This window comes from Haliea salexigens DSM 19537 (assembly GCF_000423125.1).
GTDB classification, from domain to species: Bacteria; Pseudomonadota; Gammaproteobacteria; order Pseudomonadales; family Halieaceae; genus Haliea; species Haliea salexigens.
Map to the genome: position 1 here is coordinate 173,014 of NZ_AUHJ01000005.1, position 57,019 is coordinate 230,032.

Annotated in this window: 58 protein-coding genes, 1 tRNA gene and 1 other RNA gene (2 of these 60 running past the window's edge); 19 read left to right on the forward strand and 41 right to left on the reverse strand. The window is 62.4% G+C overall.

What is annotated here, in order from left to right; all coding sequences use genetic code 11:
- The 10 genes from G533_RS0107720 to G533_RS0107770 form a co-directional block, all read right to left on the reverse strand.
- Positions 1–404, reverse strand: partial view of a lipoprotein-releasing ABC transporter permease subunit gene (locus G533_RS0107720; protein WP_338035396.1) — the beginning only. It extends 811 nt beyond the left edge of the window; the window shows 404 of its 1,215 coding nt (coding positions 1–404); its start codon is at positions 402–404; the stop codon falls past the left edge of the window.
- Between the two features lie 56 nt (positions 405–460).
- Positions 461–697, reverse strand: coding sequence for a (Na+)-NQR maturation NqrM (gene nqrM / locus G533_RS0107725; protein ID WP_027949458.1), 237 nt, complete (start codon positions 695–697; stop codon positions 461–463).
- Positions 698–724: 27 nt separating this feature from the next.
- Entirely contained in the window at positions 725–1,657 is a 933-nt protein-coding gene (locus G533_RS0107730) for an FAD:protein FMN transferase (protein ID WP_205622581.1), read from the reverse strand.
- Positions 1,658–1,794: 137 nt separating this feature from the next.
- Complete coding sequence (nqrF, locus tag G533_RS0107735; protein ID WP_027949460.1) at positions 1,795–3,018, reverse strand: NADH:ubiquinone reductase (Na(+)-transporting) subunit F; 1,224 nt, start codon at positions 3,016–3,018, stop codon at positions 1,795–1,797.
- Positions 3,019–3,032: 14 nt separating this feature from the next.
- Positions 3,033–3,641, reverse strand: a complete 609-nt coding sequence (nqrE, locus tag G533_RS0107740) for an NADH:ubiquinone reductase (Na(+)-transporting) subunit E (RefSeq protein ID WP_027949461.1) — start codon at positions 3,639–3,641, stop codon at positions 3,033–3,035.
- The gene (locus G533_RS0107745; protein WP_027949462.1) at positions 3,641–4,303 is read right to left on the reverse strand and encodes an NADH:ubiquinone reductase (Na(+)-transporting) subunit D; all 663 of its coding nucleotides are present in this window, start codon (positions 4,301–4,303) and stop codon (positions 3,641–3,643) included. Before G533_RS0107745 ends, nqrE begins: the two co-directional genes overlap by 1 nt.
- Position 4,304: 1 nt before the next feature.
- Positions 4,305–5,078, reverse strand: coding sequence for a Na(+)-translocating NADH-quinone reductase subunit C (locus tag G533_RS0107750; RefSeq protein WP_027949463.1), 774 nt, complete (start codon positions 5,076–5,078; stop codon positions 4,305–4,307).
- On the reverse strand, positions 5,071–6,270 hold the full coding sequence (locus G533_RS0107755) for an NADH:ubiquinone reductase (Na(+)-transporting) subunit B (protein ID WP_027949464.1): 1,200 nt from the start codon (positions 6,268–6,270) through the stop codon (positions 5,071–5,073). Before G533_RS0107755 ends, G533_RS0107750 begins: the two co-directional genes overlap by 8 nt.
- Positions 6,271–6,273: 3 nt before the next feature.
- Positions 6,274–7,620 carry a Na(+)-translocating NADH-quinone reductase subunit A gene (locus G533_RS0107760; RefSeq protein WP_027949465.1) on the reverse strand — a complete coding sequence of 449 codons (1,347 nt, stop codon included), beginning with the start codon at positions 7,618–7,620 and terminating at the stop codon, positions 6,274–6,276.
- A gap of 242 nt (positions 7,621–7,862) precedes the next feature.
- Positions 7,863–9,332, reverse strand: coding sequence for a glyceraldehyde-3-phosphate dehydrogenase (locus G533_RS0107770; RefSeq protein WP_027949466.1), 1,470 nt, complete (start codon positions 9,330–9,332; stop codon positions 7,863–7,865).
- Between the two features lie 145 nt (positions 9,333–9,477).
- On the opposite strand from G533_RS0107770, the gene mfd reads away from it, so the two are divergent.
- On the forward strand, positions 9,478–12,942 hold the full coding sequence (gene mfd, locus G533_RS0107775) for a transcription-repair coupling factor (RefSeq protein ID WP_027949467.1): 3,465 nt from the start codon (positions 9,478–9,480) through the stop codon (positions 12,940–12,942).
- Positions 12,942–14,045 carry a CsiV family protein gene (locus G533_RS23425; RefSeq protein WP_027949468.1) on the forward strand — a complete coding sequence of 368 codons (1,104 nt, stop codon included), beginning with the start codon at positions 12,942–12,944 and terminating at the stop codon, positions 14,043–14,045. Before mfd ends, G533_RS23425 begins: the two co-directional genes overlap by 1 nt.
- Here G533_RS23425 and G533_RS0107785 read toward each other — a convergent pair.
- A complete protein-coding gene (locus G533_RS0107785) occupies positions 13,990–14,766 on the reverse strand; it encodes an S-methyl-5'-thioinosine phosphorylase (protein WP_027949469.1) in 777 nt (258 codons plus the stop codon). The genes G533_RS23425 and G533_RS0107785 overlap by 56 nt on opposite strands.
- Positions 14,763–15,878 (reverse strand): mechanosensitive ion channel family protein, encoded by a 1,116-nt coding sequence (locus G533_RS0107790; RefSeq protein WP_051230095.1) that lies wholly within the window; start codon positions 15,876–15,878, stop codon positions 14,763–14,765. Before G533_RS0107790 ends, G533_RS0107785 begins: the two co-directional genes overlap by 4 nt.
- Before the next feature lie 267 nt (positions 15,879–16,145).
- Between G533_RS0107790 and G533_RS0107795 the strand changes: the two genes are divergently transcribed.
- Positions 16,146–16,457, forward strand: coding sequence for a DUF6763 family protein (locus tag G533_RS0107795; RefSeq protein ID WP_035527055.1), 312 nt, complete (start codon positions 16,146–16,148; stop codon positions 16,455–16,457).
- An 88-nt stretch (positions 16,458–16,545) separates the two neighbouring features.
- Positions 16,546–17,142 carry a transcriptional repressor LexA gene (gene lexA / locus G533_RS0107800; RefSeq protein ID WP_027949472.1) on the forward strand — a complete coding sequence of 199 codons (597 nt, stop codon included), beginning with the start codon at positions 16,546–16,548 and terminating at the stop codon, positions 17,140–17,142.
- A gap of 55 nt (positions 17,143–17,197) precedes the next feature.
- On the opposite strand, the gene G533_RS0107805 is transcribed toward lexA, so the two are convergent.
- The 4 genes from G533_RS0107805 to G533_RS0107820 all read right to left on the reverse strand — a co-directional run bounded on the left by G533_RS0107805 (position 17,198) and on the right by G533_RS0107820 (position 21,225).
- A complete protein-coding gene (locus G533_RS0107805) occupies positions 17,198–17,440 on the reverse strand; it encodes a hypothetical protein (RefSeq protein WP_027949473.1) in 243 nt (80 codons plus the stop codon).
- Positions 17,441–17,508: 68 nt separating this feature from the next.
- On the reverse strand, positions 17,509–17,973 hold the full coding sequence (locus G533_RS0107810; RefSeq protein WP_027949474.1) for a DUF6586 family protein: 465 nt from the start codon (positions 17,971–17,973) through the stop codon (positions 17,509–17,511).
- On the reverse strand, positions 17,970–20,675 hold the full coding sequence (topA, locus tag G533_RS21090) for a type I DNA topoisomerase (protein WP_035527058.1): 2,706 nt from the start codon (positions 20,673–20,675) through the stop codon (positions 17,970–17,972). The genes G533_RS0107810 and topA overlap by 4 nt, the downstream gene beginning before the upstream one ends.
- A 103-nt stretch (positions 20,676–20,778) precedes the next feature.
- Complete coding sequence (locus tag G533_RS0107820) at positions 20,779–21,225, reverse strand: hypothetical protein (protein WP_027949475.1); 447 nt, start codon at positions 21,223–21,225, stop codon at positions 20,779–20,781.
- A 117-nt stretch (positions 21,226–21,342) separates the two neighbouring features.
- On the opposite strand from G533_RS0107820, the gene G533_RS0107825 reads away from it, so the two are divergent.
- Positions 21,343–21,783, forward strand: coding sequence for a universal stress protein (locus tag G533_RS0107825; protein WP_027949476.1), 441 nt, complete (start codon positions 21,343–21,345; stop codon positions 21,781–21,783).
- Positions 21,784–21,816: 33 nt separating this feature from the next.
- Here the strand turns inward: G533_RS0107825 and G533_RS0107830 are convergent, their stop codons facing one another.
- On the reverse strand, positions 21,817–22,089 hold the full coding sequence (locus G533_RS0107830; RefSeq protein ID WP_027949477.1) for a glutaredoxin family protein: 273 nt from the start codon (positions 22,087–22,089) through the stop codon (positions 21,817–21,819).
- Between the two features lie 143 nt (positions 22,090–22,232).
- On the opposite strand from G533_RS0107830, the gene G533_RS0107835 reads away from it, so the two are divergent.
- Together G533_RS0107835 and G533_RS0107840 are read left to right on the forward strand one after the other, a co-directional pair.
- Positions 22,233–23,144 carry an IclR family transcriptional regulator gene (locus tag G533_RS0107835; RefSeq protein ID WP_027949478.1) on the forward strand — a complete coding sequence of 304 codons (912 nt, stop codon included), beginning with the start codon at positions 22,233–22,235 and terminating at the stop codon, positions 23,142–23,144.
- A 4-nt stretch (positions 23,145–23,148) separates the two neighbouring features.
- The gene (locus G533_RS0107840; protein ID WP_027949479.1) at positions 23,149–23,934 is read left to right on the forward strand and encodes a TrmH family RNA methyltransferase; all 786 of its coding nucleotides are present in this window, start codon (positions 23,149–23,151) and stop codon (positions 23,932–23,934) included.
- A gap of 10 nt (positions 23,935–23,944) precedes the next feature.
- Here the strand turns inward: G533_RS0107840 and G533_RS0107845 are convergent, their stop codons facing one another.
- The 11 genes from G533_RS0107845 to ffs all read right to left on the reverse strand — a co-directional run bounded on the left by G533_RS0107845 (position 23,945) and on the right by ffs (position 32,620).
- On the reverse strand, positions 23,945–25,120 hold the full coding sequence (locus tag G533_RS0107845; protein WP_027949480.1) for a vWA domain-containing protein: 1,176 nt from the start codon (positions 25,118–25,120) through the stop codon (positions 23,945–23,947).
- A gap of 4 nt (positions 25,121–25,124) precedes the next feature.
- Positions 25,125–25,970: an AAA family ATPase gene (locus G533_RS0107850; RefSeq protein ID WP_027949481.1), complete on the reverse strand. Its 846-nt coding sequence runs from the start codon at positions 25,968–25,970 to the stop codon at positions 25,125–25,127.
- A gap of 60 nt (positions 25,971–26,030) precedes the next feature.
- Entirely contained in the window at positions 26,031–27,554 is a 1,524-nt protein-coding gene (locus G533_RS0107855) for a VWA domain-containing protein (protein WP_027949482.1), read from the reverse strand.
- Positions 27,555–27,569: 15 nt separating this feature from the next.
- Positions 27,570–27,923: a hypothetical protein gene (locus G533_RS0107860; RefSeq protein WP_027949483.1), complete on the reverse strand. Its 354-nt coding sequence runs from the start codon at positions 27,921–27,923 to the stop codon at positions 27,570–27,572.
- Positions 27,920–28,369 (reverse strand): YcgN family cysteine cluster protein, encoded by a 450-nt coding sequence (locus tag G533_RS0107865; protein WP_027949484.1) that lies wholly within the window; start codon positions 28,367–28,369, stop codon positions 27,920–27,922. Before G533_RS0107865 ends, G533_RS0107860 begins: the two co-directional genes overlap by 4 nt.
- Positions 28,362–28,634: a YcgL domain-containing protein gene (locus tag G533_RS0107870; protein WP_027949485.1), complete on the reverse strand. Its 273-nt coding sequence runs from the start codon at positions 28,632–28,634 to the stop codon at positions 28,362–28,364. The genes G533_RS0107865 and G533_RS0107870 overlap by 8 nt, the downstream gene beginning before the upstream one ends.
- Positions 28,631–29,746 (reverse strand): ribonuclease D, encoded by a 1,116-nt coding sequence (gene rnd, locus G533_RS0107875; RefSeq protein ID WP_027949486.1) that lies wholly within the window; start codon positions 29,744–29,746, stop codon positions 28,631–28,633. Before rnd ends, G533_RS0107870 begins: the two co-directional genes overlap by 4 nt.
- Positions 29,747–30,355 (reverse strand): recombination mediator RecR, encoded by a 609-nt coding sequence (recR, locus tag G533_RS0107880; RefSeq protein ID WP_027949487.1) that lies wholly within the window; start codon positions 30,353–30,355, stop codon positions 29,747–29,749.
- Between the two features lie 7 nt (positions 30,356–30,362).
- Positions 30,363–30,683 (reverse strand): YbaB/EbfC family nucleoid-associated protein, encoded by a 321-nt coding sequence (locus G533_RS0107885; RefSeq protein WP_027949488.1) that lies wholly within the window; start codon positions 30,681–30,683, stop codon positions 30,363–30,365.
- 9 nt (positions 30,684–30,692) lie between these two features.
- Positions 30,693–32,444 carry a DNA polymerase III subunit gamma/tau gene (gene dnaX, locus G533_RS0107890; protein ID WP_027949489.1) on the reverse strand — a complete coding sequence of 584 codons (1,752 nt, stop codon included), beginning with the start codon at positions 32,442–32,444 and terminating at the stop codon, positions 30,693–30,695.
- 79 nt (positions 32,445–32,523) lie between these two features.
- Positions 32,524–32,620: signal recognition particle sRNA small type (ffs, locus tag G533_RS23915), an RNA gene on the reverse strand.
- 177 nt (positions 32,621–32,797) lie between these two features.
- On the opposite strand from ffs, the gene G533_RS21095 reads away from it, so the two are divergent.
- The 7 genes from G533_RS21095 to G533_RS0107925 all read left to right on the forward strand — a co-directional run bounded on the left by G533_RS21095 (position 32,798) and on the right by G533_RS0107925 (position 40,109).
- Positions 32,798–33,916, forward strand: coding sequence for an efflux RND transporter periplasmic adaptor subunit (locus G533_RS21095; protein ID WP_051230096.1), 1,119 nt, complete (start codon positions 32,798–32,800; stop codon positions 33,914–33,916).
- 2 nt (positions 33,917–33,918) lie between these two features.
- Positions 33,919–37,050, forward strand: coding sequence for an efflux RND transporter permease subunit (locus tag G533_RS21100; protein WP_084638874.1), 3,132 nt, complete (start codon positions 33,919–33,921; stop codon positions 37,048–37,050).
- On the forward strand, positions 37,047–37,664 hold the full coding sequence (locus G533_RS0107905) for a TetR/AcrR family transcriptional regulator (RefSeq protein ID WP_027949490.1): 618 nt from the start codon (positions 37,047–37,049) through the stop codon (positions 37,662–37,664). Before G533_RS21100 ends, G533_RS0107905 begins: the two co-directional genes overlap by 4 nt.
- A gap of 62 nt (positions 37,665–37,726) precedes the next feature.
- On the forward strand, positions 37,727–38,044 hold the full coding sequence (locus tag G533_RS0107910; protein ID WP_027949491.1) for a thioredoxin family protein: 318 nt from the start codon (positions 37,727–37,729) through the stop codon (positions 38,042–38,044).
- A 7-nt stretch (positions 38,045–38,051) separates the two neighbouring features.
- On the forward strand, positions 38,052–39,275 hold the full coding sequence (locus G533_RS0107915; protein ID WP_027949492.1) for a methyltransferase: 1,224 nt from the start codon (positions 38,052–38,054) through the stop codon (positions 39,273–39,275).
- A complete protein-coding gene (locus G533_RS21105; RefSeq protein ID WP_051230097.1) occupies positions 39,268–39,690 on the forward strand; it encodes a VanZ family protein in 423 nt (140 codons plus the stop codon). The genes G533_RS0107915 and G533_RS21105 overlap by 8 nt, the downstream gene beginning before the upstream one ends.
- 80 nt (positions 39,691–39,770) lie before the next feature.
- Positions 39,771–40,109 (forward strand): hypothetical protein, encoded by a 339-nt coding sequence (locus G533_RS0107925; RefSeq protein WP_035527166.1) that lies wholly within the window; start codon positions 39,771–39,773, stop codon positions 40,107–40,109.
- A gap of 2 nt (positions 40,110–40,111) precedes the next feature.
- Here G533_RS0107925 and G533_RS21110 read toward each other — a convergent pair whose 3' ends face one another.
- The gene (locus G533_RS21110) at positions 40,112–40,582 is read right to left on the reverse strand and encodes a hypothetical protein (RefSeq protein WP_051230099.1); all 471 of its coding nucleotides are present in this window, start codon (positions 40,580–40,582) and stop codon (positions 40,112–40,114) included.
- Between the two features lie 155 nt (positions 40,583–40,737).
- Here G533_RS21110 and G533_RS0107935 point away from each other — a divergent pair, with 155 nt between their 5' ends.
- The 3 genes from G533_RS0107935 to G533_RS0107945 all read left to right on the forward strand — a co-directional run bounded on the left by G533_RS0107935 (position 40,738) and on the right by G533_RS0107945 (position 44,147).
- Positions 40,738–42,198 (forward strand): SDR family NAD(P)-dependent oxidoreductase, encoded by a 1,461-nt coding sequence (locus tag G533_RS0107935; RefSeq protein ID WP_027949494.1) that lies wholly within the window; start codon positions 40,738–40,740, stop codon positions 42,196–42,198.
- 92 nt (positions 42,199–42,290) lie between these two features.
- On the forward strand, positions 42,291–43,445 hold the full coding sequence (locus tag G533_RS0107940) for an epoxide hydrolase family protein (protein ID WP_027949495.1): 1,155 nt from the start codon (positions 42,291–42,293) through the stop codon (positions 43,443–43,445).
- 27 nt (positions 43,446–43,472) lie between these two features.
- Positions 43,473–44,147: a PaaI family thioesterase gene (locus G533_RS0107945; RefSeq protein ID WP_027949496.1), complete on the forward strand. Its 675-nt coding sequence runs from the start codon at positions 43,473–43,475 to the stop codon at positions 44,145–44,147.
- 14 nt (positions 44,148–44,161) lie between these two features.
- Here the strand turns inward: G533_RS0107945 and G533_RS0107950 are convergent, their stop codons facing one another.
- From G533_RS0107950 to G533_RS0107970, 5 genes are all read right to left on the reverse strand, one after another.
- Positions 44,162–45,310 (reverse strand): hypothetical protein, encoded by a 1,149-nt coding sequence (locus G533_RS0107950; protein WP_027949497.1) that lies wholly within the window; start codon positions 45,308–45,310, stop codon positions 44,162–44,164.
- Positions 45,311–45,409: 99 nt separating this feature from the next.
- Positions 45,410–47,116 (reverse strand): amidohydrolase, encoded by a 1,707-nt coding sequence (locus G533_RS0107955; protein WP_027949498.1) that lies wholly within the window; start codon positions 47,114–47,116, stop codon positions 45,410–45,412.
- 31 nt (positions 47,117–47,147) lie between these two features.
- Complete coding sequence (locus tag G533_RS0107960) at positions 47,148–48,275, reverse strand: acyl-CoA dehydrogenase family protein (protein ID WP_027949499.1); 1,128 nt, start codon at positions 48,273–48,275, stop codon at positions 47,148–47,150.
- Between the two features lie 28 nt (positions 48,276–48,303).
- Positions 48,304–49,542, reverse strand: a complete 1,239-nt coding sequence (locus tag G533_RS0107965) for an acyl-CoA dehydrogenase family protein (protein WP_027949500.1) — start codon at positions 49,540–49,542, stop codon at positions 48,304–48,306.
- A gap of 126 nt (positions 49,543–49,668) precedes the next feature.
- Positions 49,669–49,893 (reverse strand): SlyX family protein, encoded by a 225-nt coding sequence (locus tag G533_RS0107970; RefSeq protein WP_051230100.1) that lies wholly within the window; start codon positions 49,891–49,893, stop codon positions 49,669–49,671.
- A 78-nt stretch (positions 49,894–49,971) separates the two neighbouring features.
- Between G533_RS0107970 and G533_RS0107975 the strand changes: the two genes are divergently transcribed.
- Both G533_RS0107975 and G533_RS21115 read left to right on the forward strand, forming a co-directional pair.
- Positions 49,972–50,337, forward strand: a complete 366-nt coding sequence (locus tag G533_RS0107975) for a translation initiation factor Sui1 (RefSeq protein ID WP_027949502.1) — start codon at positions 49,972–49,974, stop codon at positions 50,335–50,337.
- Positions 50,338–50,653: 316 nt separating this feature from the next.
- Entirely contained in the window at positions 50,654–51,046 is a 393-nt protein-coding gene (locus G533_RS21115; RefSeq protein ID WP_051230101.1) for a hypothetical protein, read from the forward strand.
- On the opposite strand, the gene G533_RS21120 is transcribed toward G533_RS21115, so the two are convergent.
- The 7 genes from G533_RS21120 to G533_RS0108015 all read right to left on the reverse strand — a co-directional run.
- On the reverse strand, positions 50,993–51,664 hold the full coding sequence (locus G533_RS21120; protein ID WP_051230102.1) for a TIGR04282 family arsenosugar biosynthesis glycosyltransferase: 672 nt from the start codon (positions 51,662–51,664) through the stop codon (positions 50,993–50,995). The two genes, G533_RS21115 and G533_RS21120, sit on opposite strands and share 54 nt — an antisense overlap.
- Complete coding sequence (locus G533_RS0107990; protein WP_027949503.1) at positions 51,661–52,356, reverse strand: TIGR04283 family arsenosugar biosynthesis glycosyltransferase; 696 nt, start codon at positions 52,354–52,356, stop codon at positions 51,661–51,663. Before G533_RS0107990 ends, G533_RS21120 begins: the two co-directional genes overlap by 4 nt.
- A gap of 6 nt (positions 52,357–52,362) precedes the next feature.
- Complete coding sequence (locus G533_RS0107995; protein ID WP_027949504.1) at positions 52,363–54,222, reverse strand: transglycosylase SLT domain-containing protein; 1,860 nt, start codon at positions 54,220–54,222, stop codon at positions 52,363–52,365.
- Positions 54,223–54,403: 181 nt separating this feature from the next.
- Positions 54,404–54,480 (reverse strand) — tRNA-Arg (locus G533_RS0108000).
- A gap of 153 nt (positions 54,481–54,633) precedes the next feature.
- Entirely contained in the window at positions 54,634–55,152 is a 519-nt protein-coding gene (locus G533_RS0108005) for a fasciclin domain-containing protein (RefSeq protein WP_027949505.1), read from the reverse strand.
- A 122-nt stretch (positions 55,153–55,274) separates the two neighbouring features.
- A complete protein-coding gene (locus tag G533_RS0108010) occupies positions 55,275–56,066 on the reverse strand; it encodes an IPTL-CTERM sorting domain-containing protein (protein WP_027949506.1) in 792 nt (263 codons plus the stop codon).
- A gap of 238 nt (positions 56,067–56,304) precedes the next feature.
- A protein-coding gene (locus tag G533_RS0108015; RefSeq protein ID WP_027949507.1) for a zinc-dependent alcohol dehydrogenase family protein crosses the window boundary here: on the reverse strand, positions 56,305–57,019 show its 3' portion. The gene runs 296 nt beyond the window's last position; only the last 715 of its 1,011 coding nucleotides appear in the window; its start codon lies beyond the right edge, outside the window — the gene reads right to left on this strand; the stop codon is at positions 56,305–56,307.

A 57,019-nucleotide genomic window follows, 5' to 3' on the forward strand; every position in this document is an offset into this window, starting at 1 on the left:
GGCTGCTGCTCGAGTTCAGCCAGCGTCCCTGCCACCATGGCTTCACCTACGCCAGACACCCCGGCCTGACGTTCAACATCGATTGCGGTGAGATTGGCGCCGCGTGCTGTGCCGCGGTTCGCGAGAATAACCTTGTCCGCCAGATAGGGCGCAACCGCAAGCACATCCGGTTGCGCGGCAAGTTGGCCTGCAAGCTGTGTCCAGCCGTCAACACGCCCTTCCTCTGCTACCACAAACCCGTGAGGCACCAGGGCGAGAATGCGCTCGCGCAGCTCGCCGGCAAAGCCGTTCATTATGGAGAGCACCGTAATCAGGCTAGCCACACCCAACACCATGCCCAGCATGGATGCCGTGGCGATAACACTGGCAAAGCGATTACGTCGGCGACTGAAGCTGTAGCGCAAGCCGACGAAAATAGCGTAGTGAAGGCCCAGGGGAGTTACCTGCAGGTGTGTCGGTGTCAGCGATCAGCCGAATAGAAACGCGGATCGGTGTCCTCGTCGCCTGCTTTGCCGTTACGGGTTTCCTTTTCACAGCGGCCGGGGTCGCCGCCACAGATGTCGCAGGCGGTGTCGAAACCCAGTGCGCCCATGCCGCCGCAGGACCCCTTGATGGGCCCGCGGCCCATGATCACACCCACGGCCATGATACCCATGACGATCGCCATGAAGACAGCTGCCAGCAGAAATTCGGTCATCACTTTATTCCTCGCGGCCCGTAGCCGCTATTGGGTCGGGGTGCTCTGTTCCAGCCACGGCGCAAACGCGCTGGAGTACAGCGGCACAATACGCTCACCGTCGCGTCGCATCAAATAGACGGCCAGCCCCTCGGCTTCTGCCAGCGCCAACGCTTCATCGGCGCCGAGTACTGTGAGGGCAGTGGCCCAGCCGTCTGCGGTCATGCAGTCGTCCGCCAACACGGTGACAGAAACCAGATCGTGTGCCACCGGGTAGCCGGTTCGCGGGTCGATACTGTGAGAGTAGCGCCGCCCCTCCAGCTCGAAGTAGTTGCGGTAGTCGCCCGAGGTGGCCACGGCGATATCTTCCAGTGCAATACCCAGGGCAACGGCTCGCGCGCCGGGCTCGGGCCGCTCCACGGCGATGCGCCAGGCGTCGCCCCGCGGGCTGCTGCCGGCAACGCGCATCTCACCGCCCACTTCAACCAGAAAGCTGTCGATACCCTGTTCGCTCAGCGCATTCGCCAGCACATCGACAGCGTAGCCCTTGGCGATGGAGGACAGATCCAGTTCTACCTTGCGCAGGCGGCGCAGGCGTTGCAACTCGCCATCGAATTCGATGAACTGTTGACCGACACGGTTGCGGGCGGCGTCAATAGCGCTGGTCTGCGGCAACTCCATACGGGGTTGGACAGGGCCAAAGCCCCAGAGTTCGACCAGCGGCCCCACGGTGACATCATAGGCACCACCGGAGCGCTCGCCGATGCGCAGAGCCTCGGCCATAACGCGTGCGAAGTGGCCGGACACGGGCACCCAGCTACCGACGACACCGCGGTTGAAGCGGCTGATTTCCGAGTCAACCTGCCAGGTGGACATACTGTCATTCACGCTCACCAACAGGCCTTCCAGGCTTGCCTGCACCTGTTCCGGTGGTGCTGTCTGTGGGCCCGGCAGGTAGGTCACGTGCCAGGTCGTGCCCATGGTAGCGCCGGACAGGGCTACGCCGGAGTCGGGCTGCGAACACGCGGCGAGCAGCAGTATGCCGGCCAACAGAAAGCAGACTGGCCTACAAAAAAGCCACCCCGAAGAGTGGCTTTCACTGAGCGCGTGGCGGTGCATCACCCGCCGAAGTCGTCCAGCAGGATATTTTCCGGCTCAACGCCCATATCCGTCAGCATGCGCACGACAGCGGCGTTCATCATTGGCGGACCGCACATGTAAAACTCGCAATCTTCAGGCGCGGGGTGGTCCTTGAGGTACTCTTCGTACAGCACATTGTGGATGAACCCGGTCAGGCCATCCCAGTTGTCTTCTGGCTGCGGGTCCGAGAGAGCAACGTGCCATTCGAAGTTATCGTTTTCCGCGGCGAGCTGGTCGTAGTCTTCCACGTAGAACATTTCGCGCAGCGAGCGGGCGCCGTACCAGAAGGAAATCTTGCGCTTGCTGTGCAGGCGCTTGAGCTGGTCGAACAGGTGCGAGCGCATGGGCGCCATACCTGCGCCACCGCCGATAAAGATCATCTCGGCGTCTGTGTCCTTGGCGAAGAACTCGCCGAAGGGACCGTACACCTTCACCTTGTCACCGGGCTTCAGGTTAAAGACCCAGGACGACATGATACCGGGCGGGATACCTTCACTGCCGGGGGGGGGCGTGGCGATACGAATATTGAATTTAACCAGGCCGCGCTCTTCAGGGTAGTTGGCCATCGAATAGGCGCGGATGGTGGTTTCCTCTACCTTGGATTCCAGCTTGAAGAAACCGAACCGCTCCCAGTCGCCACGGTACTCCTCGTCGATATCGAAATCCTTGTATTTCACAAGGTGCGGTGGACATTCCAGCTGCACGTAACCGCCGGCACGGAAATCGACGTTCTCCCCTTCAGGCAGTTTGAGTGTCAGCTCCTTGATGAAAGTAGCAACGTTGGGGTTGCTCTCTACCGTGCACTCCCACTGCTTCACGCCGAAGACTTCCTCCGGCACTTCGATTTTCATGTCCTGCTTGACGGCGGTCTGACAGCTCAGGCGCCAGCCTTCCTGCGCATCGCGCTTGGTGAAATGCCCCTCTTCCGTGGGCAACATGGCACCGCCGCCCTCGGTGATGATGCATTTGCACTGCGCACAGGTGCCGCCGCCGCCGCAGGCAGAGGGCAGGAACAGTCCGCTCTCGGAGAGCGTCTGCAGCAACTTGCCACCCGCGGGGACGTGAATGGTTTTCTCGCCGTTGATTTCAATGGCGACTTCGCCACTGCTAACCAGGCGTGAGCGTGCACTCAGGATGATGGCGACCAGGGCGAGCACGATCGCCGTGAACATGGTAACACCGAGGATGATCGTCAGGTTCATAACAGCACTTCCGCCTAGAGATTCATACCACCGAAAGACATAAAGCCGAGAGACATCAGCCCTACCGTGATGAAGGTGATGCCAAGGCCCTGCAGGCCATCGGGCACATCACTGTACTTGAGCTTTTCGCGGATACCCGCAAGCGCCACAATCGCCAGCGCCCAGCCGACACCGGCACCGGCACCAAAGACCACGCTTTCACCAAAGGTATAGTCGCGTTCCACCATGAACAGCGCCGCACCCAGAATCGCACAGTTTACTGTAATCAAGGGCAGGAACACGCCGAGCGCGTTGTACAGAACCGGGACATACTTGTCGAGGAACATCTCCATGATCTGGACAATGGCCGCAATCACGCCAATGTACGAGAGCAGCCCCAGGAAGCTCAGGTCAACGTCAGGCAGACCCGCCCACGCCAGCGCGCCGTCGGCGAGCAGGTAGTTGTAGATCAGGTTGTTGACCGGCACGGTGATGGTGAGCACCACGATGACGGCGATGCCGAGGCCAATCGCCGCCTGCACCTTCTTGGAGATAGCGAGGAAAGTACACATGCCGAGAAAGAAGGCCAGCGCCATGTTTTCAATAAACACGGCCCGAATAAACAGGCTCAGGTACTGTTCCATTACGCGCCCTCCTCGGCTGCCGTATGCTTCGCCATGCGGAAGTCGGGCTCTTCAACCTGCTTCTTGTCCACGCTACGCAGAATCCAGATAAAACCACCAATCAGGAAGAACGCACTGGGCGGCAGCAGCAAAAGCCCGTTCGGGTTGTACCAGCCACCTTCGGTAACCAGGGGCAGTACTTCCATGCCAAACAACTTGCCAGAGCCAAACAGCTCGCGCACGAATGCCACCGCAAGCAGAACCGTACTGTACCCAAGCCCATTGCCGATGCCATCGAAGAAGCTGGGCAGCGGCGGGTTCTTCATCGCGAACGCTTCCGCGCGCCCCATCACGATACAGTTGGTGATAATCAGGCCAACAAACACCGAGAGTTGCTTGCTGATGTCGTAGGCGACTGCTTTCAGCACCTGGTCAACCACAATTACCAAGGACGCAATCACCGTCATCTGCACGATGATGCGAATACTACCCGGAATCTGGGTGCGTATCGCTGAGATGAACAGGTTGGAAAAGGCGGTAACCAGCGTCAGCGCAATACACATCACAACCGTGACCTGCAGAGACGAGGTGACGGCCAGCGCCGAGCAGATGCCGAGGATCTGCAGGGCAATGGGGTTGTTCTTGAAAATGGGCGTAATGAGGGTGTCCTTAACCGCTGACATCTCAGGCCTCCCCTGCTTTCAGGTTATTGAGGAACGGTTCATAACCCTGCTCGCCGAGCCAGAAGTGAACCAGTTGCGTGACGCCACGCGATGTCAGCGTGGCGCCGGACAGGCCATCGACGCGCCAGGGCGCATCGGAGCTGCCGGGATCGACGCTGCCTTTCGCCAGCGAAAGGGCGACTTCCCCATCGCGGTAGACTTTCTTGCCCGGCCACTGTGCCTTCCAGCGCGGGTTGTCCACTTCACCGCCCAAACCGGGTGTTTCACCGTGCTCGTAGAAGCCAAGCCCCGCGACGGTGTTGGCATCCGACTCCAGTGCGATGAAGCCGTAGAGGGTCGACCAGAGGCCGTAGCCGCGCACCGGCAGGATCAGCTTGTCGATATCACCACCACTGCCCTCAACCAGATAGACCAGTGCGTAGTGTTCGCGGCTGCCGATGCCGGCAATATCTTCCGACTTGCTCAAATCTGTGGAGCGGTCGGGCTCTTTCGCCGCTTTAATCTGCTCATAGCTGGCGGGGTCAACTGCATCGGTGAACTCGCCGCTGCGCAGGTCCACCACGCGGGTTTTCACCTGCGCGAACTGCTCCTCAATGGAGCGCTCTTCATCAAGCATACCGGCGGCGGCAAGGATATTGCGTTTGCGGTCCAGTGTTTTGTTCGCTTCCTGCGCGGGCTTGAGCATCACCGCGGCGGTTGAGACCACCACGGAACACACAATACACAGCGCGAAGGCGACCAGCAGGGTCTTACTGATGCCGTCATTCTTAGACACGGGCAAGCCTCCGTTTGATGTTTGACTGGATCACGAAATGGTCCATCAGCGGCGCAAACAGATTGGCAAACAGGATGGCCAGCATGATGCCTTCAGGAAAGGCCGGGTTGACCACGCGGATCAGCACACACATCACACCGATCAGTATGCCGTAGGCAAACTTGCCGGTGTTGGTGTAGGCGGCAGACACCGGGTCAGTGGCCATGAACATCATGCCGAAGGCGAAACCACCCACCACCAGATGCCAGTAGAACGGCATGTTGAACATCGGGTTGGTCTCGGAACCAATCAGGTTGAACAGCGAGGACAGTGCGACCATGCCGAGGAACACACCGGCCACAATGCGCCAGGAAGCGATACGCATCAGCATCAATACGGCGCCACCGATGAGAATCGCCAAGGTTGATGTTTCACCAATGGAACCGTGGATATTGCCTACAAACGCCTGCATCCAGGTGATCTGTTCCTGGGCGAGCCCGGAAATTCCGTCAGACGCCACAATCGACAGTGGCGTGGCACCGGTATAGCCATCGACCGCCGTCCACACGCCGTCGCCGGACATCTGCGCCGGATAGGCGAAGTAGAGGAAAGCCCGCCCTGTGAGGGCAGGATTAAGGAAGTTCTTGCCGGTACCGCCGAACACTTCCTTGCCGATAACCACACCGAAGCTGATACCCAGGGCCACCTGCCACAGGGGCACATCCGGCGGGCAGATCAGGGCAAAGAGTATCGAAGTGACGAAGAAGCCCTCGTTCACCTCATGGCCGCGCTTCATGGCGAACAACACTTCCCAGAAGCCGCCGACCAGGAAGGTGGTGGCATAAATGGGCAGAAAGTACAGCGCGCCGAAGAAAAAGCAGTCCCAGAGACTGGACGCGTCGTAGCCACCGAAGGCGGCAATGAGGCTGCCGCGCCAGCCGTCCACCGATCCGCCCGTGGCGGCGAGGATGTCGTTTGCCTGGAACCCCAGGTTGTACATGCCGTAGAACATGGCCGGGAACGTGGCGAACCAGACCGTGATCATGATCCGCTTCAGGTCCACACCGTCGCGAACATGTGCCGTGCTCCGCGTTACCGAGGAGGGCGAATAGAAAATGGTATCCACCGCTTCGTAGAGCGGATACCACTGCTTGAAGCGTCCCCCCTCTTCAAAGTGGTGCTCAACACCGTCAAGGATCTTGCGCAGTCCCACGGTCTAACCCTCCTTCTCGATGCGTGTCAGGTTGTCCCGCAAAATGGGACCGTACTCATACTTGCCGGGGCACACGTAGGTGCACAGCGCCAGATCTTCTTCGTCGAGGTCGAGGCAACCCAGCGACTGGGCTGTCTCGGTGTCACCTACAATCAGCGCCCGCAACAGGTGCGTGGGGAGATAATCCTGCGGCACCACCGTTTCATAGGTGCCCACCGGCACCATGGCACGCTGGCTGCCATTGGTGGTGGTCGTCATGGCCAGGGGCTTGAGGCCAAACAGGCTGCTGAGGTAGATGCCCAGATTGGAATGTTTTTCCACGCCGGGTGACAGCCAGCCCATGAAGGCCCGCTGACGGCCCTCAAGCAGCACGGAGACCTGGTTGTGGTAGCGCCCCAGATAGGCTGTCGGCGCCTGTACGCGACGGCCGCCAAGCACCGAACCGGAAATGACCCGGTTGTCGCCATCTTTTGTTTCGCCGGCACACAGGGCCTGGAGGTCGGCACCCATGCGCGTGCGCAGCAACCGCGGCTTGACCACCTGCGGCCCGCTCAGCGCGATCACGCGCGAGGTGTAAATGGCACCGTCGAGGAACAGGCGACCGACGGCAATCACGTCCTGGTAGCCAATGGTCCAGACAACCTTGGTCGCCGTGACGCCGCCCTCGAGGAAATGGATATGTGTACCCGCAAGGCCCGCAGGGTGCGGTCCGCCGAACTCCGCCAGCTGTATGTTTTGTGCTTGACCTGTGGGCAGGTTGGCACCGGGGGCTGCGCACAGGTAAACCGTACCGGTCGTGAGCTGGGCGAGGATGTCCTGCCCCAGGGCGAAAGCGTCGGGCTCCGCTGCAATGACCACTGACGGATCGGCCGCGAGCGGATGGGTATCGATCGCGGTAATGAAAATCGCCGCCGCCTCGGCGTCCAGGGCCGGCACGCGGCTGAACGGACGGGTGCGCAGTGCGGTCCACTGTCCCGCGTTGTTGAGGTGTTCGCGAATGGTCTCGCTGCCCAGCTTGCGCGCTTCGTCGGCACTGTAGGCAGTGAAACTCTCGGAGGCATCGCCCTCCACCTCGATCACCACCGACTGCAGGGCGCGGCGCGCGCCGCGGTTGATGGCGGCCACTACGCCACCGGCAGGTGCCGTGTAACGAACGCCTGCGGTCTTCTTGTCGGTGAAGAGCAGTTGGCCGGCCTTTACCCGGTCGCCCTCTGCCACTTCCATGGTCGGTTTCATACCGACGTAATCCGGGCCCACCAGCGCCACAGCACGCGCCGGAGAAGCTTCTTCAATCGTTTGCTGGGGGGCGCCCTGGATGGGAATATCCATGCCCCGCTTGATCTTGATCATACGATCTGCCTACAGGTTCGTCAGTATTTGTGGCGGCCAGAGCCGTGTGTGAAGCCTGTGCTCCACAGCTGGCAGCGGCGAGGCGCAAGGCTTTCCATGCACCTTGCCGGGCCGGAGGAATCAAGCGCAGCCACCCTGTCCCGGGCCGCGCGCATTATAACGGAAGCCTGCGCCAAAACACCACTGCGCAAGCCGCACTTCACGCTGTTTCCACACATGCGTGCGGCACCCCGCCGCGGGCCTCAGGAATTCCTGGGGTAGCGGGCGTAGCGTATGCCGGATACCTGCTCAAGGATGCGATACACCTGGCAGCTATAGCCGAACTCGTTGTCGTACCACAGGTACAGCACGGCCTGCGTGCCGTTGACGATGGTCGCCTGGGCGTCAAAGATGCAGGCGTGGCGCGAGCCGACGAAATCGCTGGATACCACCTCGGGCGAGTTGGAGTAGTCGATTTGCTTGCGCATGGTGGAGTGCAGGGCCATGTGGCGCATGTACTCGTTGACTTCTTCCTTGGTGGTGGCGCGCCCCAGTGTCAGGTTGAGAATAGCCATGGACACGTTGGGAATGGGTACGCGAATCGCGTTGCCGGTAAGCTTGCCCGCGAGTTGCGGCAGCACCTTGGCCACCGCCTTGGCGGCACCGGTTTCGGTGATCACCATGTTCAGCGGCGCGCTGCGCCCGCGGCGATCGGCCTTGTGGTAGTTATCGATAAGGTTCTGGTCGTTGGTATAGGCGTGCACGGTTTCCACGTGACCGCTGATGATGCCATAGCGATCATCCATCGCCTTGAGCGGGGGCACAATGGCGTTGGTGGTGCAGGACGCGGCGGAAATGATCGTGTCCGCAGCGTCAATCATGTCATTGTTGATGCCGGCGACCACGTTCTTCATGTCGCCCTTGCCAGGTGCGGTGAGGATGACTTTGGCGACCCCCTTGGACTGCAGGTGCCGCGACAGGCCTTCCTGGTCACGCCAGACGCCGGTGTTGTCGACCACAATGGCATTGTTGATGCCGTATTCCGTGTAGTCGATGCTATCGGGCGAATCGGCGTAAATCACCTTCACCTCGTTGCCGTTGGCAACAAAGGACTGGCGCTCCTCATCCACACGGATAGTGCCATCGAAGGCGCCGTGTACCGAGTCGCGGCGCAGCAGGCTGGCACGCTTGACCAGGTCATCGGGGGCAGAGCCCTTGCGTACGACCACCGCACGCAGGCGCAGCGACTCGCCGCCGTCTGTCTTGTCAATCAGGATACGCGCCATAAGCCGCCCGATGCGGCCGAACCCGTACAGCACGACATCAACCGGGGCGTGCCCGGGCTCCGGACGCGCGCCGATCAGGTCCGCGACTTCCTGGCGAACGTAATCGTCGACGCTGAGGCCGGCACCCTCGCCCTTGTCGTAGTACTGCACCGCGAGCCGGCCGATATCGATATGCGCCGGGCCGAGGTCCAGTGCAGACAGCGACTTGATGATCGGGAAGGTTTCGAACTCGGAGAGCTCGTTTTCCTCTACCTGCCGCACATAGCGGTGGTCCTTCATAATCTGGGTGACTGACTGGTTGACCAGCGACTTGCCGTAGATGTAGCACTTCACATTCTTGCGGCGGGACAGCTCACCCACGAGGGGGATCATGCCTTCGGCCAGCGCCTCGCGCTCTTTCCAGTCTTTGAAATAGTCGTCAGGACGCTCTCGCTTGCGTTCGTTCACTCGTCTGTCACCTGTGTGAGGGGGAATACGGGTTGCAACGGGCGCGTATTATCCCGCCGCATCCCTGCAAGGGCAAGGCACAGTGGTACTTTTCACCCAGCGCTTTACAATAAGCGCCCCTTCCGCACTGAAACACCGGGTTTTCATGTACACATCCCTGCTCGCCAGCACACCCTGGCCCGCCAAATCCGGCACCCGCACGTCGATTGGCCCCTTCCACGGCTGTGCCGAAGCGCGGCTGGTCGCGGAGCTCGCGCGCCCCGACAGCCTGTTGCTGGTGATTACGGCGGACACCAGCTCGGCCCTCGCGCTGGAACGGGAGCTGCCCTTCTTCCTGGCGGAAGAGATCGACATTCTCGCCTTTCCCGACTGGGAAACCCTGCCCTACGACAACTTCTCACCGCATCAGGACATCGTGTCCGAACGACTGGAAACACTGTACCGGCTGCCCAGCCTGGCAGCGGGCATCCTGGTCGTGCCGATGTCCACCCTGATGCACCGCCTGCCCCCCGTGCACTACGTGGCGGGGTCCAGCCTGGTCTTGGAGCCCGGACAGGTGCTGGATCGAGATTCCTTCCGCCGCAACCTGGAGCGCAACGGATACCGCAACGTCGAAACCGTCTACGAGCATGGCGAGTTTGCCCTGCGCGGCTCGCTGCTGGACATTTTCCCGATGGGCAGCGACCTGCCCTACCGGGTGGACCTGCTGGATGACGAGGTCGACAGCCTGCGCACCTTCAGCCCCGACACCCAGCGTACGCTGGAGAAGGTCAGCGCCATCAACCTGCTGCCGGCCCGGGAATACCCGCTGAACCCGGCGGCCATCGAGCGTTTCCGCTTGAACTGGTACGACGCCTTTGATGTCGATCACGATGCCTGCCCCACCTACCGCGAAGTCAGCGCCGGGCGTGCGCCCGGTGGCTGCGAATATTACCTGCCGCTGTTCTTCGAGGCCTGCGCTACCCTGTTTGACTACCTGCCCGCGGGCACACCCGTCATCGCCGTCGGCGACCACTACCGGGCGGCACAGCGCTTCTGGGCAGATGCCGAACACCGCCACACGGAATACGGCATTGATCCGCGCCGACCCCTGCTGCCGCCGGCGCGCTGTTTTACACCAGTCGAGGAGCTCTATCACCTGCTGGGCCGCTGCCCGGTACTGGAACTGCGGCGCAATCCGGAAGCCCCGGTGCACGTTGCCAGCCCGTCGCAGGCGCTGCCCGACCTGAGCACCCAGGGCGCACGGCAAACACCGGCCGAGCGGCTACAACATTTCATGCAACAGCACACCGGGCCGCTATTGCTCTGTGCCGAATCCGCCGGCCGCCGGGAGGTACTGCTGGAAAACCTGGCAGCCCACGGACTGACACCGCCCGAAGTGGCGGACTGGGCCGATTTTCTCGCCTCCGGCCTGCGCTTTGCCATCAGCACCGCGCCCATCGACCGCGGCATGTACTTCGGCGAGGACGCCCCGGCACTGGTGTGCGAGGCGCAGCTGTTTGGCAACCGGGTTGCCCAGCGCCGCCGCCGCAGCAAGGTTGACGAAACCCAGGCCGAGAACGTTTTTCGCGACATCAACGAGCTGCGCGAAGGCGTCCCAGTCGTGCACCTGGAGCACGGCGTGGGGCGCTACCTGGGACTGCAGACCCTGGAGGTTGATGGAGCCGATAGCGAGTTCCTGATGCTGGAATACGCCCAGGGCAGCAAACTCTACGTGCCCGTTGCGTCCCTGCACCTGGTGAGCCGCTATGCCGGCAGTGACCCGGACCTGGCACCGCTGCACAAACTGGGCTCCGAACAGTGGGAAAAGGCGCGCCGCAAAGCCACGGAAAAAGCCAGCGACGTGGCCGCGCAGCTACTGGACGTTTACGCCCGCCGCGAGGCACGCAAGGGCTTTTGTTTCGAGTTGCCAGCGCTGGAGTACGAACAGTTCGCAGCGAGCTTCCCGTTTGAGGAGACCGCGGATCAGGCGGCGGCAATTGAGGCGGTTATCGGCGACATGACCGCGACGCGGGTCATGGACCGCCTGGTGTGCGGCGATGTGGGCTTTGGGAAAACCGAGGTGGCCATGCGTGCGGCGTTCATTGCCGCGCGCAACGGCAAGCAGGTGGCGGTGCTGGTCCCCACCACCCTGCTCGCCCAACAGCACTACAACTCGTTTGCCGATCGCTTCGCCGACTGGCCTGTGACCGTGGAGGTGGTGTCACGCTTCAAAAGCGGCAAGGACCTCGGCGGCGTGCTACAACGGGTTGCCGACGGCGCCATAGACATCCTCGTGGGTACCCACAAGCTACTCTCCAGCGACTTCCGCTTCCATGATCTGGGCCTGCTGATCATCGACGAGGAGCATCGTTTTGGCGTCAAACAGAAAGAGGCAATCAAGGCCCTGCGCGCCGAAGTGGACATTCTTACCCTGACCGCCACACCGATACCGCGCACGCTGAACATGGCCCTGGGCGGCATGCGGGACCTGTCTATCATTGCCACACCACCCGCCCGCCGTCTGTCTATCAAGACCTTCGTGCGCGAGCACAACGTCGCCCTGATTCGGGAGGCAGTACTGCGCGAAACGCTGCGCGGCGGGCAGGTTTACTACCTGCACAATGAGGTCAAGAGTATCGAGGAAGCGGGGCGCAAGTTACGCGAGCTGCTGCCGGATCTCTCGATAGGCATCGCCCACGGGCAGATGCGCGAGACAGAGCTGGAACAGGTGATGTCGGCCTTCTATCACCAGCGCCACCATATTCTGCTGTGCACCACGATTATCGAAACGGGAATTGACGTCCCCACCGCCAACACCATCATCATTGAACGCGCAGACAAGTTCGGACTCGCCCAGCTGCACCAGCTGCGTGGCCGTGTCGGGCGCTCACATCATCAGGCCTACGCCTATCTGCTGTGCCCGCCACGTTCGGCGATTACGCCGGACGCGGAAAAGCGCCTGGAGGCCATTGAAGCCGCCGGTGACCTCGGCGCCGGGTACCTGCTGGCGACCCACGACCTGGAGATTCGCGGCGCCGGTGAGCTGCTAGGTGATGAGCAGAGTGGGCAGATTCACAGTGTTGGCTTTGCCCTCTACATGCGCATGCTGGAGCGGGCGGTGGCCGCCCTGCGACGCGGCGAGATCCCCAATGCCGATGCGCCGCTGGATGCCGGCACCGAGATCAACCTGCATGTACCGGCGCTGATTCCCGAAGACTACCTGCCAGACATCAACACGCGTCTGGTGCTGTACAAGCGCATCGCGGCAGCCCAGAACGAGCAGGCGCTGCGCGACATTCAGGTAGAGATGATCGACCGTTTCGGCCTGTTGCCGCAACAGATCAAGAATCTGGTGCAGGTCGCGCGACTGCGTATCCGCGCCGAACAGCTGGGCATTGCGGGCATTGAGGTTGGCCCCGGCGGTGGTAACATCGATTTCCGGGAGTCCACACGGGTGAACCCGTTGAGCCTGGTGAAGCTGGTGCAGTCAGATCCGAAGGGCTATCAGCTCGCCGGTGCCACCCGCCTGCGTTTCAAGCGCAGCCTGGACAACCCCGAACAGCGCCAGCAGTTTGCCGACGAGCTGCTGGACACCTTTGCCGCTGACGCCACGGACGATGCCGCCTGATGATTCCGCACCCGACACGCACTCTGCTTGCTTTCCTGGCGGCAGCCCTGGCTTTCTCGCTCGCGCCGGCCCAGGCACAGGAGCGCGAGCAGAACTGGTATCAGGTGGAATTGCTGGTTGTTGCGCATACCAACCCGGCGGCGCAGCGGGCGGAACAGTGGGAGCCCCTGCCTCGGCTCGCCTATCCGGAGGCGTACCGATTCCTGCTCGATCCGCAGCGACTGCGCGCCAATCTTGAGCACACGCCAGACGCCAGCCATAGCGAGGTTGATGCCAACGGAAAACAACTGCTCCACTTGCGCCGCATCCCCTCCCCCGCAGCGTTGGATGATGCCGCGCCACCGCCAACAACCGCAGAAGCCTCAGGCGGTGCGCTTGACGGTGTAAGCGACGACCTGGGTGCTGTCACCGAGGTGCCCGAAGCGCCGGATAAAGCCCGGCTCCCCACGCCCTTCCTGACGCTGCCGGCCCAGGCGCGCGAGTTTCGCGGTAAAGCTGCCTACATGGAGCGCAACGGCCCTTATCGTGTGCTGTTCCACGAGGTGTGGTGGCAGCCGGTGGGCGGCGCCCGTAGCGCCCTGCCCATCGTACTCGACCAGTCAGGCGACCAGCAAAGCTACCCCGCGCTGCAGGGCACTGTGCGACTGCATCGCTCCCGCTTCCTGCATGTGGCTACCCAATTATGGCTGAATACCAGCGGTGACTACCTGCCGGGCACCTGGCGGATGCCCCCGCCCCCGCTCGGGCCCGTATCGCAGGAGCGGGTGCCCGCCGCACTCCTGCCGGAAGCAGACGCCGGTGTGCTGAGTGCGGTGACAGGCTACGACCCCGCATGGGACGCCGCGCCGGGGCTGCTGGAGGAGGCAACAGCCACTGCCGCGCCCGTCTACCCCTACCGGCACGCGGTACTACTGCAACAGCAGCGTCGCATGCGCTCAAACGAGGTGCACTATATCGATCACCCGCTCATGGGAGTTGTGATCAAGCTCACCCCTCTGGACACGGAGGCGCTGCACGCAGCGGCCTACGACCGTGAGGTGCTGGAGCTTATTCAAGGCCCGCAGACGCCAGCTGCGGCAGTAGCCGACCCAGCAGGCGCCTGACCACCGCCGCCTCGCGCTGCAGGATGTCACGCATGGTGTCCTGCGTGAGGGGCAGGTCGCCCAATCCGGCAGCGGCATTCACCACCATGCAAATAGTTGCATAAGCGATACCGCATTCGCGTGCCAGGGCCGCTTCCGGCATGCCGGTCATGCCCACCACGTCGCAACCATCCCCGGCAAAACGGCGCACTTCGGCGGCCGTCTCCAGCCTGGGCCCCTGGGTAACCGCATGTACCCCACAGGGTTCATGAGGAATGCCCGCTGCTTCCGCACTGTCGATAATCGCCAGCCGCAGGGCCTGATCGTAGGGCTGGGTGAAATCGATATGCTGCAGTGTCCCATTGCTCCCATCGTCAAACGTGTGCTCGCGCCCCCAGGTGTAATCCACCAGCTGGTCCGGCACCACCAGGCGGCCGGGCTGCATATCCGCACTGATGCCGCCGACGGCGTTGATACCGATCAGGTGGGTAACGCCCAGAGCGCGCATCGCCTCGATGTTCGCCCGGTAGTTGATCAAGTGCGGCGGAATGGCCCGCGGACTGCCGTGGCGCTGCAGGAAAAACACGCGCTGGCCATTCAGCACGCCTTCCTGCAGGGGGCGCGACGGAGCGCCGTAACTGTTCTCCCCGGCGTGCTCGCGCAGGAGTTCCAGGCCCTCGATCTGGTGGATACCCGTTCCGCCGATAATACCGATGCAGGGCGCCGTAGCATCAGCGCTCATGACTGCTCACCGTCAGTGGCGCGTGCAAGCTCTGGCGGCGCGCTGTCCAGATGCAGGGTGCGGGTCGGGAATGCCACATCGGCGCCATGATCGTGGATGATGCGCAACGCCTGCAGCAGCACATCCTGCTTGATCGCGTGGTACTCCACCCAGACCGTGGTGCGGGTGAAGGTGTAAATGAAAAAGTCCAGCGAGGACGGCCCGAAGGACACGAAGTTAACAATTAGCGTGCGGTTCAGGTCGATATCCGGATGATTCTCCAGCATCTGGCGCACGTCGCTGACGATATCTGCCAGCTTGCCTGAATCCTGGTAGCGCAAGCCAATGGTCTCGTAAATACGCCGATTGAACATGCGCGAAGGGTTCTCCACAGAAATCTGCGTGAACACCGCATTGGGGACATACAAAGGCCGCTGGTCAAAGGTACGTATGCGTGTGAGGCGCCAGCCGATGTCCTCCACCGTCCCTTCAATTTCCCGGTCCGGGGAGCGGATCCAGTCCCCGGGGGTAAAGGGACGGTCCAGGTAGATGCTCATGCCGCCAAAGAAATTGGCCATGAGGTCCTTGGCGGCAAAACCCACGGCTATCCCGCCGATACCGCCAAAGGCCAGCAGGCCGGAAATGGACACCCCGACACTCTGCAGCGCCATGAGCCCGGCGAGTATCCACAAAATGACCCGCATCAACTTGGCGGTGGAGCGCACTGCCGCCTTGTCCGTGGATGCGGTGTGGCCGCGCGCGGGGCACAGGAGCTCTTCCTCGGCACCAAAAATCAAGCGTTGCAGAAACCAGGTGAGCAAGAGGATCAACACAGTATCGTAGGCCCGCAACACCAGGGATTGCAGGTTCTCGGCGATCGGCAGCATGTTCATTATCAGCATGAACACCATCACCCAGAGCGCCACACGCAGCGGCGACTCCAGCGCGCTGATGAAAATGTCATCCCAGCGATTGCTGCTCACGCCCGCAACCCGATGCAGGCGGCGCAACAGGATGCCGAGCAACAAATGCGCAAGCAGCGCTGCCAGCAGCACCCCCGCGATTGCCACGAGCGGTGTATCGAGGTCGTAGGTCGCCAGTAGCCGGGACAGTGATTCCTCTGTCGCTTCCACGTTACATCAAGCTCCTGTATTCCCGAGGGTTAGACAATTTTCTTCTTTCGGCGCGCGCTTGTCAGAGGCGGCAAGTATAACAGCGCCCCTGCCCTCCCGACACGCCCTCGGCGCGACGCGCAAGCGACTGATCTGCCGCGTAAAATTTGAGTGGGGGTAAAACGCTATGAAGACAGCAGGTTTTTAGATCACCAACTCATAATGGACAGCCAACACCGAGATGGTATGTTCAAGGTGAGTCGAATCTGAGGAAAGGGAGACCAGAGCATGTTGAGCCCTGCTGTTGGCAACTGGTACAGAGACATCGAAACCGGCGCGCTGTTCGAGGTCGTGGCCCTGGATGATGCCGCACGCACCATTGAAACCCAGTTCCTCGATGGCGAGGTCACCGAATATGATCTGGACGTCTGGCGCATGCTGCAGTTGCAGAAGGCCGCGGCCCCGGAGGACTGGCGCACGCCCTTCGAACTTGATGACGAGGACGGCCAGGATCCCGACCAGCCCTACCACCCTGAAGAATGGAACAGCCCGGTGTCGACCATCGAACCCGATACCATGCTCGGCGTCGAGGACAGCTAGGTAAAACACACGCCTGCCGTTGCTTGTCGTCAACGCGCATTACTGTATATAATCCCAGCCACTGTACAAAAACACAGATGGACGGGTTATGGACAAACTCACGCAGCGACAGCAGCAGGTGCTCGACATAATCCGTCAGCACATCGACCAGACCGGCTATCCCCCCACCAGGGCCGATATCGCCAGAGAGCTCGGCTTCAAATCGGCCAATGCGGCAGAAGAACACCTGAAAGCGCTGGCCCGCAAGGGTGCCATTGAGATCATCGCCGGTGCGTCGCGCGGTATCAGGCTGCCGGAAAACCCGGGGCTGCCCATTATCGGGCGGGTTGCGGCAGGTAATCCGGTATTGGCTCAGGAACACATCGAGGACCATTGCGCCATACCGGCGGATTTTTTCCGCCCCGCGGCGGATTACCTGCTCAGGGTTACCGGCGACAGCATGCAGGACGCAGGTATTCTCGATGGAGATTTGCTCGCCGTGCACCGCACAGCAGAAGCCCGCAATGGCGATATTGTCGTGGCGCGTATCGACGACGAGGTGACGGTAAAACGCTTCCGGCGCGGCAGCAGCCGCCACCTGATCGAACTACAGGCCGAAAACCCCGACTACGCGCCGATTCTGGTGGATTTGCGCACCCAGGCATTTGCGATAGAGGGGTTGAGTGTGGGGATCTTGCGGCGCTAGCAGAGCCATCTCGCAGGCCACCATCGCCCGTCGCTATACCGTGCTGCGACAGTACTCAGTGCACGGTGCGTGCTCTGTCCTCGCTGTCGTCAGGGTGATCCTTTGCACTGATACTGGCGGCTGCCTGCATGCCCGCCTGAATCATGACTTTCGCCACTTCCAGGCCGTTGTCCAGGAGGTAATCGCGAGCTTCATCGGAGAACTGGATGCGCAGCAGGGGCTCGGAATCGTCCTCGGACCGCTGCAGGACGATTTCACCGTCACCGAGATCAACAATTTCCAGCAGGGCTGTAGCCACAAGAGGCTCCTTTGTGCATGTGAGCTTGCAGTGTAACAGGGGGTGGATGATGCCGCCAACGCGCGCAGTCAGCACTCGTCGAGCAGGTCGCCCATGCGCGAAAACGCCGCGTCAAGCCGGTCGGCAATGCTCTGCAGCTCAGTGCGATCCGGCAGGCCAGAGGCGGTTGCCGCCAGGCTGCCCTCACTGCGCCGGGGCGTCTCGGCACCGGGCTCCTGCAGCAGCGGTGCCAACCAGCCATCTGCCTCCAGCTGGGCGAATTCCGTCAGTTCCGCCGGCTGCGCCTTGCCGGGGGCCGTGGGTGGCAGGGCCGCCACGCAAGCCGGGGGCTCGGCGGGCAACTGGGCCGGCTTCTGCAAGTCGAGCAGAAACCAGCCATAGGCCCTGAGGAGGTGCTGGCGCACCGCCGGTCCGAACGCCTGCGCAAGGAGGTGGGCCGGCAGGCTCTCGGCACCCTGCGCCTGCTCCCAGCTCTGCAGCAGGATGCGACCGAGGTACAGGGCGTGATTGGCTTGTCCGCGCAGACTGCTCATGAGCGCTTGCGGGCCGCCTTGCGTTTCGGCGCCGCCTTTTTCTTGCGGGCTGCCGGTTTGGCGCTCGACGTACTCTTGCCCTCCTCGACCTGCCAGGCGCCATTGCGGTAGACCGCTCGCCACCCTGTGGGTTTGCCGTCCTGCTCGGTCATCACGTACTGCTCGGCTGCCTTGCGACTGTAACGCACCTGCGTACGGTTGCCATCGCCATCGGCGACAGGCGCCGAAAACAGGAAGCTGTATTTGGGGTCAATCTCCGAGGTGTGCGGCAGGAGCTCGTCCACAAATGGCGCTCGCGTTTCCCGGTTGCGCGGGAACTGACTGGCGGCCAGGAACAGGCCAGCCGCACCGTCGCGCAGAATATAGTGGTCCTCGACTTTCTCGCAGGCGAGCTCCGGCATGGGCACCGGGTCCATTTTCGGCGGGGCCGCTTCCCCATTGCGCAACAGCTTGCGTGTGTTCTTGCAGTCCTCGGCCATGCAGCCGAAGTACTTGCCGAAACGCCCGGTTTTCAGCTGCATCTCGGCGCCGCACTTGTCACACACCAGTGTCGGACCGTCATAGCCCTTTATCTTGAATTTGCCCTTCTCCACTTCATAACCCGGGCAGTCAGGGTTATTACCGCACACATGCAGCTTGCGCTGTTCGTCGATCAGGTAACTGTCCATGGCGGTATTGCAGAGCTTGCAGCGGTGCTTGGTTCGCAGCAGGCGGGATTCCGCCTCATCGTCGGCGTCCTCACGAATTGCTTCATCACCCGGAGTCAGGTTAATGGTGTTCTTGCAGCGTTCCTTCGGTGGCAACGCGTAGCCCGAGCAGCCCAGGAAGACCCCGGTACTCGCGGTACGAATCTGCATCGGCCTGCCGCATTTGCTGCAGGGAATATCCGTCGGTGTCGGCTCGTTGGGTTGCATGCCGACGGGTTCGGCTTCTTCCGCCGTTTCCAGCAGTTGCCTGAAATCGGCGTAGAAGCTGTCGAGCAGGTCGCGCCAGTCGAGTTGCCCCTGGGCAACGGTGTCCAGGCGTTCCTCCATGCTGGCAGTGAAGCCGTAGTCGAGCAGCTCGGAAAAACTGTTCTGCAGGCGCTGGGTAACGATGTCACCCATCTTTTCCGCGTAGAAGCGCTTGTTTTCCAGGCGCACGTAACCGCGGTCCTGAATAGTCGAAATAATGGAGGCGTAGGTTGATGGACGCCCGATTCCCCGCTTCTCCAGTTCGCGCACGAGGCTGGCCTCACCGTAGCGCGGTGAGGGTTTGGTGAAGTGCTGGGCGGGGTCCAACGCCAGCAGCTTGAGCGTATCGGCCTTCTGGATGTCCGGAAGAACTTCGTCTTCGCCTTTTCGCCCGCCCGCGCCCTGAACACGGGTGTAGCCGTCAAAACGAATGATGCGGCCCTTGGCCGACAACTCGTACTCACCCGCGGTGACGGTGATGGTAGTGGCGGTATATTCGGCGGGCGTCATCTGTCCTGCTACAAACTGTCGCCAGATCATCTCATAGAGACGTTCCGCATCGCGCTCCATGCCCTGTAGCCCGGATTGCAGCAGATTCACGTCCGACGGGCGAATCGCCTCGTGCGCTTCCTGTGCACCCTCCTTGCTGCTGTAGCGATTGGGCGCCTGCGGCAAATACGCCGGCGGGAATTCCGCCGCGATATAGTCGCGGCAGGCCCTCACAGCCTCATCGCTGAGGTTGGTCGAATCGGTACGCATGTAGGTGATGTAGCCCGCTTCGTAGAGGCGCTGCGCCATCATCATCGTTTTCTTGACCGAGAAACCCAGGCGCGTACTGGCCGCCTGCTGCAACGTGGAGGTGATAAACGGCGCCGGGGCTTTCGAGCGTGTGGGCTTGTCCTCACGATCGCTGACAACATACGGCAGCTGCTCCAGTGCCGTGGTTGCGGCACGTGCCGCCTCCTCACTGGCGGGACGAAACGCGGCCCCTGCATGCTTGCGGACCTGGAAGCGCACCGCATCTGCGCCATCCGGCTCCAGGTCGGCGTGGATTTCCCAGTACTCTTCCGGCACGAAGGCGCGGATTTCGCGCTCGCGCTCGACGATCAGGCGCACAGCGACCGACTGCACGCGCCCTGCGGACAGGCCGCGTGCAACCTTGGCCCACAGCAGCGGCGACACCATGTAGCCCACCACCCGGTCGAGGAACCGCCGCGCCTGCTGCGCGTTGACCCGGTTCTGGTCCAGGTGTGCGGGATGCTCGAAGGCCTCGCCAATCGCTTTCTTGGTAATCTCGTTGAATACAACACGCTGGTAGCGCGAATCGTCGCCGCCGATCGCTTCACGCAGGTGCCAGGCAATGGCCTCCCCTTCGCGGTCAAGGTCAGTCGCGAGGTAGATGGCATCACTGCTCGCGGCGAGCTTGCGCAGCTCCGCAACCACCTTCTCCTTGCCCGGGAGTATCTGGTAGTCCGCACGCCAGCCGTGTTCGGGGTCTATGCCCATACGGCGCACCAGTTGCTGCCGCGACTTGGCCTTGCGGTGCTGCACCTTTTCTTCCGGTGACAGCTTGCGCGTGATGGCAGCCTGGGCGGCACGCTCTTTCGCATCCACCTGCACAGCGCTGCCCGCCGTGGGCAGGTCGCGGATGTGGCCGATACTGGATTTCACGATGAAATCCGGACCGAGATATTTGTTGATCGTTTTCGCCTTTGCGGGCGATTCGACAATAACCAGTGATTTCCCCATAGACTCCCGCGTTATCTCGCTTGGTTTGGGTCAGCGGGTATCGGCACCGCAGTGCCAAAGCCCGTCAAAAAAGTGGCATATATAAAGACCCTGCCCCTCCGGGTCAAGGAATCTGTTGCGCCCAGTCTTTCAGAATGGCCGCCATGTGCTCTACGGTAGCCCCATCACCCGATTCTTGCCAGTACAGGCCGCAGCTGTCTTCGTGCACGCTCGCGGCGAGGATGGGGAGCCTGCAATCCTGCAGCGCAGCCGGCAGCGGTTCACGCGTTGCACCCACCGATTGCCAGCCCGAGTCTCGCAGCAACCAGGCGCAGCGACGACGGCCTTTGCCGCGCGAGGGCCGCAACCGCAGGCCGTAGTAAATCACATCGGATGACCCGGCATGCGCCTTCACCACGGCGCCCGGCAGTTCGCGAAACTCGACAAAAAGCCCGTTCAGCGCGGCGGTCTCGCGCAATTTCACCTGCAGCCGCTGACGCTTGCTGGGCAGGAAATGGGTGAGCGGCGCGAGCGCAACCAGCAGTGCAAAAGCAATGAGCAAGTAATTCAAGGCAGGTCCTGACTCAGGTCAACGTTTGCGGCAAAGTCACGCCGGGGCGCTTGTCCGGCGCGCATTGTATGCTATAACACAACCTGATTTCTGTTGACGTTCACAGGGGGGGGCCCAATGTCCAATTACAAAAAACTGATTATCGCCGTGGACCTGAGCGAGGATTCCGCCGATGTGGCCCAGCGCGCCCGCGGTGTGGCGCAGGGCAGCGGCGCCGAATTGCATCTTATCCACGTCATCGAACCCCTGAGTTTTGCCTACGGTGGCGATATCCCCATGGATTTCTCCGGCATACAGGACGAAATTCATCAGCAGGCCGCACAACAACTGGCGCGCTTCGGGGAACAGTGCGGCATTGCCGCTGATCGCCAGCACATCGTGCTGGGGCGCCCGGAAGTCGAAATTCACAGCAAGGCCGAGGAAATCGGCGCTGATCTCATTGTGGTCGGCAGCCACGGTCGCTACGGCCTCGCGCTGCTCATGGGGTCCACCGCTAATGGCGTTCTGCACGGTGCTTCCTGCGACGTACTCGCCGTCAGGGTCGGCATCGATTCCTGAAATGGCATGGCCGGGCCGCCGCGCCCGGCCATACTACCCCTGCGGCGGTGCCTCTGCTTCCAGGAAATCCAGAAGTTGCTCGGGTGAAAACGGGCCATCGAGTTCGCGCCCACCATGACTGCGTAGCACTGGAATACGCAGGCCGTAACGCAAAAACAACTCATCGTCCGCGCTGATATCAACCTCGGCATAGCCGCTGATGATCGATTCGCGCACCGCCAGCGCCAACAGGGCCGAAGCCTGCTCACACAAGTGGCACGCCGAAGTGCCGTAAAGCGTAAAGGGACTATGACAAAGCTCTGGCACCTGCGGGCTCCCTGTTGTTTAATGCGTCGCGCCTGGCTGCAACCTCACCCAAACGCAGGATTGCGGCCGCTGGCAGTCGGAGGTTATGATTCTGCAGTACAGCATAATGAACCGCACATTTGCGAAGCCAGGGAGTACCTGACGTGGCACTGTTTTCCCAACCCACAGCTCGCGCGCTTGCCATACTCGATTTACTGATGGCGAACCCGCAGCAGGCCTTTGGTTTGACGGAAATGACACGTCGCCTGAACCTGAACAAGGCCACCTGCCACGCCATTCTCACCACCATGGCCAACTATGGATTCCTGGTGCAGCACCCCAAGACCAAAGCCTACCGGCTGGGCCCTTCCATTATAGCCGCAGGCAACGCCGCCTTTGCACAATTTCCCGTGCTGGAATATGCCCGCCCCGAGCTGGAGGGGCTCAACAGCGACCTGAATCTGGGTTTCGCGGTGACGGCACGCTCCAAGCTGCACCAGGTACTGCTGGCCCTGTACGGGAACGCCACTCCCCTCATGGACTCCTTCCAGCTGGGCCTGCGCCTGCCAAACGCCGCCCCCATCGCCGCCTGTTTCACCGCGTTTTCGCCGGCCAAACAGCTGGAAGCCTGGCTGACCCGGGCCCATGAATCCCGCGGCGGTTACAACGAGCGCCTGGACCAGAAGTTGCGGGTTTCGGTGATCGCGATCCGTGCGCGGGGCTATGAAGTCACGCTGAAAACACACGCGGAAGAAGAGCTGACTCGTGAGCTCACACGCATCCACCAGTCCTGGAGCCTGCAGGAGCTTGAGGAGGCAACAAACAAGTACCAACAGGGTATCTGCCTCGAGCATTACCATCTCGATCGGGTCGACCCCAAGGCGCGCTACGAGGTGAGCACGATTGCGGTGCCCGTGTTTGTGTATCGGCAGGTGCCCGTCATGTGCTTTGTCGCGGGCTCCATGGACGCGCCGATGACCGGTGCCCAGATCGAGGACATCGCCACGCGCATGAAGCAGTCCGCCGACCGGGTTACCCGCCTGGCCAGCGGCCACGAGCCCAGCGCGAACGCCTGAACCATTGAAAGACCGCCCAGAATACACCGCGCGCAAGGCCTTCTTCGATCGCGTTCTTACCGTGTTCGGCCGCAAGCCCGTGCTTGAGGCACTGCATACCCCGCAGCTGTCACTGCACGCCCTGCACGTGGCAGACAGCAACCGCGAAGACGGCGTTATGGCGGAAATACTGCGCGAGGCGACGCGGCGCAAGCTGACGGTATTGCGCCACAGTCGCACCGAACTCGCGCGCATCTCGCGCAATGGCCGCCAGGACCAGGGTATTGCGCTGGATATCCTCTGCCCCGCCTTTGCACGCATCGAGGACTACCTGCAGGCGCCGCGCACTGCGCCGCAGCGGTTGCTGGCGCTGGATGGCATCACCAACCCGCAGAATCTGGGCATGATCATTCGCTCGGCGGCCGCCGGCAACATCGATGGCATTCTGCTGGCCAAACGCGGCAACGCAGCGCTCGGACCACTGGTGATCAAGGCCAGCGCTGGCACTCTCTACCGCGCGCCCGTGCTGTTCTGCGAATCGCTACCGGCGGCACTGAAGGAGTGCAAAGCGGGAGGTTTTTCCGTTTGCGCGTTGCGCGCCGATGCCACCCAGAGTCTCTTCGACTACCGCCCGACGGGCGACTGCATATACATTCTCGGTAACGAAACAGACGGTGTGTCAGCGGCCAGTGACAACCTTGCGGACACTGCTTTGGGCATTCCCATGCGTAACGGCGTGGAATCCCTGAATGTGGCGGTGACCGCCAGCCTGATCGCGTTTTGCGACAGCATGGGGGCGCAGCCGGCCTGAAGACCCAAACCTACTTCGACAGGTAGGACATCGCCTCTTCCAGCCCGTGCAGGGTCAGCGGGTACATGTGCCCCTCCAACAGCTTGTGGGTCATGGCGGTGGATTGCGTGTACTCCCATTCCTCACGGGGTACGGGATTGATCCAGGCCACTTTTTCGTAGGTCTGTTTCAGGCGACGCATCCAGACCTCACCCGATTCCTCGTTCCAGTGTTCCACCGAGCCGCCGGGCTGGGCAATCTCATAGGGTGACATCGCGGCGTCGCCGACGAAAATCACCTTGTAGTCGTGGCTGTACTTGTGCATGACGTCGAGCAGGGGGACACGCTCGTTGTGCCGACGCACGTTGTTGCGCCACACGCTCTCGTAAATGAAGTTGTGGAAGTAGTAGTACTCCATGTGCTTGAACTCGGTACGCGCCGCCGAGAACAGCTCCTCACAAACCCGTACGTGAGGGTCCATCGATCCACCCACATCAAAGAACAGAAGCACCTTTACCGCGTTGTGGCGCTCGGGCACCATCTTGATGTCCAGCAGGCCCGCGTTGCGCGCGGTTGAACGAATGGTATCGTCCAGGTCCAGCTCATCCGCTGCCCCGGTGCGCGCGAACTTGCGCAGACGGCGCATCGCCACCTTGATGTTGCGTGTGCCGAGCTCGACACTGTCGTCGAGGTTGCGGAATTCGCGTTTGTCCCACACCTTCACGGCCTTGCGGTTGCCGCCATTGGGACCCACCCGAATACCCTCCGGGTGATAGCCCTGCTGACCGAACGGTGACGTCCCGCCCGTGCCAATCCACTTGTTGCCGCCCTGATGGCGTTCCTTCTGCTCTTCCAGGCGCTTCTTGAACTCCTCGATGAGCTTTTCCAGCCCGCCCAGGGACTCAATCTTTGCCCGGTCCTCCTCCGAGAGCTGCTTCATGAACTCGGCGCGTAACCAGTCGTCCGGAATGATGGCTTCGATCACATCATCGAGACCCTCCAGATCCTTGAAGTGTGCTCCAAACGCCCGGTCGAAGCGGTCGAAGTACTTTTCATCCTTGACCATGCAGGTACGGCTGAAATAGTAGAAATCGTCGATGGAGGCAAAGACCACGTGCTGCCGGATCCCGCTAAGCAGATCCAGCAGCTCACGTGTGGTGACCGGCACCCCCGCATCGCGCAGCCCATGGAAAAAATTGACCAACATGGGCTCAGCGTGTCTCGCGGCGGTGCATGAAGGCCAGGCGCTCCAGCAAGTGAACGTCCTGCTCGTTCTTCAGCAGCGCGCCATACAACGGCGGTATGGCCTTGCTGGCATCGCGGTTCTTGAGCACCTCATCGGGAATATCGTCGGCCAGAATCAGTTTCAGCCAGTCAATCAGCTCCGAGGTGGAGGGTTTCTTCTTCAGGCCGGGAATGGAGCGCAAATCAAAGAACACTTCCATCGCCTCCTGCACCAGCTCCTGCGCGATACCGGGATGGTGTACATCGATGATTGCGCGCATGGTGTCGCGATCGGGGAAATTGATGAAGTGAAAGAAACAGCGCCGCAGGAACGCATCCGGCAATTCCTTCTCGTTATTGCTGGTGATGATGATGATCGGGCGATGCCGCGCACGCACGGTTGCACCGGTTTCATAGACAAAGAACTCCATGCGATCCAGCTCGACCAGCAGATCGTTGGGGAACTCGATATCCGCCTTGTCGATCTCGTCAATCAGCAGCACCACCTGCTCTTCGGCCTCGAATGCCTCCCACAGCTTGCCCTTCTTGATGTAGTTGCCGATGTCATGGACTTTCTCGTTACCCAGCTGCGAGTCGCGCAGGCGGGACACCGCATCGTACTCATAGAGGCCCTGCTGGGCCTTGGTAGTGGATTTGATGTGCCACTGAATCAGACGCTTGCCGAGGCCGAGCGCCACCTCCTCGGCAAGCATGGTCTTGCCGGTACCCGGCTCACCCTTGATCAACAGCGGGCGCGCCAGAGTCACCGCAGCGTTTACTGCCATGCGCAGATCATCGGTCGCGACGTAGCGCTCAGTTCCCTCGAATTTCATCATCAGTTCCATACTCGTAAAAAACAAAGCCGCAAAGGGTAGCGAGCACCGCGCGGCTAATCAAGGGGCTTTCTCATTGCCACCGCTATCCGGGTTTGTCGCGCTGAGCCCGGACACCACCGTGTCGTCCGCGCCACCGCGTGAGGCGTCGAAGCGCCGCTGCCAAATCGCCATCTTGCGCTTGCGGCGGCGCCGATACACCCAGAACGCCACGGCCAGCGCCAGCAGCAGCAGCGCGATGAGCGTCACCGCCGGGCGTTGCAGGTTTTGTTCGGGGACCTCGGCGGGGCGCGTACTGATAGCGGGCGCCGCTTCCTCGGCGATCACTTCCACGTACAGGGGCAGCTCGCGCTCAAGCGTTTCGCCACGCAGCTGCACCAGCACCTGATAGCGCCCACCCCGCTCGAATGCGGGAATGCTGACACGGTATTCACCGGTTGCTGGAACCGGGTAGCGACCGCTGACGTCAATCGACTCGCTGTATCCGTCCGGGCCGGTAACCTGCACGGCCAGTGTGAACAGCTGCAGAAACTCGGGCTGGGAGATAACGCCCTCGGCGTCGCGCAGGCGGATACCCAGTTCCGTCACCCGCCCTGCCGGCAGGCTATTGGGTAGCGGATCGACTTCCAGCTTCAGGTCGGAGATCACCGACACCCGGCTGCGTGCACCCTCCGGTGCGGCCAGTGTCCAGGCGCCCCGTTCCGGGGATGTCACCGTCACCAGTGCGAACTGACTGCTCTCGAACCAGTCGACGCCCTCAGCACTCTGCTCCGGGCTATAAACACTGCCGCCGGGGCTGGTAAGCGTCACTTCGGCGCCGGCCTCCTGCAGAAAAACCAGTGCCGTAAACTCGTCTACTGTGTCGTCAATGAGAAAAATATTGCCCACGATCGGCACCCGCGCCGTCGGTGCGACCATTTCCAGCGACTGCACGAAGATCTCGGTCAGCTGGGCTGCGGTGCGCGCCTTTTCCGCGAGCCCTGCCGTGCTGTTGGCAAGCGCGCGCAGGAAGGTCCAGTCCGCCTCCTCCGAGAGCGCAATGGTGTGCACCGGGATACCCGTCGCGCCCAGCTCAGGTGCAGTATTCGCCAACAGATCGCGCGCTGCGGTGGCGTTCGCCATGGGCGAGGCGGAAAGGTCCACCTTGCCGTCCGTCAACAACACCACGCTGGTGCGGTAGGTGGGATCCATGCTGCCGAGGTCATAGGTGGCGGCTGCCAGCGCCGCCGGAATATTGGTGCGCTGGCCTGAGTTATCGATACGAGCCACAGCATCCAGTGCGCGCTCTCGCCACTGGGCATCGACAACCTGGTGAGGAACAATTTGCTGTACGTCCTCACCGAAAATCCATACCCCGGCGCGCGCACCGTCGGGCAACAGGCGGACGATCAATTCCAGTGCAGGCCCGCGCAGGTTGTCCGGGTCGGACTCTTTCATACTGCCCGAGATATCGATCAACAGGCGCAGGTCGGGTTGCGGGCCCAACGGGGTTTGCGCCTGCAGGTGTGTCGAAGCGCTGAGCAGTAGCGCACAGAGCAGAACAAAACGTGAGATGAATCCAGTTGGTCTTTGCAGAACGGACATAACAGCTCCTCCGGATCAGTGATCGCCAGGTGCATGCCGTGCGCGGCGCAACACGGTGAAATACAGTAACAGAGTCAGCAACATTGCAAGTCCCAAGGCAGCCGCCAGCGGCCTGACCGCGTGGGCGGCGGCCTCTGGCCCCGCTGTCAGCATCTGGAATGCGGCGACAACAAGCGCGGGCGCAAACGTGTTGACGCCTTCGTAAGGGTAGGCCGGCGTCATCAACAGCGCCGCCCCTGCCAGCAGCAGTAACCAACGCCAGAGCGGGCTCCAGCGGCGCCGCAGCCACCAGAACAGCGCGCCCAGCGCACACAGCGCCGAGCCGAGGTAGACCAGCGTAGCAACGAGATAATCCGACTGCCCGGTCATAACGGTTCCTCCTGCACCCACCGCACGATATGTTCTTCATGGCTATCCGGGTGCACGTGTTCCTCAGAGACTACACGTCCACGCACGGAAATGCCCGCCCTGTGTACGGAGTCGGCATCTCCAGACAGCAACGGGTGCCAGGGATAAAGAGGCTCGCCACGGGCACGCAAGCGGTAGGCACAGGTGGCGGGCAGCCAGGCCAGCGCCTCGGCAATATTGGCTGGCTGCAGGGTAATGCAGTCAGCGACAAGACGGCTGCGTTGCGTGTATTCGCGGCACCGACAGCTCTCGCTGTGCAGATAGCGACAGCTGACTCGTGTGTAGAACACTTCGCCACTGTCAGCATCCTCGAGCTTGTGCAGGCAGCAGCGGGCACAGCCGTCACACAGCGCCTCCCACTGGCTCGGCGTCAGCGCGTCCAGCGGTTTTTCCCACCAATTAGTCACGGGCGTTCTCCCGCTGTTTCAAAACAGCATCCGCCGGCGGCATTTGCAGGAAAAAACCCTGTGCTTCGATCGCGGCCAACACCTCCGCCGCTGCGACCCGCGCCAGCTTCCGGCCTTCCGACAGTGCCAGGACGAGCACCGGTTGTGGGTCGCCGAAGCGCGCCAGCAGCGGTTCGGGCACACGGGCACACCCCTCCGCCTTGTCCACGTACAGGTACATTTCCGACTTCAAAGGACTGCGAAACACCTGGCAAATACGGGTCACAGTCCCTTCTCCTCAAGCAGCCTGCGCAACGGCGCAATGACTCGCTCGGCACGCCAGCCCGACCAATTTACCGGGCTTTCCTGCACCTCGCCGCGCTGCTGCCTGAGCAGGAGTTCATAGTCGCGCGCCGCGAGCAGCGCCTCGGGGGCGGTATTGAGTTCACCGGCGATCTCCCGCGCGCGGTGCTTCAGCGCCTGCAACAGTTTACGCCCCGCCGGATCCAGCGGTTGTGGCAGTCGCTCGGGTAATTGGTCTTCGGGGAGGTCGCGCTGCGCGGCCAATATTTCCAGCAATGCATTGCCGTCGCGACGCAGTGCGCCGCCACTGAGCAGCCCAAGCTTTTCCAGCGCCGTCATCGACTGCGGGTCGGCCTCGGCGAGCCCGAAACAGGTCGCATCATCGATCACCCAACCGCGGGGTTTGTTACGCTCGCGCGCTGCCGTTTCGCGCCAGGCACAGAGCGCTATCAGCCTGGCGGTGGCGCGGCGATCCAGTTTCCAGGCCGATTTGATGCGCGCCACACCACTGCCTGCGGGTGCGCGGTAAGCCGCCAGCACATCCGCCCCATCCGCCAGCAGCCAGTCCAGCTTGCCCTGCGCCGCACAGTCGGCAGCGAGGCGTCGCCACACGGGCAGCAGGTGTGCCACATCCTGCGCCGCATACTCGCACTGGGCTGCGCTCAACGGGCGTTGCAGCCAGTCCGAACGGGTTTCGTCCTTGGGTATATCAACTCCCTCGCAGGCGAGGACCAGCGCGCGGTAACCGATACCGAAACCCATGTTGAGCAGCGCCGCGGCGCGCTGGGTGTCAAACAGCGGTTCGGGAAGCACACCCAGCCAGCGATCGAACACCTCGAGGTCTTCACTGGGCGAGTGCAACACCTTCACCGTGTTCGGGTCCTGCATCAGCCGGCGCAGCGGTTGCAGATCACTCAACTGCAGTGGATCGACCAGCCAGGCTTCATCGCCAAAACAGAGTTGCACCAGAGCCACCTCGGGGAAGAAGGTATTGCGGCGCATGAATTCCGTGTCGACCGCCACGGCAGGCGCGCCAGCAAAACGCTCAAGCACTGTCTCCAGCGCGCTGTCAGACTCGATCAAATGCCACTGCATTCAGGCGCCTCCACTGAGTTGGCGGCGGCCGGTAAAGGCGTGCGCAAGTGTGTTGCCATCGACATATTCCAGTTCGCCACCCAGCGGCACACCGTGGGCAATGCGCGACACGCGAATACCGCGCGGCAGCAGCATGTCCGATAAATAATAGGCCGTCGCCTCCCCTTCCACGGTGGGGTTGGTCGCCAGGATAACCTCGGTGATTCCCTCGTCGATCACGCGTGCCTGGAACTTGTCCAGACCGATTTCGGCTGGGCCAATGCCGTCTATCGGGGAGAGATGCCCCATCAGCACAAAATACAGGCCCCGATAGCTTCCACTCTGCTCTACCGCGAGCACATCCGCGGGCGTTTCCAGCACGCAGATGGTCTGCCGGTCGCGGCGCGGATCAACACAGATTTCGCACACGTCGAGCTCGCTGAAATTCCGGCACTGCGTGCAGTGATCGATGCGATCCATGGCGACGCGCAAGGCCTCGGCGAGCGCGAGCGCTCCCGCCCGATCGCGCTCGAGCAGGTGCATGGACATGCGCTGTGCAGACTTGGGACCGACGCCCGGCAAACACCGCAGCGCATCTATCAATTGCCCGAGGGCGGGGCTGAATTTCATGGTGTCCTCAAAACGGCAGCTTGAAGCCCGGGGGAAGGTTCATGCCCGAGGCCAGGCCCGCCATGGATTCGCGATTCTGTGCTTCTACCCGGCGCACGGCGTCGTTCACGGCCGCGGCCAACAGGTCTTCGAGCACCTCTCGCGACTCGCTGAGCACGCTGTCATCAATGCGCACCTGCTTGACGTCGTGGCGACCGGTCATGGTCACGCGCACCAGGCCAGCTCCCGCTTCACCGGTAACCTCTTTCTGTGCCAGCTCTTCCTGTGCCTTCTGCATGTCAGCCTGCATTTTCTGCGCCTGTTGCATCAGGTCGTTAATACCTTTCATGTGTTTTCCTCACGAATCCAGGGGCGTTATGGAACCCCGATCCAGCTCACCATCGAAACGCTGAATGAGTTGCTGTACGCGAACGTCACTCTCAATTGCTGCCTCGGCCTCACGCTGGCGCTCTTCCCGTTCGCGGGCCAAACGCATGGCGGGCGTCTCCCCCGCGGGGCGGCCGGGCTCTATGGAAACTGACACCGGCGTGTCGAAGTAGTTCTGCAAAGCCAGGCGGATACGCTCGGCATGTCCGGGGTTGAAAAGCCCCAATTGATTGTCGTCCAGCACAAAGCGGAACTCGCTGCCTTGCTGCTGTTCCAGCGCGCAATGCGAGGCAATACTCAGCACCATGCCAGCCAGACCCAGCCGCGCCAGCAAATCGGGCCATTCGGCGCAGGTAGTCAGTGCCGGCGAGCTGGAGCGATCCAGTTGCATGCTGGCGACAGGCGCTGGCGGCTGCGGTACGACGGGTTCGGGTATCGGCGCCTCCGGCTGCGCGGCAGCGCGCTGCATTTGAGGCGCTATGGAAGCCGGACTCGGAGGCGGAGCCTGAGCCTGCGTCGCTGCGGCCACGGACCCCACCACGGAGCTTGCAGCGGCACCGGCGCTGGCGCCACCCGTCCCAGGCCTCGAGGCAGAGGGTTCACCCTCCACCGAGGGCAGGCTTCCGTCGTCAGGCAACAGCGCCGGGCGGAAGGCCAGCATACGCAGGACGGTCATCTCGAATCCGCTGCGCGGGTCAGCGGCATGTGGCAGGTCGCGCTTGCCATTGAGCGCCATCTGGTAGAAAAGCTGCACATCTTCCGCAGTCAGCGCCGCCGCGAGGCCCACAACACGCTCCGCATCACCGCGGCTGGTATCGACGTGGTCGGGCAACATCTGGGCGACGGCAACCCGGTGCAGAAGAGCCAACAGTTCCGCCAGCGCGGAGTCGAAATCCGGTGCATGTTCCGCCATGTGCGCGACCGCGGCGAGCGCCGCCGCTGCGTCGCCCGCCGCCACGGCCTCCAGCACGGCATACACGAAGGTCATATCCACCGTGCCCAGCATGCTGCGCACACCCGCCTCGGTGATGCCACCGGCACCGAATGCAATGGCTTGATCAGTAAGGCTCAAGGCGTCGCGCATGCTGCCATCAGCAGAGCGCCCCAGCAGCCACAGCGCCGGTTCCTCGTAGCGGATCATCTCGGTATCCAGCACTGCCGCCAGGTGCGCCGCGATCTGCTCTGGCACCATGTTTTTCAGGTTGAACTGCAGGCAGCGCGACAACACGGTAGCCGGCAGCTTCTGGGGATCGGTTGTGGCGAGCAGGAACTTGACGTGTGGCGGAGGCTCTTCGAGCGTTTTCAGCAGCGCATTGAAGCTGCTGTTTGACAGCATATGGACTTCGTCGATCAGATAGACCTTGTAGCGCGAACGCGTGGGCGCATACTGCACGTTCTCCAGCAATTCCCGCGTGTCCTCGACCTTGGTGCGCGAGGCCGCGTCAACCTCGAGCAGATCCACACTACGCCCCTCGGCGATTTCCACACAAGAGCTGCAACTGCCGCAGGGTTCAGAACTGACGCCGGCTTCACAGTTCAGGCTTTTGGCGAGAATTCGCGCAATTGTGGTCTTGCCCACGCCGCGCGTGCCGGTGAATAGGTAGGCGTGATGCAGGCGGTCGTGGTCCAGCGCGTTCACCAGCGCTTGCAATACGTGTTCCTGGCCCACCATTTCGCTGAAACGACGGGGCCGCCACTTGCGTGCGAGTACCTGATAGGACATGTCAGACTGGCCTTGCCGAAAAGCGCCAAGGATACACCACCCCCGGGGAAGGGGCACAGGCAATTCGGGAAAGAGGCAACCCGGGCAGCCACACCCCGGCACACGCATCAGTAACTACCGTTGCTCCCTTCCGGGCCTGGCGGGGTTCGCTACCTGGCGTTGCGAGGGGACCACCCGGGTCACCGGGGCGGCATTCTCCTTGAATCGCCTCCCGGCTGCAACCATTTGCACACGCCCGAGGGACGCGGCACCGCCAGCGCTCTCGCCTGGGCCGGTTGCACAGAACGCTTTCAATTGGATGTTAAATACTCTAACATTAAATGTTACTGCCATTAACATTCGAGCTCCAACCCATGCCGGTTTCGCTTCCACGTCGCTACGCCACCTTTCTGCTCAGCCTCATGGCCGCTGTGCTGGCCACCGTGCTACTGACCGTTGCCATCACCCTGCGCGCCGGCTCAGAGGAGCAGCCGACACACGCTCCCCTGCCCGTTGCGGTGTTGACGTTTGTCGAGGAGAACAGCTATACCGAAGCCATACAGCTCTCCGGAATCGTACAGGCCAAGGCGCGCGCCCAGCTCGCTTTTGAAGTGCCGGGCCTGCTACTGGACCTCACGGTGGAGGAAGGCAGCGCCGTGACCGCCGGACAGATTCTCGGGCAGCTCGACACCCGCCAGCTGCAGGCGCAGAAAAACATGGCCAGTGCGGACCTGGCGAGTGTGGACGCCGAGCTGCAATTGGCGCGCCTGCGCCTCGAGCGCAACGAGCGGTTGCGTGACACCGGCGCCGTCTCAGCACAGGACTACGATGAAGCCCGCTTGACGGCGGATGCGCTGGACAACCGCAAAGGCGCGGTGCTGGCGAGAATGGAAACCCTGGACATCGACCTGGAGAAATCTGCGCTGAGAGCGCCCTATGACGGGGTTGTCGCCACGCGCCATTTGGATCCGGGGACGGTATTGCAGGCGGGTGAGCCGGTCATGCAGCTGGTCTCGGTGGATGCGCTGGAAGCGCGCATCGGCATTCCCGCTGCGCGACTGAATGACCTCGAGCCAGGGGCACGCTACACACTGCAACTGCGCACCGGCGCCATTGAAGCGACCCTGGAAGCCCTGCGCCGGGATGTGGATACCCGCACACATACAGCACTCGCGGTTTTTCAGCTGGCACCCGCTACTGAAGTACTCGATGGTGAAGTGGTCAGCGTGACGCTCAATCGTACGGTACAGGCGCAGGGGGGGTGGGTGCCTGTCAGTGCTCTGCTTGAAGGCGAGCGTGGCGCCTGGACAGTGTTGCGTATCAAAGAACAGCACGATGGTCGTCATGTCGCCCTGCGCGAGGCTGTCGAGGTGCTCGCCGTGAAGGCTGACCGGGCGTTTGTGCGCGGCAGTCTGCAGCCGGGCCACAGCGTTGTGGCCGACGGCATACACCGCATTGCCGCAGGGACAACCGTGCAACCTGTGGAGTACTGAACATGCTTGCGCGTCTGCTCTACGGCAACACCCGCTACTTCGTTCTGCTGGTTATGGTAGTGCTGGCCGTCGGTATAGCCAGCCTGCGTTCCATTGCCCGGCAGGAAGATCCCACCATTACCAACTTTGTGGCGCACGTGACAACTTTCTACCCCGGCGCTGACCCAGCCCGGGTGGAGGCGATCATCACACGTCCCCTGGAAGACGAACTGCGGCAGATTGCTGAAATCGACGAGCTGAATTCGGTCTCTGGCACCGGCGTATCCAGCCTCACCATATCCCTGGTGGAAAGCCTTTCCGATGCCGACATCGAACGCAGCTGGTCGGAGATTCGCGACGCACTCGGCGATGCCGCCGCCAAGTTCCCGGCCGGCGCGACCGCTCCCCTGTTTGATGATGACCGGCTGAAGTCCTACACCATGCTGGTCGCCTTGCGGGCCAGGGACGGCAACACGGCGCCGCTGTCACTGCTACACCGCATCGCGCTGGATTTTGCCGATGCCGCACGCAATTTCAGCGGCACGGAGCGCGTGGACCTGTTCGGTGAACCGAGCGAAGAAATCCGCGTGGCCATCGACGAAATCGCCCTCGCCAGCCGTGGTCTGAGTGCCGCTGATGTTGCCGCGGCGCTGCAGGGCGCCGACCCGCGCGCAGCTGCAGGGCGCAGCACCGGCAATGGCAACGACCTGCTGATTGAAGTGGGTGGCGAGTTCGACAGCACGGCGCGCGTGCGCGAAGTTTTACTGCGCGCCACGGCGGATGGTGCCGCGATACGGGTAGGCGACATTGCCGATGTGTACCGCGCGCGCTCCACACCGCCTGCCGCGCGGGTTCTGGTGCAGGGCGCAGAAGGTATCCTGATTGGCGTGGCGATGAAGGACGGCCTGCAGGTCGACCGCTGGGCCGCCGATTTCACCGATTTTGTGGCCAGCTACAACACACTGGCGCCTGATGGCATCAGTATCGAGATCAGCTACGATCAAAGCGTTTACACCGAGGAGCGCTTGCGCAGCGTTGTTGCCAACCTCGCGCTCGGCGTGTTGCTGGTACTGCTGGTGCTGCTGTTCACTATGGGTTGGCGCGCTGCGGTGGTAGTTGCCTGTATCCTGCCCCTTTGCACGTTGTTTTCCATCACCGTGCTCTATCACGCCGGCATTGCGATCCACCAGATGTCGGTTACCGGCCTGGTGGTTGCGCTGGGGTTGCTGGTAGACGGCTCCATCGTCATGACTGACGAAATCCGCAAGCGCCTGATCGACCATGGCGACAGCCCTCTTTCCTCCATCACCGGGGCGGTGTCACGGTTGCGCGTTCCCCTGCTCTCTTCAACGGTCACCACCGTACTGGCATTCATGCCCATGGTGATTCTGCCTGGCCCCTCGGGGGACTTCATGGGGTCCATCGCCATCGCCGTGGTGGTCATGCTGACCGGTTCGCTGCTGCTGGCATTGATTGTCACGCCTGTACTCGCCGCCTGGTTATTGCCGCGTGGATTGAGGCGCAGCGGCCGCTGGTGGGAGATGGGTATCGCCAGCGGCCGCCCCGGCACTCTGCTGGTTCGCGCATTGGACTGGTCGCTGCGCAACCCGGCCAGCTCCGTGGCCCTGGCCCTGGTGTTGCCGGTGACGGGTTTTCTCACTTTCCCCACCCTGACGGCACAGTTTTTTCCCGGCACCGACCGCGACCAGATGTACCTGCAGGTGAAGCTGCCGGATGGCCGTTCCATTGACGACACCACCGCCCTGGTCAAGCGGCTGGATGAAAGCCTGCGCGAGGAACCCCTCGTGCGCAGGGTTGACTGGACCATTGGTGAGAGCACACCGCCGTTCTACTACAACATGTTTCGCACCCGGGAGGCCATGCCCAGCTGGGCCGAAGCGCTGGTGCTGACCACCGACCCGCGCGCTACCGACGCCCTGATCCGGCGCCTGCAGCGCGCCGTGGACCGGGACTACCCCGCGGCGCGTATCATCGTGCGCGGCATCGACCAGGGGCCGCCGGTGATGGCCCCGCTGGAAGTGGAAATCTATGGTGACAATCTCGATGTGCTGCGCGAACTGGGTGAAAGCTTTCGCCTGCGCATGGAGCAGCTGGCGGATGTTACACACACCAACACCAGCCTGGCCGCAGGTGCGCCAAAATGGGTGTTTCATGCCAACGACATGCGGCTGCAGCTGTCGGGGGTAAGCCAGCGCGATGTGGCGGCGGCACTGCAGGCGGCACTGCAGGGCATAAGCGGCGGCGAGGTACTGGAAGGCACGGAACGGCTACCCGTGGTCGCCCGCTTGCAGGAGGAGCGCTGGAGCAGCCCCGGGGATATCGGTAATCTGCACCTGCCTTTGTCCGGGCTGCCGGAGAATACCGGTATGCCCGGAGTTGCGCTACACAGCCTTGGAGAATTCGCGCTGGAGCCAGCCCGCAGCCCGATCAGCCGCACGCGCGGCGAACGCACCAATACCGTCCAGGCCTACCTCACACGGGGCGTGTTACCGGAGGAGGCGCTCAGCCAACTGCGTGATGACCTGCTCGCCAATCCCATTGCAATGCCTGAGGGCTACCGTTATGGCTTCGGTGGAGACAGCGGCGAGCGCGCCGAAGTTGTACACGACATCATGGCGCCAATGGGCATAATTCTCGCGATGCTGATTGCCACCATTGTCCTTACGTTCAACTCGTGGCGGCTTTCCGCCGTCGCTGGTATCGTCTGCGTCTGCTCCATCGGGCTCAGCCTGCTTTCATTGGCTATCTTTAAATACCCGTTTGGTATCCAGGCGCTGATTGGCGTGATCGGTTCGATTGGCGTATCGATCAACGCCGCCATCATCATCATGACGGCCCTGCAGGAAGACAGCGGCGCCATGACCGGTGGCCGCTACGCGGTGCGCCGGGTGGTCATGGACTCCAGCCGCCACATTGTTTCAACCACGGTAACCACCTTCGGTGGCTTCCTGCCGCTGATACTGGAGGGCAGCCAGTTCTGGCCGCCTTTCGCCATGTCCATTGCGGGTGGCGTGCTGCTATCCACCGTTGTGTCGTTCTTCCTTGTGCCGCAGCTCTTCGTGCTGTTCAAGCACGGGGGCACACATACGATGCCACAGCCGCTACCCGCAACTGCGCTGGATGCACAACCATGAGCACGCGTTCCCCTGCCTATCACCACGGCGACTTGCGCAATGCCCTCATTCTCGCCGCCGCCGAGCTGATTGAGGAGCGCGGCGGCGCGGACTTTGCCATGGTGGACGCGGCACGCCGCGCCGGTGTCAGCAGCGCCGCCCCCTACCGCCACTTCAGCGATAAAACCGCCTTGCTGGACGCGGTAATTGATTTCGCCTTCTTCACACTGGGTGAGCAGGTGGCAGCGGTCGTGCAAACCGAACCGCATGGCAGCGCCGAGGCAATTATCGCCATTGGCAAAGCCTATATCCGCTTCGTCTGTGAACACCCTCCGTTCTACGGGCTGATGTGGGGCGATGCGGGTATCCGCGCAATACGGGAAAAGGAGAGTGATGAGCGCAGTGCCGCAGGGTTCTACGTGTTGATGACCGCCGTAGAGAACTGGTGCGCACAGAACCCGGTGGATGAAGACAACGTGCTGCAGTTAAGCATCAAGCTCTGGTCCATGGCACACGGCCTGGCGGGTATCGCCCTCTATGGTCACGTGGAGCGCTTCCTGCCGGAAGCCGATGTATTTTCATTGCTTGAAAGCAGTACGCACACCTTTCTGGAGGGTCTGCGCAAGCGCCAATAACTGCGCGTCGGACGGATGTTGAGGTATAGTGGTCCGGCTTGAGACCTTCATAGCGAGACACCATGCAAAGCTCCCGACCGTACTCCCCGGACGCTCCCAGCCGGGCGTCTATCGACCTGACCCCAGGTGAACTCCTGCTGGAGTTTGGTACAGACTGGTGTGGCCATTGCCAGGCCGCACAACCTGCCATTGCAGAGGCGCTGCAAGCGCATACGGCACTCGCACACCTCAAAATTGAAGATGGCAAGGGGCGCCCGCTCGGACGTTCCTTTGCTGTGAAATTGTGGCCGACGCTGATACTGCTGCGCGCAGGGCAGGAAGTAGGACGCGTGGTGCGCCCCACGGCAGCCTCGCAAGTGACCCAACTGCTGCAACGCTGAACGCCCGATGGCCGCAAACACCGTCCCGGAAAACGACTGCCTGCAGCGTTTCCACGCCCTTGATACGTTGCTCCACCAGCACCGCGAGCTGTGGCAGCTGAGACCGTTTCACTATCGTGTGCTGCCCTGGTCGACAACCCATCCCACACTTGCTGCAGCGCTGCAGCGCCTGAATGACGTACAGCTGACAGCTCTGGAGGCTGCACCACTGGAACGCCTGCAATGGTTGCGACCCTGGCTGGGCGAGGCCTCCGCGCGCCTCGCCGAGCTGTGCGCCCTGCCCCGTTTACCCGCCCGCGATCTGGCGGTTCCTGCACGCCTGGATACAGGTATCCCCGGGCGCAAGTGGCAACAGATTAAAGCGTTCGCGGCGCGCATGCCCGACACCGACCAGCAGGTGCTTGAATGGTGCGCCGGCAAGGGGCATCTCGGTCGGCTGCTGGCGACGAGCGACCGGCGCCCGGTGACCAGTATCGAACGAGATCCCGAGCTCTGCCGCGCCGGACGGCAACTGGCGGCGCGCTGGGCGGCGTCGGTCGAGTTTTGCGAAATGGACGTACTGTGTGCCAACGCTGGCGCACTACTGCCACGTGGAGGGCACGCTGTTGCCCTGCATGCCTGTGGCGACCTGCACACGACACTCTTGCAGCACTGGACACACAGCGAGTGCGCACGACTCAGTCTCTCGCCCTGCTGCTACGACGCGATTGCCCAGCACGCCTACCAACCGCTTTCGCGCCCGGGAGCGGCGAGCGAACTGCGACTGAGCCGCACCGACCTGCAGTTGACCCAGCAGGAAACCGTCACGGGCAGTTGCGGTACACGGCGCAAGCGGCAACGCGAGCTGTGGTGGCGGCTGGCGTTTGACGAGTGGCAGCGTACTGCGCGCGCCAGCGACAGCTACCTGCCTCTGCCATCCCTACCGACCGCTGTTCTGCGCGGCTCATTCAGCGAATTTTTGCGTTACGCCGCTGCGCTCAAGCACCTGCCAGCACCGGATACCGTGAGTGAACAGCAGTGGCTTGAACAGGGTGCGCGGCGGCGCAGGCTGCTGCGGCGTATCGAGCTCGTCACGCATGTGTTTCAACGCCCGCTGGAGATCTGGCTGGCGCTGGACCGCGCCCTGCTGCTGCAGGAAAGCGGCGCGGACGTGCGTCTCGGCACATTCTGTGATTACCAGCTGACACCGCGCAACCTGCTGATTGACGCCCGGCGGCCAGGGTATGCCTGATCCTGCCGTGCGGCACGCTGGCCGCTACCGAGCAGCCCAGTGGCAGGCCATTGCGGCGCTCAGCCTCACCGCTGCGTTACTGCTGTCGCCGGGGTCGGCACTCGCAGCACTCGCTGACTGGCTCGCGCTCGCGGATACACCGGCCCCCCAGGTGAGCGGGTCGGACAAATTCGTCCACGCGCTCCTGTTCGGGCTGTGTGGGCTCACAAGCCTGCGCGCCTGGGGCGATCGACGCACCCACGCCGTGCGCACCGCACTCGCACTGGCACTGTTTGCCGTGGCTACCGAGACGCTGCAACTGTGGGTTCCCGGGCGTTCGGCCAGCCTCGGCGACCTCGTGGCCGACCTGCTCGGTGTGCTGGCGGGCATGGGGCTGGCAGCCTGGACGATGCGTTCCCGGCCTGCGGCGCCTTGAGGCAGGCCTGTGAAAATCGCGGGATGGCGCTATACTCAACCGTTTTGGATGCCCAGCGCGCGACGCAACAGGCTCAGCCCATGGTAAAAAAGCTACCCGACAAAGCCGACCTGCGCGCCGACCTCGACCGCGAGACTCGGCGCTTTTTGCAGGAGGGTGGTGAGGTGAAATCGGTGCCGTCCGGCGTCAGTGGCAAAGACCCTCTCGCCCCTCCGCTGTATTTGACCCGGCGGCTGTTCAGCGAGCCTCGCGCAGAGCGGACCCTGATCCCCGAAGTGGTCGCCGCCATCGAAGAGCGCCGCAAAGCACTGCAGAAAAAGCGCCCTGCCACGAAAACGGTCAACCGTTCCCGCCCTCGACGCAAGACGCTGTACGATGATTTTGGTGAGCCACTGCGCCAGATCTGGGTAGACGAATAACGCTATTGCGCCGCGCCGCTATCCCCGGAAGCTGGTGCCGATTCCTTCGCAGGTCCGTTCCCCGCCTCGGAAGTCAACTCGAAACGATGCTGCGGAATGTAGACGATGAGGCGCTGCCCGGCAATCAACTCGCCCGCCCGCAGTGACCTGCCGTCGATCTGGGCGCGCCATTGCGGGCCCACGCGCACGGTTGTCTCATGCCCCGGACTGCCATCGACATGTATGGTGCGCACCGTCATGCGATTACCGCTGACCCGGAGCACCTCAACCTCGGCCTGGGCATACCGCACACCGTCGCGCTGGTAGATACCGCGGCAGATCTGCTGCATATCAGGGTAGCTGTCGCGGACCGCCTGCGACCAGGCGAGGGTGTCACAGGTGGGTAATCGGGTGTCTATATCGTACTGCGCCTGAACAACATGGCTCGCCAGCACACAGTACAGCGCTGCAAGAATTCGGCGGCTCTCCTTCATTCTCTCTCCCTCAGCATTCCCGACGGCTTGCCGCCGACCGCTGTAACCGCCCGCCAGAACACTACGCCGCGCGAGGTCTATACTGATTTGGCAAGCGGCAATCTGCAGCCGGGACCGCATCGTATACAGACTAACGTTTCTCAGAGGTTTGCACCATGATTGAGCTTCACGAAAAAATCGATGTGCCGCGCCCTGTGCGCGAAGCGTTCGACTATGTGAAAGACTTTCGCAGCACCCGGGAATGGGATGCTACCGCCAGCGCTGTGGAGAAGTTGTCCGCAGGCGCCGTCGAAGTGGGGACCCGGTTTCGCGTCACCTGTGATATGCCCGTCGGGTCCGTCGACCTGCTCTATACCGTCACCCATCTGGAGCAGGACAAATCGATTGAGCTTCACGGCACTTGCCGACTGTTCGAAGTCACCGACGTCATCCACTTCTCCACATCCGCCACGGGCACGCACATTGATTACCGCGCATCCTTCAGCTTCCACGTGCCGCTGGGGCCCACCGTGGCGGCGCTGCGCAAGGGCATGGAGAAAATGGGCTTTGAATCCGTACAGGGGCTGAAAGCGGCACTGGAGGACGATTACCCTGCACCGGCCATCTCCGCGGGCAACGCGCGCGCTGACCGCTGGGTGTTGCCCGGCATCGCACGCTTCAGCCGGCGCGGCTACACGCTGGGCAAACGGCACTGGAACCCGATGTCCGCGTGGATGGGCGACAAGCACGCGGTCATCACCGGGGCCACGTCCGGGCTGGGCCTCGCCACAGCACAATCCCTCGCGGAACGCGGCGCCGCGCTTACCCTGGTGATACGCAACGAATCGCGCGCGCAGGAACTGGTCAATACACTGCAGCGCGAAACGGGCAACCCCAATATTTCCGTGGAAATTGCCGACTTGAGCCTGATGTCGGAAGTGGAGCGCCTGGTAGAACGCCTGCTGCGTACCGGACGTCCAATCGATATTCTGGTCAACAATGCAGGCGCCCTCTTCAATGAACGCACCTTGACGCCCGAGGGCCTGGAACAGAGCTTCGCGCTTCTGCTGCTTTCGCCCTACCGCCTCACGGAAGGGCTGAAGCCCCTGTTGCTCGCCGCTCCTCAGGCGCGCGTGATCAACGTGGTGTCAGGCGGCATGTACACGCAGCCCCTGAAAGTGCGCTGGCTGCAGGCACGGGAAGAAAACTATTCGGGCAGTGTGGCCTACGCCCGCTGCAAGCGGGCGCTCATGGTCCTCACCGAGCAGTGGGCTGAAGCCTGGGAAGATGAAGGCGTTGTGGTCAATGCCATGCATCCCGGCTGGGCCGACACCCCGGGGGTGGAATCGGCACTGCCCGGGTTCCATCGCATAACGCGGCGTATCCTGCGCAGTCCGGAAGAAGGCGCCGATACCATCGTGTGGCTTGCGGTCGCCACTGAAGCGGGCAAGGCAAGCGGGGAGCTGTTTCTTGACCGTGAACCGCGCACACCGCACTTGCTGCGCAAGACCGAAGGCGATGCTACGGAGCGCGATGCCCTGCAACCCTACCTGGATTCGGTCACAGCGGCCAAAAAACGCAAAACCCCGGCGAAGCGACGCAGCGGTGCGCGCAAGCAGGCGGCAACCGCGGGTTAAGCGGGTATACCGCAGGCGCGGATTGACGCCAGTAGCGCTTGCATCGCAACTGCGCTGTGGCTACGGTAGTGCGCTCAACTGAGGGTCCTGCCATGTCCGACACCACCGTCCTGCCATTCACTGTCGATATTTCCGATGCGGATCTGGAGGATTTGCGGCGCCGCCTTAGCACAACCCGGTGGCCGGATAACGAAACCTGCGAAGACTGGAGCCAGGGTATCCCCCTGGCTTACACTCAGGAACTGGCAGGCTACTGGGCCCGCGAATACGACTGGCGGCGCTGTGAGGCGGAGCTGAACCGCTGGCCCCAGTTCCGCACCCGCCTCGACGGCATCGACATCCACTTCCTCCACTGTCGCTCGCCGCATGCAGATGCTTTGCCCCTGATCATTTCTCACGGCTGGCCCGGCTCGGTACTGGAGTTTCGCCATATCATCGACGCGCTGGTAGACCCGGTTGCGCACGGAGGCAGCGCCGCGGATGCCTTCCATGTGGTAATTCCCTCCCTGCCGGGCTACGGTTTCTCGGGTAAACCGACTGGCACTGGCACCTCCGTGGAGCGCATTGGCCGCATGTGGGGCGAGCTGATGGCGCGCCTCGGCTATAGCCGCTACGTCGCGCAGGGGGGCGACTGGGGCAGCATGATCACCCAGAGTATTGGACAGACGGAGACCGACCATTGCGCGGGCATCCACATCACCATGCCCATTGTGACTCCCGACCCGGAGACGATGAACGACCTCACGCCGAATGAGCAGGCGGCACTGGAAGCGATGACCTTCTACTCCCAGTGGGACTCCGGCTACTCGAAACAGCAGTCCACCCGCCCGCAGACCCTCGGTTATGGGCTGGCTGACTCGCCCGTCGGCCAGATGGCCTGGGTTGTGGAGAAATTCCACGCGTGGACAGACTGCGAGCGCGATGGCATCAAGCACCCTGAACATGTCATCAACCGCGATGAACTGCTCGACAACGTGATGCTCTATTGGTTGAACAACACCGGCGCGAGCTCGGCACGGCTGTATTGGGAGAGCTTCAACGCCCCTTCCATGCAGCCGATTGCCATGCCCACCGGGTGCTCAATTTTCCCCAAAGAGATTTTCCGCAGTAGCCGACGCTGGGCCGAGCAGCGCTTCCAGAACCTCATTCACTGGAACGAACTGCCGCAAGGCGGGCACTTCGCCGCGCTGGAGCAACCTGACGTACTGGTCAACGAGTTACGCACCTGCTTTCGCAGCCTGCGCTAGCACACACCACAGAACAGGACTCGCTACATGTTTGACAGCCGTGAAAGCAGCAGGGCGGTTTTCAGCCCTTTTGCCTCGGAAGAGGTTTCGCCGCCTTTTTCACCCCACTGGGAAGCGAAGCGCAGGGCCGCCGAGGCTTTGCGCGCACTCACCGAAGCCCTGGTAACCAGCGATGCCTCCACTGACCTCATCAATGCGCTCGCGCAGCGTCTCGAACGCGAGGCTCACCAGCTGCAGGCCGAGCCACGTCTCTACGGCCTGGCGGCATTCTTGAAGGATGGCAAACACGGCGGGCACGGTGAGGTGAATCATGAACTGAATGCGCTGGGCGGCTGGAGCAACCCTCTGTCGCCGGCACTCAATATGTGGCTCAAGGGGCGCGAGGCCTTCGGGACCGTGCGCTGCGGCTATGCCTACGAAGGACCGCCCGGCTATATCCACGGGGGCTTTATCGCGGCTATCTTCGACCAGTTCCTCGGCATGGCGCAACTGGCGGGCGACAACCCCGGTATGACCGGTTCGCTGACCGTGCGCTACCACCGCCCGACACCGTTGAATCGCGATCTGGACCTGCGCGCAACCCTGCAGGACTCTGCCGGCCGCAAAACGGTGGTCACCGGAGACATGCTGCTGGATGGCGAAGTGACCGCAACCTGCGAGGCGCTGTTCATTCGCCCCCGCACGGCTTTGCTCGACCCCTGAGTCGCTGCCCGGATTCAGCCCTCGAAGCTATCGCTGGTGTTGAGGCTGGCAGAAAACGGCACCGGGGTGAAGCGGCGCGGCGCCGCCTGTTCCCTATCCACATCGTTACCTGGCGGTTCGGCGGGCGGCAACTGGGCGCGCCGACGGGGCGGCGTTTCAACACGTCGCGCCACGCTGAAACCGGCGGCATCCAGCGGGTGCGACAGCGGTTCTACCTGCTGCGTCTCCACGGGTGGCGCCAGCGCCTCACCCAGCGCCGCCGGCGGTACCGGTCGCCGTCGACGATCACCCGCGCGAGCCGCCCGACCACCTGAGGCGAGCGTCATCGACACCCCGCCACTACCGATAAACTCCAGCCCCTGCAGTGCCGCATCGGTGGTTTCTACCGTGCGCTCGCGGGCGACCGGCACGTCGCATTCAGGCGGTGTTAATGCAAGCTCGTGCCGCTCCTGCGTCTGCCAGTGCGCATCACCCTGCAGGGCACGCTGACGCAGAACGTCATTGGCACAGGCGCTCCAGCGACCAAAATGTACGGATAGCGCGGGATCCGGCATACGGTGCTTGCGAAACTCGCGCTGCGCTGCCATGAAGTGCTGCTTTACGGCGCGATAATGAAAGATGTGATCTTCGGTTTTCAGGTGCAGCGCCTGCCCGCCGCGGCGGAACATCACCATCTGCGGTGGCAGCACGCCCTGCACGCTGTGGAGCAGGTCGGCGAGAAAACACAACCGGAAAGCATCGTGCCGGTTGGTTTTACCCTGAATGTCACAGGGGATATACAGGTGATTCCCCAGCTCTGAGTAGCCGCTGGTACGCATCAACAACTGGCTGGATGCTGCCAGCGGCCCCACGGCGAGCTGGCCGTTGACGATGAACTCCGTGCCGCTGCGCATGGCCGCCAGCGTGTCGCTGCGCCGCAGTGCCTCCGGCGCATCCCAGTCGATCAATATGACTTGCCGACCCTTGTTGGCGAGCAGTTCGGCGACTGCATCCTGTCGCCGGGCACTGTCGCCGGGTGGCGCACTGCCCGCATCGGGCGCAACGCCGTGCGCGGGGTTTTCGAGTGTCAGGCGCTCCATCCAGCAGGCGAATGGCGATTCCTTGAACAGCACCATGTCTTCGGATGTAAAAGTCAGTGTTCTATCGACGCTGTAGAGGTACATGGGTGAGGACCAATCCCTTTGGTTTTTTTACCTTCCGAAGCAGGTACTTAACACCAATGCTTTATAACGAATCACGGCGCGACTGTCCACGCCACGCGTTTATCCCCGCTTGAAGACCAGCGCCCCGCCCACCCAGGTGGCATCCACTTGCAGCTCGCGCATTCCCATCGCGTCGCGCAACGGGCTGCCATTCAGCAGCACCAGGTCCGCGTACTTGCCGGGCTCCAGCGAACCGCGATTGTCTTCCTGGAAAACCTGCCAGGCCGCGTCAATGGTCACCGCACGCAGGGCCGTCATCACGTCCACACGTTGTTCCGGTCCCAGCACATCACCGCCGTAGGTTTGCCTGTGGACGAGGCTCCAGGCCGCCTGCAGCGGGCGCATCGGCGTTACCGGGGTATCCATATGCGAGGTGAAGCGCAGTCCCGCCGCCTGCGCCCAGCCCGCCGGACTGATCTGCGCGGCGCGCTCGGGGCCGATAAAGATGTCCCGGTGCCGGTCACCCCAGAACCAGGTGTGCGCGGCAAAAAAGCTGGGCGTAACACCCAGATCAGCCATGCGCTGGATCTGGTCCTCGCGTGCCATTTGCGCGTGAATCAGAATCAGACGCGGGTCATCTACAGGGTGGGCGGCCTGCGCCGCTGCAAACGCATCCAGGATATCGTCAATCGAGGCGTCACCATTGCCATGTACAGCGATCTGTAACCCCGCGGCATGCAGGGTCTCGATCTGCTCGAACAGGCGTTCCCGGGGAACCGCTGCATAGCCGCGGTAATCTTCGTCACCGTGAAATGGTGTGTGATAGGGCCGCGTGAGGTAACCGGTAAAGCCCTGGATACTGCCATCGGCGACGATTTTAACCGCGCCGACATCAATCCGCCGCGCCGCGAGGTCCTCCGGATCGAACGTGCCAGCAGCGATCTCTTCCCCGTAGTCGTCCTGCATGGGGAACAGCACCAGCCGCAGCGGCATCAGTCCCAGAACACTGGCAAGCTTGAAACCACCGGCCATCTGGGGCGCCACGCCCCCCGCCTGAGCGGTGGTGACGCCGTATGCGGCGTATTCACGTACTGCCGCGCTCACCATGCGCAGGAAATCCATGGCGCCGAGATCCAGCATGCGCTCGGCAACCGGCAGGCGCGCGGTTTCCTCCAGCAAGCCGGTCAACTCGCCGCTGGGCGTACGACCGATCACGCCACCTTCAGGGTCGGGTGTTTCTGCGTCTATTCCAACAGCCTCCAGCGCGCGGCTATTGGCAACCACCATGTGCCCGGAAATGTGCAGGAGCGCCACCGGATGTTCGGGCGCCACCGCATCCAGCTCTTCACGGGTGGGGTGGCGCCCTTCCGCCAGCAGGGTGTCGTCGTAGCCGAAGCCGGTAACCCACTCCCCCGCCGGCAACTGCGCCGCCCGTGCCCGCAGGGCCGCCAGCAAGTCCTCCATGTTCTCCATCGTCCCGATCGGCGGACTATTCAAGTCCACAGATACCGTGTTCAGTGCGGAGCCGGGAAAGTGGCCGTGGGCATCAATGAAGCCGGGCATCAGTGTGCGCCCGGCGAGATCGATCACCTCGGTCCGGTCATCCACGAGTGCCATCATGTCCTCGTTGCTACCGAGTGCTTCGATGCGCTCGCCACGCACCGACATTGCCTGAACCACGCGGTTTTCCGCATCCATGGTCAGCACATCGCCGTTGACGAACACCTGGTGCTCCGGTGGCGTCGGCAGGCGCGTGGCAATGGAGAACAGCGTGAACAACCCCACGGCAAACGTGAGCCCCAATAAGACCCAGGTCTTCCAGCTCATTGCAGAATCTCCAACTGCACGTGATGGTGAATCATGCGGCGCTGCCAATCACGATATCGGCGAGTCGCGCCCGGTGCCAGGCGGCATCGCCCCAGAGCATTTGCGAGTGTTTCTGCCGCTTGAAATACAGGTGCACATAGCACTCCCAGGTAAAACCGATACCCCCGTGGCTCTGGACTGACCGGCTGCTCGCATAAGCCGCCATATCACTGGCCGAGGCCTTGGCCATATGGGCATACTGCGCTGCCTTCTCCGGCTCGCTGTCACAGGCGCAAGCCGCGTTGTACACCAGCGACTTCGCCTCGTCGATCTGCACCATCACCTCGACCAGAGGGTGCTTGATCGCCTGGAAGAAACCCAGCGGACGGTCGAACTGCTTGCGGGTGCTCACATATTCGACCGTGGTTTGCAGTTGCCATTCGCCGGCACCGACCATGTCGGCAGCGAGCAGCGTCCAGATGGCGGGCATGGCCTCGTGCAGAACGGCCAGTGCGTTGCCGCTGACCTCCAGCCCCTGCGCGCCGTCAAACGTGACGTGGGCCTGGTCACGGGTGAGATCCACGATGCCATCGGGCTGTACAGTAACACCCACAGCGGCAGCATCCACCCAAAACAGGCCGTGGCCTGCAGCAGTACTGGCACAGACCAGCAGCTTGTTACATTTCAAGGCATCCTGAACGAACCACGCCGTGCCGTGCAGTGCACCATCACGGTATTCCACTTCGGTGGCCGCCGGATCCCACGCCCCATGACGATTGGTGAGTGCCAGTGTGGCTGCTGCACCAGAGGCAATGTCGGCCAGCGCTGTTGCACCCGGTTGTTTACAGGCCACAAGCACATAAGTGGCATTCAGCGTGCCCAGCAGCGGGCAGGGAAAAGCCGCCCGGCCCACCTCCTCCACCAGCCCGGCGACAGCCGCCACGGGCATCCCCACGCCGCCCGCCTCTTCCGGCACCGCCAGCATGGTCCAGCCCAGCTCGACCAGCTGGCGCCAGAGGGTTTCATCCCACTGGCACTGGGGCGCCCGCTCGGGCGTTGGGTCACTGGCCACCAGTGCGTGCAGTTTATCGGTAGTGAAATGCTCGCGGAAAAACTTGCGCGCCGACTCCTTGAGCAGTGCAGCCTCTTCGCCGAAGCCGTAATTCTTGGGTTGTGTCATGTACTGTCTTCCTTTCTTCGGCTTCAATTCATTTCGACTTCGGCAGGCCGAGCACACGCTCGCCAAGAATATTGCGCTGCACCTCACTGGTGCCCGCCGCAATCGTCATGCCGTAGGAGTTCATATACGACAAGGGCCACTGCCCGCCAGCCGGCGCGTTGCTGTCACCCATGTAGAGCGAGGACGCCATGCCCTCCACTTCCACGGCCAATGCGGCGATGGATTGGGCGATTTCACTAGCCAGCAGTTTGTTTTGCAGCGGCAGTCGCATGGGGTGGTCCAGCAGTGCCTGTACCCGCGAGCGGCGTTGGTTCTGCTTCAAGCCCTCCTCGCGAATCAGCTGGCGCATCAGTTTGTCGCGCAGCAACGCATCATCGGCGGCAGTGCCGGCACCTCGCGTGGTGTTCCTCGCGAGGTCGATAACGGCCGAGGTGGTAATGTTGTGGCTGGAGCGGTTTTTCATGCCGCCGGAGCGTGGCCCCTGCAACTCCCCCGCGCCGCGCTCGTGCAACAGCGTGGTCATAGCCACCTGCCATCCCTTGCCCAATTCATCCAGGCGATAACGGTCGTCCACTTCCAAGTTGTCGAAGATGACTTCGTTGAAGCCGGTCTCACCGGTGATCTTGATCAGCGGCCGCACGGTCACACCCTTGCCCAGGGCGGCACGTATCGGTACCACAAAATAGGACAGTCCGTCGTATTTGTGGGATTTGTCCGTGCGCAGCAGGATAATCATCCACTCGGCAAAATGCGCCAGCGAGGTCCACACCTTGTGACCATTGATCACCCATTTGTCGCCGCGTGGTTCTGCAAAGGTTTGCACACTGGCCAGGTCGGAGCCTGCACCGGGTTCACTGAAACCCTGGCACCAGATCTCCTCCCCCGAAAACAGGCGCGGCAGCAACTCGGCCTTGACCTCTTCCCGGGCGTGGTAGAACACGGTGGGGGCCGCCATGCCGAGACCGATCACGTTGGGCAGGAAGGGCGTGCGAGCTGCCAGCATCTCCTCATTCGCGACGCGCTGGCAATCCTTGCGACCACCACCGCCGACCGCCTGCGGATAATCGCAACCGATGAGGCCGGCATCGTAGGCTGCCTTCTGCCAGGCCTGCAGGTAGCTCAGTTGCTCCTGGGTCATTATTTCGAGTGGTGTTTGTGGCAGCCGCACCGGTGGCTCCCCGGGCTTGTTGCTTTCGAGCCAATCGCGGCAGTAGGCGCGAAACTCGGCCTGTTCGGGAGTGTCTTTACGGGCAGAATCGTCGGACATCGTGTGTACCTGTTAATTTATGCGAACAGTCAAAAAGCGCCAAAGTGTGGGCGATTTGCCTGCGCGAGGCAAGTTGCCAGCCGGGCCCCCGCGCACTGCAGCCGATGCAGCGTTGCGGACTGACGATCAATAATGTGGAGGCGGCGCCTCGGGGCCCCGGGGCCGGGCATCATCGAGTGCCGCGGCCTGCTCGTCCTGACGCTCCTTCAGCAGCTGCATCTGCCGCTGCACCACCAGCAGGTCCTGCTGCTGGCTACTCAGCGCCGCCTGCAGCCCCTGCACCGTGTCTTCCTGAAACGCCACCTGACTCTGCAGGTCCTCCAGCATCTGCAGCAATTCCTTCTTCTTCACTGTCTTCCCTCGCGGCACATTTCAATTGCAGCGCGGAGGCTAATATACTGCCGGGCGCCGCTCAACAAGGAATTGACCATGCCGCGACGCACCCCCACAAACTCCCGTCTCGTGTACTCCACCGATGGCGGGCGCCTGTGCCCGCAGTGCCAGCGCCCTGAGGCGAGCTGTGTCTGCGGCAAGGCGAAACCCGCCGACCTGGGCGATGGCATCGTGCGCCTGCACCGCGAAACCAAGGGCCGTGGCGGCAAAGCCGTTACCCTGATCCGGGGCTTGCCGTTGCAGGGCGACGAGCTGAAGTCGCTGGCCAAGGCCCTGAAACAGAAGTGTGGCGTGGGCGGTGCGGTGAAAGACGATGCCGTGGAGATTCAGGGCGATCAGCGGGAGCTGTTGAAAGCCGAGCTGGAGAAACGCGGATTCACAGTGAAGATAGCAGGCGGATAAACGCAGCTTTTAATTACATATATCCGCAAGTAACTCATATTTAAACGATTTTAGGCGAAGTAAAACGCTGCTCTTACACGCCTGTTCTTTGCAGTTACACACTCTTCCGCACGTACTTAGTAAATAATTACACGCAACCTGTTATTTTCATTGGCTTTATTGAATTCGTATGCTAAAAATACCTACAGGTGCCATGACGGCGCGGGTGACCCGAGGAAAGGTGACCCGGCCGCAACAGCAATAAAGGCACCGCAAGGAAAGTGGAGTACGAAACGGCGGTAATGAATTCAATCGGCTTCCCGAGAGGATACAGGCCATGTACGTAACCGCAGAACACCTGAGAGACCAGGTCATCCGGCCCACATTGAAGTACCTGGGGGTATGGACGGAAACCTGTGAAGACTTCCTGCTGCAGGCCGCCATCGAAGCGCCCGAGCTGGGCCTGTTCTCAGCGCGCAGCAGCGGGCTGGGGCTCTATCACATCACCACCGCCCAACACCGGGACATCTGGGACCGCTACCTGGCCTACCGCCCGGAGCTGGCCAGCCGTGTCCGGGGACTTGCCAGTCAGCGCGCCTTTCTGAGCGACCCGGACGGTGAATTGCAAACCAACCTGGGCTACTGCACCGCCGTTGCCTGGCTGTTGTACCAACGCTCACGGGTCAGTTCCGAAGAACCCCAGCGCGCCGCTGCCACCGCCACCGCCTGAACCCGACGCAGCTGCCCGCAGCGCACGCCAGGCGGCGAGGTCATCGGGGCGATCAATATCCTGCAGAGGAGGCAGTAACGCTGTGCTGTAGCCCGCTTCTGCCGCCCGTGCCAGTGTCTCTTCCAGCACCGTGTCCGTGCCCCAGTTCACGCCATCAAATAGCGCGCGACGCAGCGCGCAGCGGACAGCAATCAGCACAAAGCCCCCGTCCAGCGCAGGCCCCAGAACGATGTCATCACGCTCCAGCGCCTGTACAGCGAGCGACAGATACGCGCTGTTGATCCACGGGCAGTCGCTACCCACCAGGACCGCCCTGCCAGCCTTCTCCAGCCCCGCGGTCAGGGCGTGTTGCATGCGCTCACCCAGATCGACGCCCTGCTGCGCACAGAGCCGGCTGACGCCCTCGCTCAGGCACTGCTGAAACAGCGCGTGATCGACGCCGCCGGCAGTCCACAGCTCAACTGCGCCCAGCTGCGCCTGCAGCAAGCTACGCGTGGTCCACAGCACCAGTTGCTCGTGCAGCGCGCAGGCCTCACTGGGGCTCAACGCGGGTTGCATGCGGGTTTTCACCCGGCCCGGCACCGGGGCACGGGCAAACTGCTGTAACAGCACACTCATCGGGGCACACCGTAGTAGTACCGCCAGAGGCGCGCCGGACTGACACCCAGCGCGTACGCCAGACGCAGGCACCACATTTCCACCACCGTGCGCACCACCCCTCTCTTCTCCCATCGGCGGCTGGAGGTCTGCACCCGCAAGCCACGTGGCAGGAGAGGCCGCTGCTGCCGCCGCAGGCGCACGCACAACTCGATATCTTCCATGAGCGGAATCGCCGCGAACCCGCCTGCCGCTGCAAAGAGGTCCCGACGCACAAACAACAACTGGTCGCCGGTGCCAATGCCGGAAGCACTGGAGCGCCAGCTGATCGCACGTTCGATCAACCGAAATACCGCGGCCCTGCCATCGAGGCGCAGCCTGAAATAGCCCCAGGCGGGGCGGAGCTCCAGCGCGGCGCGCAAGCTTCTGGCGTCAAACAGGGGGGTAGTATCCGCATGCAAAAACAGCAGGTACTCGCCCTGTGCCGAGCGCGCCCCGAGGTTCATCTGCAGGGCCCTCCCCGACTCAGCCACCAGTACACTCGTTGCACCCGGTAGCGCGTGGGCCACAGTATCGTCACCGCTGCCGCCGTCCACGACAATGCGCTCCGCGCCCGGAAAGCGGGCTTGCAGATCCTCCAGCAGGCCCGCGATGCGTGGCGCCTCATTGAGTACCGGTATGACAAAACTCAGTTGACTGGCGGGCGCTGCCACGTGCGCTCAGTACGCCAACTGGCGTTCGCGCTCAGTGAGCAAGCTGCCGGACTCACCCAGCTGGTACTGGAATACCACGTTGTACGCCAGCACCGCCTGCACGTAGTTGCGTGTTTCACGAAAGGGAATGGTTTCTATCCACACATCCACCGGGACTGTGGCATCGGCTGCGTTCAGCCAGCGGGTGACACGATGGGGGCCGGCGTTGTACGCGGCGAGCGCCAGGACGCGATTGCTGTCATAGCGGTCGAGCAACTGACGATAGTAGGCACTGCCCAACAGTATGTTGTGCTCCACATCGTAGAGCGCGCTGTCCGAATGCGGGGTACCGAGGCTCGCGGCCACCTCGCGCCCCGTAGCGGGCATCACCTGCATCAGCCCACGGGCACCAACCGGAGAGCGGGCGCCGGCGTAAAAGGCGCTCTCGCGGCGCGCAATGGCCATCAGCTCGGTTTTCTGCAGGCCGCGCTGTGCTGCCAGGCGGGTGAAGGTGTCGCGGTAGGGTAATGGAAATCGCAAGTCCAGTGCATCCCAGGCCTGGGCACGGTTTGCCGCATCAATCGCCATGCGGTGCCAACCCAGGTCCGCTGCCAGCGCTGCCAGTTCAACCTGCTCCTCCGGCGTAGTGAGCTGTAACGCCTGGTACCACTCCGAATGTGCGAGGTTCTCCTCGTCATGGTGGTAGAGTTCCTGAATCCGCTGCACGACCGGCAACTCGCGCAACGGGCCCGCGCGCTCGGCGGCCACGGTAACCACCTGCGGATTGAACTGGTAGGGCAACCCCAGCCGGTCTGCAGCGAGAAAGCCATAGTAGTCGCGCTCGCCAGCCACTTCGCGAAACAGCGCCTGTGCCAGCGCGGTTTCGCCGTCGCGCTCATAGAGTACGGCGCGCCAGTAACGCCATGCCGGCGCCGCCCTGCCCTCCACCGACAGCTTCTGCAGGTTTGCCGCCAGCGCTGACCAGTCCTGCTCCTCCAGCGCCCAGCGCAGCCTGACCTCCACCAGCAGGTCATCACCCAGGCGGGCCAGGGCCTCTTCCACCCATGCCAGATTGACATCAGAGCGAGCAAACAGGCTGCGCAGCGCCAGCTCCCGCTCCGCCTGTGCTTGCTGCGCGGCAGTAAACACCATGCGCTGCTGAAAATACTGCCACTGGACCAGTGCCGCCTCAGGCTTGTAACGCGCGAAATAGGCCGTGCCATGGGCCACGATGTCAGCCACCTTCGGGTCATCACCTGGCTGCAGGCGCTTTTGCATCTGATGCGGCTGCACATAGGCCTGGAGCAAGCGCTCGGCCCAGGGTTGCAGGTCGGCACTGCCCTGGCGTGCCACATAGTTCATCAGGCTACGCTGCCTTGCGTCGAACGCTTTCAGCAACCGCGCCCACACGGCCTCATCATCAAGCTCCCCGGCTTTCTGCCAGGCAGCAAAAAGCGGATCGCAGGCCTTGGGGCGCGACTCGCCGTGCACCCAGAGGCGCTCTGCACCCTCCCAGGCTGCCAGCGGATCGGACGCTGCCAGCCTGGCGCGGAAGTAATAGCACTTGAGTTCAATGCTGTTGGGCTCTGTCGGCATCACGGCAAGAAAATCTCGCCAGCGCTGCTCCTGCCCCGCACGCTGCAGGTATACCGCCAGAAAGCGATTGGGCAAGGGGGTGCCGGCGCTGCGTTGCAGAAACAGCTGCGCGTCACCCGGGCGCACGGCACTGGGTTTGCGGCTGAGCTCAAAGTAGTCCAGATACATCGCCAGGGGATACTCATCGAGTGCCGGGCGTAATTGCTGATACTCCGTCCAGCGCCCACGGTCGATGGCAACCACCGCATCGCTGTAGCGCTCACGGTCTACCGGCAGCTCGGATGCCTGCACGGCTACTGCATTGACTGCTAAGAACTGGAGTGCGAGAACACCCGCGATACACCGCCACCGCAATCGGGTAACCCTCTCTAAACAACCTGCCACCGCGCGGCTGCGCGGCAGAATCTCACGGTGCAGAGAGTGATACGCCAGCGCGGGATTTGCAAGGGGCTGGCGGTGGACGACGTGCATTTGGTGCCCCCGCCAGGACTCAAACCTGGGACCTACCCCTTAGGAGGGGGTCGCTCTATTCAACTGAGCTACGGGGGCGCTGCGGGCTGCGAGTATATCAGCAGGCCTGCACCGATGGCACCTCCGGCCTTGTCCCGAATCAGTAAATCTGAAGGCAGCGAGCGATACGGCGTGATCGAAAGTAGCGGAGAAACCCGGTGTCCCATGCAAGGCCACCGGGGGAAACGCGTTTCAGCTGTTGGGCAGAATAACCGCATCAATAACGTGGATCACGCCGTTGGCGGCCTCAAGGTCAGTCGCCGTGACGTTCGCGGCGTCAACCTTAACGCCTGCATCCGAAGCCGTTACCGTTATCGTGTCACCCTGCAGGCTGGTCGCCTCGGTCAAGGCCACAACGTCGGCGGCCATCACCTTCCCCGGCACCACATGGTATGTAAGCACGGCAGTCAGGGTCTCCTTGTTTTCCGGCTTGAGCAGGTCATCCAAGGTGCCTGCAGGCAGCGCGTCGAACGCTGCATTGGTGGGAGCAAACACCGTGAAGGGGCCCTTACCAGACAGCGCTTCGACCAGGCCTGCGGCCTCAAGCGCAGCAACCAGGGTCGAAAAGTCAGGATTACCCACCGCGATTTCTACAATCGTCGGCTTGGCCATTTCCTCTGGGTGCGCGTGACCGTCAGCGGTCGCAACTGAAGACGCCAGCAACAGACCACCCAGGGCGGCCAGAGACATGAGTTTGGAGATTAATTGCATAGTAAAGCCTCGCAAGTTCAAGTCGTGTCGAATCGGCGATTCAACATCAACTTACATTACGAGGCCTGTGCTGGAGTGGACCGGCCCTGTAGACGTTTTGACCATCCACAGGGGTTACGCCCTCAATGCTCGCGCCGCACTCGACGCAGCCCGACCAAAGCCAGGAGCCCTGAGAGCAGGGCCAATGCCCAGGTCGCCATGGTCGGAACAGCGACAGGTGTAGCGGGAGGGGCAGGTGACGCAAAAGCCCCCCCCTCAATCAAGGCCGCCATGAAGAGCTCGGAGTCCGCAGTAAAGCTGGCTTCGTTATCCTGCCAATCCGCCTCTAGCAGAAACAGCACACCGTCGCCCTGCGGACGAACTGCAAACATATCGGCGCCATCCAAGCTCTCACCCAGCACCGTCACAGCAGCCTCCCCTGACGTCAGCGCCGACATGTCAGAACCGCAACTGGCCTGCCCCGACGGGGTCACATTGATGGGGTTGGCTTGCCAGAACGGATGCGATGGGTTTACCTTGACCTGTGGCATTGCGTTGTCCGCGCAATTGCCATAGAAATTGCCGTCTGGGTACGCGGTCCCGTAGATTTCGTTATAGACCGCATAGCTGTTCCTCCACTCGGTAATTATTACCCCACCGCCATTGAGATAGGCAAGCCAGTCAGCACCATTGCCGGCAACCGAACCGTTGCGACTTACTAACAGCGCCTGAGTGGATGCCGTTGGGGTACAGCTATCAACTTCGGTATACGGGCCCGCGGCGCCATACAGGGCCGACCCACTCCGCGACGTGCTGCCACAAAACATGATTTCCTGAGCGAATGCGGTGCCCGGCAACATTGCCACAAGAATGGCCGGTGCAAACAGTCTGCCGACGACTCCCGACAGCCCACCACGAATATACTTTTTACTCATAATCCCCACCCACTAATGTCGACTTTTGATGTTTTGGCAGCTAGCGTCAAACGCACCATCCCTTGCTAACTTTTTCGACTATCGTAAGGTTTTTTGTTGACAAATTCCACCCCGGTGGGGTTGAACGCCGAGGCCACGTTCGGGACGTGGTCGCCACGCGAAGGGAGTGCGGCTCACCTCTGTCACCGCTGAGAATGAACGGCGCGCTAGCGTAAAAACTACTGCATGCGTAGCGGGCTTAGCCGCCAATATCCAGACAGATCTTGCCGAAATGTTGCTGGGACTCCTGGTGGCGGAACGCATCAGCCAGCTGTTCCAGCGGGTAGCTACTGTCGATAACCGGTTTGATGCCGCCCGCCTCTACCGCTGCCAGCATGTCAAGTTGCTGCGCCCTGCTGCCGACGGTAATGCCGCTGATACGCGCATTTTTCTGGAACAGTTCGGCTGTTGGCACCTCACCGGCAAGACCTGTCAGCACGCCGATCATGCTGATACAACCGTCAAACGCGGCGGCTTTCACAGACTGCGGCAGTGTGCCGGGGCCACCCACTTCAACCACCAGGTCCACGCCGCGACCATCGGTGATGTCCTGGACGCGCTTCCCCCAGGCAGGCACATCGCGGTAGTTGATCAAATGCTCGGCTCCCAGTTCCCCCAGGCGCGCCAGCTTGGCATTCGAAGAGGACGTGGCGATGACCCGACACCCCATCTGACGGGCGAACTGCAGCGCAAACACCGATACGCCGCCACTGCCCTGCACCAGCACCCAGTCCCCGGGCCGCAACTGTGTTTCTACCATGAGGGCGCGCCAGGCAGTGAGGCCGGCGCAGGTGAGCGTTGCCGCTTCCCGGTAGTCCAGCCCCTCGGGCATGCGTGTGAAGCCCTGCGCCGACATAGTGACCATCTCCGCGGCAAAACCGTCGACGTGATCGCCGGGAACGCCGGTGACTTTG

Coding starts and splice junctions, on each gene's coding strand:
- nqrM (WP_027949458.1), bottom strand. CDS start 697: ATGACCGAATTTCTGCTGGCAGCTGTCTTCATGGCGATCGTCATGGGT.
- G533_RS0107730 (WP_205622581.1), bottom strand. CDS start 1,657: ATGGGCACGACCTGGCACGTGACCTACCTGCCGGGCCCACAGACAGCA.
- nqrF (WP_027949460.1), bottom strand. CDS start 3,018: ATGAACCTGACGATCATCCTCGGTGTTACCATGTTCACGGCGATCGTG.
- nqrE (WP_027949461.1), bottom strand. CDS start 3,641: ATGGAACAGTACCTGAGCCTGTTTATTCGGGCCGTGTTTATTGAAAAC.
- G533_RS0107745 (WP_027949462.1), bottom strand. CDS start 4,303: ATGTCAGCGGTTAAGGACACCCTCATTACGCCCATTTTCAAGAACAAC.
- G533_RS0107760 (WP_027949465.1), bottom strand. CDS start 7,620: ATGATCAAGATCAAGCGGGGCATGGATATTCCCATCCAGGGCGCCCCC.
- mfd (WP_027949467.1), top strand. CDS start 9,478: ATGTACACATCCCTGCTCGCCAGCACACCCTGGCCCGCCAAATCCGGC.
- G533_RS23425 (WP_027949468.1), top strand. CDS start 12,942: ATGATTCCGCACCCGACACGCACTCTGCTTGCTTTCCTGGCGGCAGCC.
- G533_RS0107785 (WP_027949469.1), bottom strand. CDS start 14,766: ATGAGCGCTGATGCTACGGCGCCCTGCATCGGTATTATCGGCGGAACG.
- G533_RS0107795 (WP_035527055.1), top strand. CDS start 16,146: ATGTTGAGCCCTGCTGTTGGCAACTGGTACAGAGACATCGAAACCGGC.
- lexA (WP_027949472.1), top strand. CDS start 16,546: ATGGACAAACTCACGCAGCGACAGCAGCAGGTGCTCGACATAATCCGT.
- G533_RS0107810 (WP_027949474.1), bottom strand. CDS start 17,973: ATGAGCAGTCTGCGCGGACAAGCCAATCACGCCCTGTACCTCGGTCGC.
- topA (WP_035527058.1), bottom strand. CDS start 20,675: ATGGGGAAATCACTGGTTATTGTCGAATCGCCCGCAAAGGCGAAAACG.
- G533_RS0107825 (WP_027949476.1), top strand. CDS start 21,343: ATGTCCAATTACAAAAAACTGATTATCGCCGTGGACCTGAGCGAGGAT.
- G533_RS0107845 (WP_027949480.1), bottom strand. CDS start 25,120: ATGTTGGTCAATTTTTTCCATGGGCTGCGCGATGCGGGGGTGCCGGTC.
- G533_RS0107850 (WP_027949481.1), bottom strand. CDS start 25,970: ATGAAATTCGAGGGAACTGAGCGCTACGTCGCGACCGATGATCTGCGC.
- G533_RS0107855 (WP_027949482.1), bottom strand. CDS start 27,554: ATGTCCGTTCTGCAAAGACCAACTGGATTCATCTCACGTTTTGTTCTG.
- G533_RS0107860 (WP_027949483.1), bottom strand. CDS start 27,923: ATGACCGGGCAGTCGGATTATCTCGTTGCTACGCTGGTCTACCTCGGC.
- rnd (WP_027949486.1), bottom strand. CDS start 29,746: ATGCAGTGGCATTTGATCGAGTCTGACAGCGCGCTGGAGACAGTGCTT.
- recR (WP_027949487.1), bottom strand. CDS start 30,355: ATGAAATTCAGCCCCGCCCTCGGGCAATTGATAGATGCGCTGCGGTGT.
- G533_RS0107885 (WP_027949488.1), bottom strand. CDS start 30,683: ATGAAAGGTATTAACGACCTGATGCAACAGGCGCAGAAAATGCAGGCT.
- dnaX (WP_027949489.1), bottom strand. CDS start 32,444: ATGTCCTATCAGGTACTCGCACGCAAGTGGCGGCCCCGTCGTTTCAGC.
- G533_RS21095 (WP_051230096.1), top strand. CDS start 32,798: ATGCCGGTTTCGCTTCCACGTCGCTACGCCACCTTTCTGCTCAGCCTC.
- G533_RS21100 (WP_084638874.1), top strand. CDS start 33,919: ATGCTTGCGCGTCTGCTCTACGGCAACACCCGCTACTTCGTTCTGCTG.
- G533_RS0107905 (WP_027949490.1), top strand. CDS start 37,047: ATGAGCACGCGTTCCCCTGCCTATCACCACGGCGACTTGCGCAATGCC.
- G533_RS0107910 (WP_027949491.1), top strand. CDS start 37,727: ATGCAAAGCTCCCGACCGTACTCCCCGGACGCTCCCAGCCGGGCGTCT.
- G533_RS0107915 (WP_027949492.1), top strand. CDS start 38,052: ATGGCCGCAAACACCGTCCCGGAAAACGACTGCCTGCAGCGTTTCCAC.
- G533_RS21105 (WP_051230097.1), top strand. CDS start 39,268: ATGCCTGATCCTGCCGTGCGGCACGCTGGCCGCTACCGAGCAGCCCAG.
- G533_RS0107925 (WP_035527166.1), top strand. CDS start 39,771: ATGGTAAAAAAGCTACCCGACAAAGCCGACCTGCGCGCCGACCTCGAC.
- G533_RS21110 (WP_051230099.1), bottom strand. CDS start 40,582: ATGAAGGAGAGCCGCCGAATTCTTGCAGCGCTGTACTGTGTGCTGGCG.
- G533_RS0107935 (WP_027949494.1), top strand. CDS start 40,738: ATGATTGAGCTTCACGAAAAAATCGATGTGCCGCGCCCTGTGCGCGAA.
- G533_RS0107940 (WP_027949495.1), top strand. CDS start 42,291: ATGTCCGACACCACCGTCCTGCCATTCACTGTCGATATTTCCGATGCG.
- G533_RS0107945 (WP_027949496.1), top strand. CDS start 43,473: ATGTTTGACAGCCGTGAAAGCAGCAGGGCGGTTTTCAGCCCTTTTGCC.
- G533_RS0107950 (WP_027949497.1), bottom strand. CDS start 45,310: ATGTACCTCTACAGCGTCGATAGAACACTGACTTTTACATCCGAAGAC.
- G533_RS0107955 (WP_027949498.1), bottom strand. CDS start 47,116: ATGAGCTGGAAGACCTGGGTCTTATTGGGGCTCACGTTTGCCGTGGGG.
- G533_RS0107960 (WP_027949499.1), bottom strand. CDS start 48,275: ATGACACAACCCAAGAATTACGGCTTCGGCGAAGAGGCTGCACTGCTC.
- G533_RS0107965 (WP_027949500.1), bottom strand. CDS start 49,542: ATGTCCGACGATTCTGCCCGTAAAGACACTCCCGAACAGGCCGAGTTT.
- G533_RS0107975 (WP_027949502.1), top strand. CDS start 49,972: ATGCCGCGACGCACCCCCACAAACTCCCGTCTCGTGTACTCCACCGAT.
- G533_RS21115 (WP_051230101.1), top strand. CDS start 50,654: ATGTACGTAACCGCAGAACACCTGAGAGACCAGGTCATCCGGCCCACA.
- G533_RS21120 (WP_051230102.1), bottom strand. CDS start 51,664: ATGAGTGTGCTGTTACAGCAGTTTGCCCGTGCCCCGGTGCCGGGCCGG.
- G533_RS0108005 (WP_027949505.1), bottom strand. CDS start 55,152: ATGCAATTAATCTCCAAACTCATGTCTCTGGCCGCCCTGGGTGGTCTG.
- G533_RS0108010 (WP_027949506.1), bottom strand. CDS start 56,066: ATGAGTAAAAAGTATATTCGTGGTGGGCTGTCGGGAGTCGTCGGCAGA.